This window comes from Paraburkholderia sp. MPAMCS5 (genome assembly GCF_036016995.1).
Taxonomy (GTDB): Bacteria; Pseudomonadota; Gammaproteobacteria; order Burkholderiales; family Burkholderiaceae; genus Paraburkholderia.
In genome coordinates this window covers 287,784-344,987 of sequence record NZ_JAYXBK010000004.1, presented here as the reverse complement: position 1 = coordinate 344,987, position 57,204 = coordinate 287,784, and the positions used below count along the sequence as shown (strand labels likewise).

The window sequence follows — 57,204 nt, the reverse complement described above, 5'->3', positions numbered from 1 at the left end:
ATGCACACGTGATGACATCGGCACCGACGTCAAAAAGGAAAAACCCATGTCTACCCTGCCCGCCGTTTCCAGATCTCCGTCGAAGCTCGCTCCGGCACTCTTCGAACTCCTTAATCCCATTCCGTATGGGCTCTTCGTCGGCACGTTGATCTTCGACATCACGTATATGAACACGCGTAACGTGTTCTGGGGCAAAGGCGCCGCGTGGCTCGTCACGGCGGGCCTCATCATCGCGATCGTTCCGCGCCTGCTCAATCTCGGTCACGTCTGGTTGCAGCGGCGCCGCGCGGTGACGCGCATCGAAAGGCTGGACTTCTGGCTCAACCTGCTCGGCATCGTCGCGGCGATCGTCAATGCATTCGTGCATAGCCGCGATGCGTATGCCATGGTTCCGGAAAACGTGATTCTGTCGGTCATCACCGTCGTGCTGTTGAGCGTCGCCCACGTTGCGATGGCGATAAACCGGCTCGATCTCGCGGAGCGCGCTCATGAATAAGTTCATCGCGGGCAGTGCGCTCGTCGTCTCGCTATCGGCACTGATGAGCGGATGCAACGAACAGGCACAGTACGACGCGGCGCATCAGGCCGGCGCGAATCCACCCATGCCGGCGGCACGCAATTTCCTCGCGCCGCCGATGCAAGTCCCGAAACACGCGGGATGGAAAAACGGCGCAACGCCCAAAGTGGCCGACGGCTTGAAGATCGAGAAGATTGCGTCGGGACTCGTGCATCCCAGGCAGCTCTATACCCTTCCCAATGGCGACATTCTGGTGGCCGAATCGAATAGTCCAAACGAAGAGGCCGTGACGACGCCCAAGCAGCTCATCGCCGGGCTGATCGAGAGCAAGTCGGGCAAGAAGGCAGAGGGCGCGAATCGCATCACGCTGCTGAGAAAGCCCGCCAACGGCAGCGGCGAATGGGAGCGGCACGTGTTCATCGACCATCTGCATTCGCCGTTCGGCATGCAGCTCGTCGGCAACACGCTCTACGTCGCCGATACCGACGCCGTCCTCAAGTTTCCCTACAAAACGGGCGACACGAGCATCAGCGAGCGCGGCGTCGAGCTTGCCGATCTGCCCGATACGATCAACCATCACTGGACCAAATCGTTGCTGGCCAGCCGCGACGGCAAGAAGCTCTATGTAGGCGTCGGCTCGAACAGCAATGTCGGCGAGAACGGCCTCGAGGTCGAATACCGGCGCGCGGACGTGCTCGAAGTCGATACGGCGACGGGCGCAAGCCGCATTTACGCAGCGGGCATTCGCAATCCGACCGGCCTGCAATGGGAACCGAAGACGGGACAGCTCTGGGCCATCGCGAACGAGCGCGATGAAATCGGCGCGGACCTGGTGCCCGACTATCTGACCTCCGTGAAGGAGCATGCCTTCTACGGCTGGCCGTACAGCTATTACGGCCAGCATGTCGATCCACGCGCCCAGCCGCAGCGTCCCGACCTCGTCGCCAGCGCGATCGCGCCGGACTTCGCGATAGGCTCCCACGTCGCGCCGCTCGGGCTCACGTTCTATACCGGCGACAACCTGCCGGCACAATATCGCGGCGGCGCGTTTATCGGCGAGCACGGCAGTTGGGACCGATCGCCGTTGAGCGGCTACGTGGTTTCGTACGTGGCGTTCGAGAACGGCAAGCCGGTTGGCGTGCCGAAGGATGTCGTGACGGGCTTTACGTCGGGAGATCAGAAGGAACTGTATGGCGCGCCCGTCGGCGTCGCGCAGGACCGGCAAGGCGGCCTGTTGATCGCCGACGATGTCGGCAATGCGATATGGCGCGTGACGGGCACGGGCCACTGAATTTCAACCGGAATGGCGCGCCGTTGCTGAAATCTCGCGGAGCCCTCGACAATCATGTCGCGGGCTCCGCTCCAGATCATGTTCACATGTCCGATACAGGCGGCACGGGTTCGCGTGTGCGCCACTTCGCGGCGGCCTCGCCAAAAAGCTGATTCAGCTCGTTGCCGCTCGCCGCGTCTTTCGTGTAATTGAACGTGCCGTGGTCCCGTATTTCATGCGCGGCGCGCAGGAACGCGCCGAACGCCGCGCGCGCGAGCGAGCCGCCGACGCTCACGCGGCGCACGCCCATCGCGTGCAATTCGTCGACGCCGAGCAGCACGCCTTGCAAGCCCATCAAAACGTTGACGGGCCGCTCCAGCGCGCCGACCACGGCGGCAATGTCTTCGCGGGTCGTCAGGCCGGGCGCATAGAGCACGTCGGCGCCGGCTTCCTGATAGGCCTGCAAGCGGCGGATCGTGTCGTCCAGATCGGGGCGGCCGGCGAGGTAGTTCTCCGCGCGCGCCGTCAGCGTGAACGGGAACGGCTGCGCACGGGCCGCTTCGAGGGCAGCGCGCACGCGCTCGACGGCGGCTTCGAACGGATAGATGGGCCCGTTGGCGCGGCCAGTCGCGTCCTCGATCGAGCCGCCGACCACGCCCGCTTGCGCCGCCTGGCGAATGGTTTCGGCGCAGTCCTCGGGGGCATCGCCAAAGCCGTTTTCCAGATCGGCGCTGACCGGCAAATCGGTCGCGCCCGCGATCTCCGCGAGATGGATCATCATCTGCGCGCGGCCGACGGCGTTATCGGGCAAGCCGCGCGAAAAAGCATAGCCGGCGCTGCTGGTGGCAAGCGCCTTGAAACCGGCCAGCGCGAGCAGCCGCGCCGAGCCGATGTCCCACGGATTAGGAATGACGAAGGTTTCGTTCGCGGCGTGCAGCGCCTGAAACTGGCGGGCTTTGTCGGCTTGGGTGGTCATCGCGGTGCCATTGGAAAAGCGCCGCGCCGGCGCAGGATGCCGGCAATGCGGCGCGCGGTTGGTCGGATTATCGGGTGATGCCGAAACCTCGATGCGCGAGGAACGATGCGCGATTCGCATCGCTCGCCGCGAATCTGCTGAACCTGCTCAGCCGTCAGCTCAGGTTTCTAGCTTCGCATCCATCGTGATGGTGGCGTTCAACACCTTCGAAACCGGACAGCCGGCCTTCGCGTCCGCCGTGGCTTTGTCGAATGCGGCCTTGTCGCCGCCAGGAATCTTGACCGCCACGTCCAGATGCACGGCAATAATAGTGAAGCCGCCGCCGTCCTTGTCGAGCGTGACCGTTGCCGTCGTGCCGATGCGTTCGGGCTTGATGTTCGCCTTGCCCAGTTCCGCCGACAGCGCCATCGAAAAGCAGCCCGCATGCGCGGCCGCGATCAGTTCTTCGGGATTCGTGCCGATGCCGTCGGCGAAGCGCGTCGAAAACGAATATTGAGTCTCTTTCAGGACGCCGCTATCGGTGGAAATGGAGCCCTTGCCGTCTTGCAGGCCGCCTTGCCAGACTGCTGATGCCTTGCGCTTCATCGCTCTCTCCTGTTTGTGCCCTGCTTCGCGCGCTGCACGACCTGCCACGATGCCCGCCGCAACGGTCCAGCCCGAAGGGTCCGCGGCCGCGGCATCGGTCGCGAGTGCCGCGCTGCATTGCAGGCGCGGACGTGGACCGGCCTTCATGATAGGCGCTTCCGCGTTCCAGCGTCGTGACGGCCTCACGCCGGCGCACGAATCGACGCATGAATCGGCGCGCGAATCGGCGCACGAATCGGCGCATGAATCGGCGCACGATCCGGCGTGACCACGCGCTACTCCCCGAACGGCAAGCTGTCCTGGTCAAGCGCGCGCATGTCGAACACATTCAGCGTCATCGCGACGAGCGCGTAGTAGCCGAGCAGACCCACGAGATTGATCACCACGCGATGCCCGAAGCGCTCGACCGCTTTCGCATACGTCGCGTCCGACACGCGTTTCGTGTCATAAAGCTCGCTCGCGAAATCGTGGATCAGCGCGTCGTCCGGATCGGCGAATTCGGGGCGCAAGCCGCGGCGGATCGACTCGGCGTCCGCTTCCCGCACGCCGGCCTGAAGTGCGATCGGATAGTGGATGAACCACTCCGCCTGCGCCTGCCAGCGCGCCGCCGTGATGAGAATGGCCAGTTCCGACAGGCGCAGCGGCAAGCCGGTGCTGTAGCGGCAGAACGCGCCGAGGCGCTGCGCGGGCTGCGCGAGTTCCGGGCTATGAATCCAGCCGAGAAACGGCCCGTTCAGATTGCCGCGCGGACCGGACAAAATCTCGTCGAGAACGGCCTTCTGCTCGGGTGTCGCGTCGGCGATCTGGAAAGGGGGCAAGCGCTCGGTCATGGTCGGTTTCGCAAGTTGTGAATGGCGTGCACGCGCCGGTCTATCGTGCAATCGCAGCGAGCGCGCCGTCGACGGCATCGGCGAGCCGGCTGACGATTTCCTCGATGTCGCGCGCCGTGCAGATAAACGGCGGCGCGATCAGCACATGATCGCCGGTCTCGCCGTCCACCGTGCCGCCCATCGGATACACCATCAGGCCGCGCGCAAACGCCTCGCGACGGACTGCGGCGTGCAATTTCAGGCCGGCGTCGAAAGGTGTCTTGCTGTCGCGATCCTTGACGAATTCGACGCCCACGAAGAGCCCGCGCCCGCGTACGTCGCCGATATGCGGATGCTGCGCATAACGCTCGCGCAACATCCCGCGCAACTGTTCGCCGCGCGCGAGCACGTTCGGCAGGAGTTTGTCGTCGGCGATCACGCGCTGCACTTCGAGCGCCGCCGCGCATGCCGTCGCGTGCCCGATATAGGTGTGGCCATGCTGAAAAAAGCCCGAGCCGCCGACGATCGTCTGATAGATCCGGTCGCTCACGAGCGTCGCGCCGATCGGCTGATAGCCCGCGCCGAGTCCCTTCGCGATGGTCAGCAGGTCCGGCGCGACGCCGTCTTCCTCGCACGCGTACAGGTGGCCCGTGCGGCCCATGCCGGACATGATTTCGTCGAGAATCAGCAGCACGCCGTAGCGGTCGCACACCGCGCGAATCTTGCGGAAGTATTCACGCACCGGCGGCACCGCGCCCGCGGTCGCGCCGACCACCGTTTCCGCGACGAAGGCCGCCACCGTATCCGCGCCGAGTTCGAGGATTTTCTGTTCGAGTTCGTCGGCGAGACGCTGCGCGAATTCCGTTTCGCTTTCGTCGGCGCGCTGCTCGCGATACGCGTAGCATGGACTCACGTGATGCGCCTCTATCAGGATCGGCAGGAACGGCTCGCGCCGCCACGCGTTGCCGCCGATGGCCAGCGCGCCGAGCGTGTTGCCGTGATAGCTCTGCCGCCGCGCAATGAAATGGCGCCGCTGCGGCTCGCCCTTCTCCACGAAATACTGACGCGCGAGTTTCAGCGCGGCTTCGATTGCCTCCGATCCGCCCGACACGAAATACACGTGCGCGAGACCTTGCGGCGCGCTCGCGACGAGCCGGTCCGCGAGTTCCTCCGCAGGCTGCGTCGTGAAGAACGACGTATGCGCGTACGGCAGTTGCTGCGCCTGGCGCTTGATCGCGTCGATCACGCGCTGGTTGCTGTGGCCGAGGCACGAGACGGCCGCGCCGCCCGAGGCGTCGATATAGCGCTTGCCCGTCGAATCGATGATCTCAATGCCGTCGCCCGCGACGGCGACCGGCAACGACTGCTTCGGCGAACGATGAAATACGTTGGACATGGTTTTCACTTTCCGGAAAAGAGGTGGCCGCTCACGCAGCGGGCGCGGGCGTCGTGCGAGGAATAAAGGTGTCAAATACGCGCTGCTTCTCGCAGACCACCTGCATCGACACACCGGCATCGCCGATCTGGAAGAGCGCCGTGGCGAGCGTGTTTTCGTCGTCCGGGTCGGCGGGATCGTCGCGATAGATCGGCAGGCCCGAAGGCGCGCGATCCTGCAGGATGTCGAGCAATGCGTCTGCGTTCAGCGCAGCGCCTGCGCTGGCGGCGGGCAACAACGCGTCCACGCGAAGCTGCCGGTCGCGCGACGAATCCGTGATGATCTGCGCTTCCGCTTCGCAACCCGCGTGGACCATATGATTCGCGTGGCCGCCGCGCGTCAGCATGCTTTGCACCGAGCAGCGCCGCGCGCTCGCCTCCACGCTGACAAGGCGCGCGTCCTGAACACAACCCAGCGTGTGATGAAAGCCGCTCGCCGCCGGCGCGCGTTGCAGGGTGTGCAGCGCTTCGTCGAGCGAGGTTGCGTCGAGCACCGCGCGCGCAAGGATCATGCGCGGCACGCCGGCGGCAGGCTCGCGAATACGCAGATTGTTGATCGCCTGCACGAGGCCGGCGCGGTTCGCCGCGAAGGTGTGCCCCGGCAGCGAGCCGGGATAATAAAAGCTGACGAAGCCGGGCTTGCCTGCGGGCCGCACGTCGACCAGCGCGCAGCGCCCGCGCAGAAACGGGTCGCCGTCTTCGTTATGCGCGATGAAGCGCGTGTCGCCTTCAATCGCCGCGAGCGTGGTGCAACCGTCCGGCGCGTGATGGATCAGTTCGCCACGGCAGTTCCACAGAAAAACGTCTTCGGCCGGCCAGCCCAAGCCGTCCGCCATGCCGTCGAGTTCGGCCAGCAAGTCCGGAAAATGCGCGCGGGCCGCGTCTCGCAGCGCCTGCACGAACGGCTGGCCGCGCCATCGGCGCACCGCCTGCCACGCGCTGCTCTGCTCCATATAGCCGGCGAACACCGGCCTCGCGAGTTCGCCCAAACGGTAGCCGATTTCATACGGCTCACCGCCTAGCGAATAAAGCTCCAGATTCTGCGTCAATGCCACGGCTCGCACCTATTCAACAATCGGTACGCATTTATACTTCCAAACAACATTTGTTGTCAAACCGGACGATGCGGCACCGGTTGAAATTCGCGAGACAGGGAATCAGGGCACGTACGCGCCCTTTGCGTGCAGCGACTGTTCGGCGATGCCGAGCTGCTCGACGGCGTCCGCGCCTTCGAGCGCGAGCAGATGCGCGACGAGCGCTTCGGCGATGGCCGACGCGGCCACCAGCGAGGGAAAGAACGACGGGCTCTCGTGCGAGAAGATCAGCACCTTGTCGGCATTCAGGGCGATGGGCGAAACGACGCTGTCGGTAATGGCAATGAGCTTGCTGCCCTTTTCCAGCGCAGCTTCCGCCACGCGCGCCGCTTCGACCGAATACGGCGCGAAGCTGATGACGATGGTGGCGCTGTCGCGCTCCACGGTACGCAGCTGCATTTCGAGCGTGCCGGCCTCGCCGTTGAGCAGCGACACCGACGAACGGAACAACCGGTAGCCGTACACGAGCCCGAAGGCGACCGAATAGCAGGAGCGGAAGCCGGCCACATGCACATGCGGCGCGCGCCGCAACAGCCGCGCCGTTTCGACGATCACGCGGCCATTGTGCGCGGCGGTCACTTCGAGATTGTGCTGCTGCGCGATGAGCAGATCGTGCGCGAGCGCGTCTTTCGATTTGACGAGCGAGCGCGCGCGGCTCGTGAGCGGTTCCGGCCGCGTGCGCACGCGCGCGACGAACAGGTTGCGCAATTCGTTCCAGCCGGGAAAACCGAGTTGCTGCGAAAGGCGCACGAGTGACGCAGGTTGCACCTGCGCGCGCTCGGCGACCTTGCGCATGGACGACACCGCAACTTCGTCCGGATGATCGAGCAGGAAACCCGCGCCCATCTGGAATTGCGGACTCAGTTCGGAAAAGCGCGCGCGAATCAGGGCGGCAAGCTGGTCGAAGCTGTCTGGCATGCGGTGGTCGTGCGGGCTGTTGATGGGTTTGCAACAAATGTTACCACTCGCGGATACGGCTCAGCGCGATTCGGCAAAGCCTCATGTGCCGCTCGCCCGCGCTGCGCAACTCCCATAAAGAACTGCCGCGCGCCGCCGTTAAACCAGGAGACCCGGCTTCGTCCCGCCCTCAGGAGCGGCACCATGGCAGTAAATTTTTCCGTTTCAGACGCTATTCTCGCGACGCCGCCCGAACTCGGCGCGGTCGTCACACCGTCCACCCGCTCGCGCCTGCTGTCGACGCTATTCGACAACGTGCAGCCCTTGCTGATGTCCGTCGTGGCAAGCTCGTTCGTCGCGACCGCCGCCTATATGCGCTTGCATCAGCCGTGGACGATCGTCTGGCTGCTCGCCGACATATGGCTTTTGCTCGGGCGTCTGAGCATCATCCATGCGTATGCCGCGCATGGCCGGAAAAGCTCGGTCAATCCCGCTCCGTGGGCCGCGGCCTACGCGCCGCTTTGCCTCGCGACGAGCCTGTTTCTAGGGCTCGGCACCATGGCCTGCGTCGGTTCCTCCGACACCACGCTGGCCTCGCTCGCGATCATGGTGGCATCCGGCATTCTCGGCGGAATCGCGTCGCGCAACGCCGCCGTGCCGCGCCTCGCGATCGGACAGATATGTCTCGTGTCGATACCGATCGGTGTGGGCGCATTGCTCACACGCACGAGCGGTTCGTGGATTCTCTTTCCGCCTCTCATCGCGTACGTCGGCGCGATGACGTCGATCGTGCGTCGTCATTACAAGGGTCTGGTCGCGCTGATGACGGCCGAGCAGAACCACGCCGAACTCGCGGCGCGCTTCGATGCCGCGCTCAGGCATATGCCGCACGGACTGTGCACTATCGACCGGACGGGAAAAGTGGTCATTGCGAATAGCCGCACCGCCGAACTCTTCGGCACCACGCCCGGCCTGTTGAAGCTCAACGTGCCGCTTCCCGAGTTCATCGGTCATGTCGGTCTCGCGCAGTTCAGCGCCATGCTGCGCAAGCAGTGGATAGACAGGTGCGCCGCATGGTTGCAGGGCGAACGTCGGCCGCTCGACCTGGAACTTCGCAACGGCCGTTATCTCGCGATGACGCGCAATCCGGTTCCTGACGGCAGCAGCGTGATCATCATTGAAGACGTTACCGAACGCCGGCAAAGCGAAGCCCGCGCGTTTCATCTCGCGCGTCACGATTCGCTCACGGGACTCGCGAACCGGCGCGAACTGCGCGAGCGTCTCGCGCAGTTCGTTTCGAGGCCGCGCACCGGCAGCGATACGTGGACGGCGGTGCTGTATCTGGATCTCGACGGCTTCAAGCAGGTGAACGACCGGCACGGCCATCCCGCCGGCGATGAAGTGCTGGAAACCGTCGCGGCGCGCCTGAAAGAGACGCTGCGGCGCGGCGAATTTGCCGCGCGTCTCGGCGGCGACGAGTTTGCGGTGATTGTCGAAGATGCAACGCTGCCCGCCATTATTGCCATCGCGCAGCGCGTGATCAGCGAAATCGCCAAGCCGTATCGCATGACGCCGGACGGCGCGATGGACATCGGCACGAGCATCGGGATCGCGTTGGCCGCGCCGGACGAGCCCGTCGACGACGTGATCCGACGCGCCGACGAAGCCATGTACGATGCGAAAAAGGCAGGCAAAGGCACCTACCGGATTTCCGGCGCCGAAGCCGAGCTGGACGCCGGCGCGGACTGGGACGCGAACGTCGGCTCCGCGTAAGCGCCTTTTCGTGCTGTTGCCTGCCGCTTCGCGTGGCCTTCCGCCGCGTCAGACGCAAGGCAGGCACCGCGACGACGGCGCCTCGCTCACGGCTCTACTGGCCGCCCGCGGCACCCGATCCGGCTGAATCCTGCATCGCCCGATTGTGCTTCTTGGACTTCATGTGTTTGTGCGATGTACCCGTCTTCGCTCTCGTGCTGGATGGGGTATCGGACGGCGACGCCATCGGACCGCTCGCATTCGGCGTCGGCATTCCATTGCCGCCCTGGCCCGCGCCCGCGCCTCCGCCACCGGTTGTCGGGGCGCCCTGCGCATACACGGCCCCGGACAAGCCCAGCATCAATGCCGACAACACCACTCCTTTCATCGCAACTCGCATGACACCTCCCTGGTTTGTAAAGCGATTGACTGCAACTGATGTGTTCAACGTTGCGGTCTTCGGCGTCGCAAGCCGCGTGCCCTCCCTGACCCGCGCGCTCGCGCGAGCCGTCGCGCGGGCGATCGCGCGGCGCGTTATTCACCCCGATTGACCCGTCTTGTCTCGTGGGCTACAAATTCACTATGAATTTCCAGACTGAATGGGAGACGCCGCCATGACCAATCGTCGGAAGGAACCAACCAGCGAAGAGGACCGGCGCGATGCCGGTAAGGACGACATTCCGGATGCCGCCGCCGACTCAGCCGACTCCGGGCCCACATCCGGCACGCCCGGCACATCCGCGCCGATCCTGCATTCCGAGGACGACGAATTGTTCGACGAAGACGCGCCGCAATAGCGGGCAAAGGCGGACGACGAGGTCACGCAGAGGAAGCCACCATGCTCACGAGACACTTCGCAATCGCAGCACTGGCTCTGGCCTTCACAGGAACGGTGTGCGCGCAAGGGATGGGCGCCGGTTCCGGCCCGGGAGCAGGCGGACAGCGCGGCGCGGCGCCCTTGAACAACGGCACGAGCGGTGGCACACGCAACGGCGCAACGAACGCCGCGCCCTCTTCGCCGCCCGCAACCAGCACGACGCCGCTACTGCCCGGCGCGGGCATCGTGCTTGCGCCGGACGATGCCAGAAGGCCGCCGCCTCCCGAGGCATCGCCCGGCACGCCTGAAAATCCGAGCGGCTTGAAGAAGCCGGACTGATCCGGCAACACGCTACCCGCCACCCGGCCCTGCTTCACAGCAGCGCGACCACCCGCACGTCGCCCTGCTCGGCCGATGCCACCACCTTCTCGCCGATGCGGCGGAATGTGATCGACACCGACGCGTCGCCGACCCGCAAATCACCCAGCTCCAGCCAGTCGATGCCTTCCGGCAGCATCGGCTGCTCGATCACCACTTCGCGGCGTTCGGCGTCGATCGTGATGCCGAGACAAGCCTCCAGCATCATGAACGGCGATCCCGCCGCCCATGCCTGCGGCAGACACGCGACCGGATAGGCGGTGGGCGGTTCGCCGCGCCTGCGCAGAAAGCCGCAGAACAGCTCCGGCAGACGCATGTCGAAATTGACCGCCGCCTGGAACAGCGCCTGCAGCAAACGCACCGCCGCCGCCTTGCCGCCGTAGCGCGACAAACCGCGAGCGCAGATTGCATTGTCGTGCGGCCACACGGAGCCGTTGTGATAGGCCATCGGATTGAAGCGCGACTGGGTCGCGGCCAGCGTGCGCACGCCCCAGCCGGTGTGAAAGAGCGTGGAGTCGAGCGCGCGCACCACCGATTCGCCGCGCTCGCGCGAAGGCAAACCGAAGGCCAGCAAGTGGCCCGCATTCGACGCCATCACGCGGCACAGTTCGCCGTGGCCGTCGAGCGCGATGCCGTAGAAGCCCGCCTCTTCCATCCAGAACTTTTCTTCGACGCACTCGCGCAGTTTCTTCGCGCGCGTTTCGTATTGCTTCGCCGCGTCGTGCAGGCCGCGCCGTTTGGCGAAACGAGCCATGGTGTCGAACGCGGCGCTCGCATACGCCTGCACTTCGACGAGCGCGATCGGGCCATCGGGGAAACGGCCGTCGGCATGGAACACGGAATCGTGGCTGTCCTTCCAGCCCTGATTGGCGAGGCCGCCGTCCGACTCGCGCTGATAGTCGAGGAGTCCGTAACGATTTTTGTCGCACACGCCGGCGACCCAGCCGGCCGCGCGTTCGAGCGCCGGCCACAACTCGTCGATCAGCGCGGCATCGCCCGTGCGCGCCTCGTACGCGCCCGCCAGCACGATGAACAGCGGCGTGGTGTCGACCCCGCCGTAGTACAGCGCGAACGGCACTTCGCCGGTCGCCGCCATCTCGCCCTTGCGCATCTCATGCATGATCTTGCCGGGCGCGGCGTCGCGGAACGGAAGGGTCTCGCGCGCCTGATGCTCGGCGAGAAAACGCAGCACGCCCGCAGCAAGTTGCGGCTGCAACCAGAGCGTCTGCAACGACGTGATCACGGCATCGCGGCCGAACGGCGTGGAAAACCACGGGATGCCCGCATACGGATACGGCCCGGTGGCGAGGTCGGTGGTGAGAAGACCGAGGTCGGCGAGCGAGCGGTCGATCCACGCGTTAAAGAGCGGATTGCCCGAACGCACACGCGCGGTCGCGCGGCGGCGCTCGCGCATGACGAGGTGCGCGTCGACCAGCGCCGCGCGCACCGCCGCGCGGCCCACGCGCGGCCGCTCCGTGTCGATCTGCGACATATGCGCTTCACTCAGCGGATGAGTCGGCGACGACACACCCGCGCTCGGCGCGTCCGGCTTCTGCGCGACGACCTGAACCGCGACCGACAGATAGATCGACACGCAAGCCTGCGCGGGCAGCTTCACCGTGTAGTCCGCGCGATCGGCGAACAACTTGTCGGGCTGCGGCGCGAAGGCAATCTGCACGTTACGCGCGACATCGTCGAGGCCGATGTAGTCGAGCAACACCTGCTGGTTCTCGACGCGCGCCTCCTCGATACACCCCTGCTTCGCGCGCTTCAGGCCGCGCACCTCGAACATGTCGCGGAAGTCGCTGGCAAAGGAAATGGACAACGGCACGACGGCGTCGCTCGTGCCGTAGTTGGTCAGTTCGATGGCCTCGTTGAGCACGGTGCCCGACAGCACGCGCACGCGTTCGACGTGAATCACACCTTCGGGCGTGCTGGCGCCGCCGAGCGGCGGCAATGGCCGGTTGGTCAGATGCGCGGTGAATGAAGTGTTGTCGCTGCTGACGCTGCCCGACAGCAGCGACGGCGCGCGGCCTCCGAACGTGAGGCGCAGTTGCGAGAGCACGCGGGTGTCGTTGACGAAGAGACCGTCGTCATGACCGGTGATGTCGCCGAGAGAATCGTTGACGATGAAGGTGTCGCCCGACTTCAGCACGTGCTGCGTCACGCTGGGGGCATTGAGGCTTTCCGTCGGGATGAACGCGCCGTCCGGCTCGGATTCGCGATGATCGATTCCGCCCGAGTGGGACAGGCCGCCGAGGGCTTCAGGCTGGTGCATCAGTGTCGCTCCTATGGTTCGCTGCTGTGTATCGCTGCTGTGTATCGCTTCGCTTCGGGGTGCTTCCGATTGCTTCCGGGTGCTTCCGATTGCTTCCGATTGCTTCCGATTGCTTCCGGGTGCTTCAGATTGCTGTCGGTCAGCTGTCGGTTTGCTGTCCATGACCGCCTGGTCGTTTCCGATTGTAGAAGGTCTCGTCACGTCAGACGAACTTATCACGGGGGAGTTTCGGCTTTTTTCGGTGGCACAGGACCTGCAGTGAAGGACGCTCGCAGCAACAATGTTTTGCTCGCGCGGTACTGAGTCCGAAGAAGTGCTTCTGCGATACTGCTTTCATGTTCCGCCTGCCCGGCGAACACATCGCTGTCCTGGCCCGCTATGCACGGCGGGCCTTTTTTATCAGCCAGAAGAACAGGAAGAACCCGAATGAACGCCTCTCTCGAAACGCTTTTCCCGGACCACGTCCATGGCGAAGACAGCGTGGTTAGCGCGCTGAACCATCAGGACATCGTCGTTGCTTTGTCGGCGGCTGTGAAGACACAGGACGTCGCGGTGCTGCACATGCTCTATCCGCGCACCGACGCGCGCACGCATCGCAGCCTCGATACGCTCGTCGATGTCTTGCATGGACACGGTCTGCATGAAGTCGCCGATCTGATCGCTCGCGAAGCGCACTATCTGCTGTTCAAGGACCCGGCGAAGGCGTGGAAGGCCTTCCATGAAATTCGCAACGACTCGCTCGCGATCGGCGTGCATCTCTACTATCACGGGTTTGTCGGCGAAGCGGCGGAACGCGCGCTCGATCGGGACGCGCATCGCAACGCATGACGAAGCGGCCGCGCCGATTCGCCGCTAGGCGGCGTTGATCGCCCGAATGAATTCGTCGATGTAGCGATTGAACGCCGAAGGATGCGCGAGGTTCATTCCATGCGACGCGCCGCGCACTGTCTGGCGGCGCGCATCCGGCAGCCACGATTGCAGCGCGGCGGCCGTGCGGCGAAACATCTCGGGACTCTTTTCGCCGTCTATCAGCAACACGGGGCAACGCACGTCGGCGGCTTCGTCGGGAACATAGGCTGGCAACGGGTCGCGGAATTGCCGCGCGAGCGTCCGTGCATTGTCGGCCGCCATACGGCGAAAACCCGCCGTGCTCATCGCCCAGAAGCCGGGGCGGCTCACTGAATCGACGAACAGTTGCAAGCCCGCCTCGACCTCGCCGGACTCGATCAGTTGCGCCGCTTTCGCGCGCAACGCATTAACGGTCTCCGGCAAACTCGCGGGTGGCCGTCCCGCGATCTGCAAGGGGCCGCCCGGATCGGCGAGCGTCAACGTGCGCACATGCTGCGGATAGCGTCGCGCGCAATGAAAAGCGACGCAGCCGCCGCGCGAATGTCCCACTACATGAGCCGGCCCGGCGCCGACACGCTCGATGAATTCGCCGACCTCGTTCGCATGCTCGCTCCAGCTGAACGGCAGGCCCGGCTCGGTGTCGATCATCGGCCAATAATGCGTGAGGCTCACCGCGACGCAGCGGTAGTGCTTCGAAAGGCCGGCGAGTTGCGGTTGCCAGTAGCGGTAATCGCAGAGCGAGCCGTGCACGAACAGCAGCAATTCGCCTTCGCCGGCTTCGACATAGGGCATGCGCAAGCCGCTTTGCAATTCGATGAAAGCAGGCGGCGCGACAGACAATGAAGACTCTGCGGAAGCAACGGAAAGGGATGGATTCACAGGCGGCTCGGGGAACGCGTCGCGCGATTGTCACATAGTCGCGCGATGCATGTGAAAGCCGGGGCGCGTCGCCCGCTCCCTCACTCGCACGCGATGTCGTCGAGCAAGCCGGTGGCGGCCGCCATGCCCGCGCCGCGCACCGCGCAGGTCAGCGGCTCGTCGGCGACGCGGAATTCAAGGCCGATCTCGTTGGTCAGGCGGCGCTCCAGATTGCCGAGCAGCGCGCCGCCGCCCGTGAGCACGATGCCGTTGTGCGCGATGTCGGTGACGAGTTCGGGCGGCGTCATTTCCAGCCCGCGTTTCACCGCCACGATCACCTGGCGCAGCGGAACCTCGATGGCATCGGCGATATCGTGGTTGCTGAGCTGCACGGTGCGCGGCAATCCGTCGTCGATGCCGCGGCCGGTCGCATTCATATGTTCGGCGGGCACATCGCGCATGGCCGAGCCGATGTTCTTCTTCACATGCTCCGCGGTCTGCTCGCCGAGCAGAACGCCATAGACGTTGCGCACATAACTGATGATCGCTGCGTCGAAACTGTCGCCGCCCACGCGGATCGAGCCGCTATAGGCGGTGCCGCCGAGTGTGAGCACGCCGACTTCGGTCGTGCCGCCGCCGATATCGACGACCATCGAACCCGTCGCCTCCGAAACCGGCAGCCCCGCGCCGACCGCCGAGGCCAGCGATTCGCTGATCAGGCTGACCTTCCACGCACCGGCCGCGACCGCTGCTTCCTTGATGGCGCGGCGTTCCACCTGAGTCGCTCCGGCCGGCACGCACAGTGTGAACGCGGCGCGGCGGCTGAACAATTGCCGCGGCCGCGCCATGTCGACGAATTGCCGGATCATGTGCTCCGCGGCGGAAAAGTTGGCAATCACGCCGTGACGCATCGGCCGCACCGCTTCGAGATTGCGCGGCTCGCGGCCGAGAAGCTGGCGCGCCTCGGCGCCCACCGCCGCCACCCGCTTGGGTCCGGCCGCGCGCTCCTGCTCGAAACACACGACCGACGGCTGATTCAGCACGATGCCGCCGTCGTCGGTATAGATGAGCGTATTGGCCGTGCCGAGGTCTACCGTCACGGCCTGGCGCAACAGGCGATCGAAAAGCGGGTGATGCGGCGGCGTTCTGGCCATAGGGAGGCTCTGAGGATGGTTTGCGTGCTATGAGCCATTAACGGCAAACCGTCCAGAACCTTGAGGGCCGCGATTAAAGCGCCCGCTCTAATCGCGCGACAAGGCGCCCAGCGTGCGTTCCAGCGCTTCCTGGCCGAGCGCGACCCCGTCCGCGTTGATCGTATGGCCGATGCCCGGCAACGCGTACGCGTCGACGGTATAGCCCGCCGCGTTGAACGCGTCGGCGGCGTATTCGAGCGCCTGCACGGGAATCACTTCGTCCTCCTCGCCGTGAATCAACGTGAGCGGCGTGCCGTTTCGCGCGGTCACAGGCGAAGCGAGCCGCCCCGAAAACGCGACGACGCACGCGGCGCCCTCCGTGCTCGTCGCGACATGGTGCAGCGCCATGATCGAACCTTGCGAAAAGCCGACCAGCGCAAGGCGTCCGAAAGCAAGCTGCCAATGCGCGAGTTCCGTGTCGAGCACGTCGCGCAACGCCGCATACGCGGCCGCCGTGCGCGCCTCGCGATTGCCTTCGCCGATGTCGCGCAGACTGAACCACTGGCGGCCGCCGAAGCCGCCGTCGAACGGATCGGTGCCGTCGAGCGACGTGAAGGCCACATCCGGCAGGCGCTCGCTCCAGATATCCGCGAGCGGCATCAAATCGCGTGCATTGCTGCCCACGCCGTGCATGAGCACTACCAGCCCCTTCGCGGGCGCATTCAGCGGCGCGCGCCGCCAGCCGTGTTCGAATTGCTCCCAGACCATATTCATTTCCTTCGCTCGTTATTACCGGTTATTGAGTGGCGGATTGGCGGATTGGCGGATTGGAAGTGAACCGTGGCCGCCCCATGTTCGTTCGACGCACCGATCGACGCACCGTTCGACACACCTTCGCGCTTCGATCCCGCCTCAGCCGCGAGCATACGCTGCCCGCGCCGGCAACGCCCGTATACGAATGCAGGTATGCTTTTGCGAGCGTCGGGCGGACCTGTCGCGCCGCGCGCAATCGCCGTGCGCGAGGTCCGCAGCATATCGATTCTGGAGAACGTCTTGAGCCAACCCGCCTCCGCTGCGCCTGCTCCTCCACCGCCGCTGCAAGGCGGGCAACTGGTTCTCGCGACCATTGCCGTCGCGCTCGCCACCTTCATGAACGTGCTGGACACGTCGATTGCGAACGTCGCGATTCCGACCATCTCAGGCAACCTGGGCGTTTCCGTCGACGAAGGCACGTGGGTCATCACCGTGTTCGCCGCGGCCAACGCGGTGTCAATTCCGTTGACCGGCTGGCTCACGCAACGCATCGGCCAGGTCAAGCTCTTTGTCGGCGCGATCCTGATGTTCGTGCTCGCGTCGTGGCTGTGCGGCATCGCGCCGACGCTGCCCGTGCTGCTGCTCGCGCGCGTTTTTCAGGGCGCGGTGGCGGGCCCGCTGATTCCGCTTTCGCAAGCCATTCTGCTCGGCTCGTATCCGAAGGAGAAAGGCTCGACCGCGCTTTCGTTGTGGGCGATGACCGCGACCGTCGGCCCGATCGCGGGCCCGGCGCTCGGCGGCTGGATCACGGATAGCTACAGCTGGTCGTGGATCTTCTATATCAACATTCCCGTCGGCCTCTTCGCGGCCGGCGTCACGTGGATGATCTATCGCACGCGCGAGTCGCCGACGCGCAAGCCGCCCATCGACGTCATCGGGCTCGCGCTGCTGATCACGTGGGTCGCGTCGCTGCAAATCATGCTCGACAAGGGCAAGGATCTCGACTGGTTCGCGTCGCCGGTGATCGTGATTCTAGGCATTACCTCACTGATCAGCTTCGCGTTCTTTCTCGTGTGGGAGCTGACCGAAGAACATCCGATCGTCGATTTGCGGCTCTTTCAGCAGCGCAATTTTCTGGGCGGCACGATTGCGATTTCCGTTGCGTATGGCGTGTTTTTCGGCAACCTCGTGCTGTTGCCTCAATGGATGCAGGAGTACCTGAACTACCGTTCCGTCGACGCCGGTCTCGTCACCGCGCCGCTCGGCGTGTTCGCCGTGATACTCGCGCCCATCATGGGGCGCGTGCTGCCGCGCTCGGACGCGCGCGTCATTTCCACACTGGCCTTCGTCGGTTTCGCGATCGTGTTTTACATGCGCTCGAAGTATGTGATCGAAATCGACACATGGCATCTCGTGATACCCACGCTGCTGCAAGGCATTCCGATGGCGCTGTTCTTCGTGCCGCTGACCGCGATCATTCTGTCAGGCCAGCCGCCGCACAAGATTCCGGCGGCGGCGGGTCTGTCGAACTTCGTGCGCGTGTTTTGCGGCGCGGTGGGCACCTCCGTGGCCGGCAACGCGTGGAATAACCGCACGGTGCTGCATCATGCGAGGCTCACGGAGCGCGCGTCCGTCAACAATCCTTTGTTCAATCAGCAGATCGATTCGACGCAATCGCTGTTGCACATGAACACGCAGTCGGCGCATGCGCTATTCGACTTCACCGTGAATACCCAGGCCGCGATGATGGGACTAAACGACATCTTCTTCATATCGGCGATCATTTTCATTGTGATCATTCCGTTGATCTGGATTACGCGGCCCGCAAAAGGCGGCGGTCAGGACGCGGCCGGCGCGCACTGATCGCGCGACGGCGGCGTTTCTGCTTCGAAAAGAGCCGTCCCGGCCAATTCGCGGATGCTTGCCAGTAGAATCGCGGCTCTACCGGGTTGAGCCATATGAACTACGCATCCATCCTCGAACAGATTCACGGCGATCTGCGCCCGCATCTCGGCACGGGCAGAGTCGCCGATTACATTCCGCAACTGGCGAAAGTCCCCGCCGAAAGTTTCGGCATGGCGATCGTCACGGCATCCGGCGAGGTATTCCGGACCGGCGAAGCGGACACGCGCTTTTCAATTCAGAGCATTTCCAAGTTATTCGCCTGCACGATGGCGTTCCGGCTTCTCGGCGACGCGCTCTGGCAACGCGTTGGCCGCGAGCCGTCCGGCAATGCGTTTAATTCGCTGGTTCAACTGGAGGCGGAACACGGCAAGCCGCGCAATCCGTTCATCAATGCGGGCGCGCTCGTCGTCACCGACGTGCTGTGCCGCCGTTTCGTGCAGGCAGAAACGGCGCTCGTCGAATTCATGCGACGTTTAACCGGCGAGGCAAGCATCGACTACGATTCGCGCGTCGCGCAATCGGAATTGCAGCACGCACACCGCAACCGCGCGATGGCGCATTTCATGGCGAGCTTCGGCAACATGAAAATGCCGCCGGAACTGGTGGTGGACGCCTATTGCCGCCAATGCGCCATTTCGATGAGTTGTGTCGAACTCGCGCAAGCAGCCCTCTTTCTGACGCATCACGGCGTGGTGCCATCCACCGGCGAGCGCATTCTCGACACGAGTTCGGCCAAGCGCCTTTCCGCTTTGATGCTGACGTGCGGCACTTATGACGCAGCCGGCGATTTCGTTTATCGCGTGGGCTTGCCCGCAAAGAGCGGCGTGGGCGGTGGAATCGTCGCGGTGCTGCCAGGAGAAATGGCCGTGTGCGTCTGGTCGCCTGGGCTCGATGCGAATGGCAATTCATTAGCCGGCGTACTCGCGCTCGAATGGCTGACCACTTATACGGGCAAATCGATTTTTTAATCGTGAATGCGCGGTAGCGCACAGACATCGAAAGACTGATTGAGACCACGCGAATAGCGCGGTCTCAATCTTCTGAATAGACGAATAGGGCCGCGTTGTTATTTGCCCGGACTTCATCCGTGCAATAGTCAACTGATGCGCGCGAGAAGCCCGGCCAGTACCGTCTGATAAGCGGTCTTGCCGGTCACTCGCTCGTTCACGCCGCCTTCGAAATCGATCCAGCCGGCGTTGAAGCCGTCGAGCATTCGATGCGCGGCGCCGGCCATGGCGTACCTTGCGCCTGGAACAAGGCCTCCCACTGATTGCGCGGCACCGCTCGTGCTTTTACCTCGCGCTTCAGCACGCCGCCGAGCAGCGCCGCAATGTCCTGTTGCGTATAGCGCTGCGGGCCCTCTCTGCAAAAAGCTCGGCATGACGCCGGTATCGCGCGCTGGCGCGATGTCCCACAGCGAGTTCTCCATGAACCACGCGGGCCGCAAGATCGCGGTGGGCAGCGGCAGATCCGCGAGTGCTTCTTCGAGAATACGCACTTGTGTGATAAGGCCGAGGCCGGATTCGCGCTGCCCGCCAATCGACGATAAAGCCGCGACGCGTAAAGGACGCGCCTTGCTCAGCGCTTCTTTCAGCACGGCGGCCGCCGCATGCGCGTTTGGATAACCCGGCTCTGGCGCGAAGTTCGGCGCAATCATCACGAAGACGCCTGCTGTATCGCGAAACGCCGCTGTTAGAGCGTCGGCGTCTTCGAATGACGCAATCGCCACCTCCGCGCCGCGCTGGTCCCACTGCGCCGCTTTTGTTGTGTCGCGCAATACCGCGCACTTTGTGCCCCGCGTCCAACAACGCGCATGCCGCCGCGCCGCCCACCTGCCCTGTCACACCGGTAATCGCAAACATGTTCTCGCTCCCTGAAAACGTTTTAAGCCATAGTGGGAAGCATTCTCACTGTTTGGCCGCTATTTCACGAGAGCATGAATGTCATTAGTCAGATGACTTGTATGCATCGTCCCCGGCTTGTTGCAACTTGATCATTTAGCGGACAACGGTTCAACGTTTTGCGCCGTGCGCGACGACACAAGGCCATATCCTGTTTATGCTTGGTTGCGATGCAGCACGCATTTTCAGTACTTCAATCCTTTCGTTGTCTGAACCACTGCGAAATAGAGGGGAATTTCCATGTGCGGAATCGTAGGAGCAGTGGATCGGCGCGACGTCACGTTCATGCTGACAGAGGGATTGCGGCGGCTGGAGTATCGCGGCTACGACTCGTGTGGCATTGCCGTTCTTCAGGATGGCGCACTGCGCCGGGTGCGCAGCGTCGCGCGCGTTGCAAACCTTGCCACCGAAGTTTCCGACGCGAAATTGTCCGGAATGATCGGTATCGCACATACAAGATGGGCGACTCATGGTGCGCCTGTCGCGAGGAATGCGCATCCCATCTTCTCCAGCGGCGAAATTGCCATCGTTCATAACGGCATTATTGAAAACCACGAGTCGTTGCGTGAAGAACTGAAAGCATTCGGCTATGTTTTCGAATCGGATACCGACACGGAAGTAGTCGCGCATCTGATCCACCATAGCTGGCAGAAGGAGAACTTCGGCGATCTGCTTTCTGCCGTGCGTCACGCGCTCGAACGGCTGCATGGCGCCTATGCCATTGCGGTATTCGCGAGAAACGAGCCGGGCCGGGTGATCGGCGCGCGGGCCGGCTCGCCGCTTGTCGTCGGTCTCGGCGAGGAAGGCAACTATCTGGCCTCGGACGCCATGGCGCTCGCGGGGACCGTCGAGAAGTTCATCTACCTGGAAGAAGGCGATATAGCCGAATTGACGCTAGATGGCGTGCGAGTGGTGGATCTCCGCGGCCATCCCGTGCAGCGTGAAATAAAAGTGCAACGCTCGACCAGCATCGCGGTGGAGCTGGGCCCTTACCGGCACTATATGCACAAGGAGATCTTCGAGCAGCCGAGTGTGATTGCAGACGCCATAGAAACGGTTCACGCGATTAACGCAGACTTATTCGGCCCCGGTGCAAAGCATGCATTCCGCGAAATCGACTCATTGCTGATTGTCGCGTGCGGCACGAGCTATTACGCAGGCTTGACAGCAAAATACTGGTTCGAATCGCTTGCCAGAGTGCCGACGCAAGTCGAGGTCGCGAGCGAATATCGCTATCGCAGCAGCGTCGCCAATCCGAACACGCTCGTGGTCGTGATCTCGCAATCGGGCGAAACGGCCGACACGCTCGCTGCACTCAAACATGCCCAGTCGCAAGGGCATCGGCACACGCTGGCCATTTGCAATGTTGCTAGCAGCACGATGATGCGGCAAACCGAATTCCAGCACCTGACGAGTGCCGGACCGGAAATCGGCGTGGCGTCGACCAAAGCCTTCACGACACAACTCGTCGCGTTGTTTCTGTTGGTGCTAACCCTTAGTAAGCAGCGCGGACGCCTTCCTGCCGCGCAGGAAGCGGCATATCTCGATCAATTGCAACATTTGCCCGCGAAACTCAACAGCGTATTGGCGCTGGAGCCGGAGATCATTGCCTGGGCCGAAGCGTTTTCGCGCACCGAACATGCACTCTTTCTCGGACGGGGCCTGCACTTTCCGATTGCGCTAGAAGGCGCATTGAAGCTTAAGGAAATTTCATATGTGCACGCCGAGGCTTATCCCGCCGGCGAATTGAAGCACGGACCGCTCGCGCTGGTGACGAGTCAGATGCCTGTCGTGACGATCGCGCCCAACGACGCTCTTATCGACAAACTCAAGTCGAACATGCAGGAAGTCCGCGCACGAAGCGGCCAGTTATATGTATTCGCGGATGCGGATTCGCGAATTCAGAGCGACGATGGCCTTCGCGTGATCCGCATGCCCGAGCACTACGGCAGCCTGTCGCCGATTCTGTACGTCGTGCCCTTGCAGTTGCTTGCGTATCACACCGCCTGCGCGCGCGGCACCGATGTCGACAAGCCGCGCAATCTGGCCAAGTCCGTCACGGTCGAATGATGGATAACGCACAGATGGAGCGAGAGTACCTATGTAAAAGAGAACGGTTGCAAGGCACTGATCGTGCCCCGCAATGCAATCGGAACTCATTGGCCGGTCACTGCCCGGTTTAGTCGCGCAAGGAAAGCGAGCATGCAGATCTATCCGATTCATCCGAGCTTTACTGCGGGATCGAGCTTTGAACTGGCCGTGCAGCCGAAGAAGCGCTTTAGCATCGCCATTTATCAGCAACTGGACGACGAGTCGATCACGAGCCTGTGCGGCGTGGTGGTTACCGACAGGAACGATGTCACGTCTACGTTGATAGACGGCAAGTACGTGTTCCAGTCCGCGGGCACTAACCGGTCCATGCGCTTCGACGAGGACTGGAAGTGGCCGACCATCACGATCAGGCTGAACACCTCCGCTGCGCAAAGCGGCGCGTATGTCGCGGTCGCCTATGAAGTCGACGCAGCCGGCAAACCGACTCAGGAACTTGGGCGCCAGTGCGCGGCTCATCAGCCGCTATTGGCCGCGCCACCCGCCTGCGACAGCATGGCGCTCGTCATCGCGCGTCCGCGCACGCCCACGGCAGCGCTGGCGTACATCATTCCGACCGCCACGTATCACGCGTACAACTCGACGGGCGGCGGCAGCTTCTACGACGACCGCATCCACCGCTATCGAGCCTCGAAGACAGTCAGCCTGCGGCGTCCAGGCGGCGGACTCGGCGCCCGGCTCGGCGAACCGGTCGATCCTTATGACACGCGCTCGCAGCGTCAGCAGTTCGCTCACTGGGACGCCAAGTTCATTCGCTGGCTGCGCAAAGAAGGTTTCGCGTGCGACTTCTATACGGATCTCGACCTTCATAACGCCACCGCGCTCGATCTGACGCGCTACCGCTGCATGCTGAGCGTGGGTCATCACGAGTATTGGAGTGAAGAAATGCGCGCACATGTCGCGTATTTCCTCACGCAAGGCGGCAACCTCGGCGTGTTCAGCGGCAATACGTGCTATCGGCCGGTGAGGTTCATCGGTCCGGAGCCGGGCCAGTTGACGGAAATGCGCAAACTCGCGGAGAACTGGGATGTTCTGAAGGAACAGATCGATCTGGACCCGCGTGTAAGTGGCAATGAAAGCCATCTGATAGGACTGACTTACAAGCATGGCGGCGGGCACTGGGGCACGTGGTCACGGTGGCGGCGCCGTTGGGTGAAGGGCGAGCGCGCGGCAATCGGCTTCACGGTCCGGCGGCCCGAGCATTGGGCATTCGCGGGCACTCAGTTGCGACAGGACGATACGTTTGGCGCGGACGATCGTATCGTCGGGTACGAAGCCGACGGCATTCCGCCCGACTGGCCTCAGGATGCCTTTGAAACGCTCGCCGTCACGAACCCGCTGACCGGCTGGGAGATGGGCGGCTCTGGCGCGATTGGAATATTCCGCCCCGTGTTGCGGGACGGGCGCCGCAGTGCCGGAGAAGTGTTCAACGTGGGTACGACGGACTGGGCGCGCGCGCTCATTGATACGACGGCAAAAAGCCACGACGTCGTACAGCAGATCACCCGCAACGTGATCCGCCGATATCTGGGGGTTGAAAACACATCGCAGGAAAGCCATTCGCCACCGAAAACGGCCGGCATTGCCCACGAAGTGGCGTTGCAGACCGATGCCGGGTGAACGAACCGCTCCCGCCGCATTCAAGGCATTGACCGATAGACACCCGATGTTGGCGGATCGGCACGCGATATTCAGTTGCTGAATTTCCACGAACAACCATGCCACGATTAATTCGGATATCTACCTATAGAATTATATTCACGTTATACGGAGCGTTCTTTCGAGTTTTTTCTGCAATAGTCTGGAATAGGCAGCGGCTCCTTTTCGTTAGACGTTCGTCGCCTCGACATTCGCATTTGTGCTTTTGCCCACACTACCCAGTGCACATCTGCACTGTGCAGCCAAGGTTGGCCGTTTGAGGCTGAGTTTAGGTGAGCACGCAACGAGCCTTACAGCGTATCCTTTCATCAAAACCTCTACACGGGGAAAGGTTGCGTAAGCATCGTCTGCGTCAACGTCTCTGCGTCCTGCTCACAACAAAGCACTGTCATATCTGACCGGCATTCAACCAGAAATTCGTTAGACCCTGAACACCGGAGACAGCATGAATAAACTCGTCCCCGCTAGTTGCCTCTTACCAATAGGCAAAGCGGCACAGGTACTTCGTCTAATTAATACGAATGTACATATCGATATCGTCGCGAGCCAGGATTTTCAGCCTGGCACGGGCGAATCGAATCTGCTCGATGATGAGAATGTCACGCATGTTCATCGCCGCACACGCAATGGCGCCGATAACCTGCAGATGCTGATCGCGCCCGATACAGACGCAACGCTCTCCTCCATCGTCAGGTCTAGCATCGATTGTCAAGACCTTATTGCTCCGGTATGGATTCTGGACCACAGAGGCCATGGCGAAGTAATCGGACGGCCTGCGGAAATACGTATCAGTTTTTTCCCCTATGCAAATGGGAAGAACTCTGAAGCGCCTGGCAAGCCGAAAAAGGAAGACGAGAAGATTCACTCTGCGGCGCAATGGCTCGCTGAGAACTGTGAGCACGAGATTTTCATCGCGGATGTGGCCCACGCTGCAGCCATGAGCGAGCGAACCTTTTTGCGCCGGTTCCGGCAGCAGATCGGCACGACGCCGTCCGAGTACCTGCTGCAAGCGCGTCTGGAGCGGTCGTGCCGCTTGCTGGCCGACTGTGATCTGCCAGTCGACAAGATCGCCCGGCGCAGCGGAATAGGAAATGGTTCGCAACTCGCCAAGCTATTTCGCAAGCGTTTTGGGGTTTCACCAACGGAATATCGTCGTCGCGCCCATGCGGATTCCACTGCGGATTCCGGGGGTTCCACATAAGCGGGTGCCATCATGGGACAAGTCCGGCCACATATCCATTTGCTTGATATTCCATTAGCGTCGCGTGGAGAACGTTTCGCTTTTGCAACATTATTGGTTGGTTTTGCAGCTGTTTATGTTCTGGCCGTGCTTGTGATTTCCGTGGTGGTTGCTATTGCGTTGACGCCGGTCCGCATCCTTTCATGGATTGCCGGCGCTAACCGGGAAGCAAAGCAACGCAGATAAAGGCGAGGAAGAAGGCCTCGCCCGCCATGCAGTTGATAACTATATTCGGGAGCCCAAAATCGTGATGGATCTTGTTGAATTCTCCGCGCCATGCATCGATGAGAAACTCGACTGTTCCAAACCGTCGAAGCACATTGGCCTTCTGGTTTTCGAGGACTTTTTCACGGCGACCGCAGGCGCCCTTGGCGACGCTTTCCGTCTTGCCAACGCGTCCGGGCGGACGCAAGGCGAAGACGCGCCCTACCGGCTGACCGTATTGTCCGAAGAAGGCGGCCTCGTCACGAGTTCGTCGGGCATCTCAATCGTCACGGAACAACTGGGCCGCTACAGCATTGGCGATTTCCACGCATTCTTCGTGGCCTGCCGCGACGCGCAGGTGACGACGAAGGCCGACGATCTCCTGCATGCATGGATCACGCGCGAGGGCGCCGCAGCCTCTTTGCGCATCACGCAAGGGTCGAAGCTGGCAGTGGTCTACAAAAACGCGTCACCACTCGCTGTGCCGATCGTTCTCTTCGACGATAGCTTCGCGACGTGCCGCGCCAGCGGCGCAACACCGGCCGAACTAGCCGTTGCGCAGATCGAGCGGGACCTGGGTCCGGACATCGCCCGAAAAATCGCCCTTGAATTGCAGCCGTATTCGCGCAAACGCACAAGCCCGCTGAAAGACGAGGCAAAAGCACGCACGAGCGGCAACAAGATTCGCGAGTCCGCGCTCTGGATACAGGAGAACTACAGCAAGCCGATTTCCATTGCGCTGGCTGCCGAATCGGCGTCGATGAGCAAGCGTAATTACCGCCGCCGTTTCAAACAGGAGTTCGGCATGACGCCGCTCGAATACCTGCTGCGCATGCGCTTTGACATGGTCCGCACGCTGCTCAGCTCGACCAATGTTCCGGTCGGGAAAATTGCGAGGCGGTGCGGAATGGGCGACGGCAACCGCCTCGGCCGCCTTTTCAAGGAAAGGTATGGCGTGTCGCCAACCGAATTCCGTGCGCACCGGCATCTGAGCCTATAGAGCGGGCGCAACAGAAAACCATCATGACATCCGATCCATCTTTATGACGACACCCATTCGTAAGACGTTGCTTTATCTGATTCTCATCCAGGGCGGTAACTACATCGTACCGCTGCTGATGTTGCCTTATCTGGGCCATGTACTCGGTGCAAGAGAGTTCGGAGTATTGGCCTATTGCCAGGCTGTGGCGCAATACATGGTTCTGCTCACCGACTACGGATTCAACTTTACGGCGACACGACTCGTCTCGGTCAAACGCAACGACCCCGCCGGACTGGCCGACGTCTACACCAGCACGTCGGCCGCGCGGCTCGTGCTGGTGGCCGCGGCGCTCGTATTGGTCGTCGCTGGCATCGTGTTCGTGCCGGATCTCGCAGAGCACGCCGATGTGCTGGCCGCGCTGTTCCTCGGCATTCTCGCCAACGCGCTCACGCCGATATGGCTCTTCCAGGGACTGGAACGCATGCGCGTATTAGTGCTGCCGACTTTCCTCTCCCGGCTCGTCGGTCTGGCCTTTGTCTACCTCGCCGTGAAAGGGCCGGGAGATGCGGCGCTCGCCGCACTCGGCGTGAGTCTCGGCAATGTACTGCTGGCAATTTGCGCGCTGTGGATTCTGCATCGCAATCGACTGGTGAAACTGGTCGGTACATCCACGAAGAAGATCGTCGAGGCGCTGAAAGACGGCTTTCCCCTCTTTCTCTCTTTCGTCCTGATCAGCTTCTATGTGAACTTCAATTCGATTCTGCTGAATTACTTTCACGGTCCGGAAGTCGTGGGCCAATTCGCGATGGCCGACAAGATACGCGTCGCCGCGCAAGCCATGTTCATGGTGATCAGCCAGGCCTTCTATCCGCGCATCAGTCAATATCATGTGACCGATCCGCAGGCCGCGAAGCGCCTGATGCGAATGGCGATGCTCGCCGTGTTCGCCACTTCGCTGAGCCTGTTCGTCGGCATCGAGCTGCTCGCCGCGTGGGGCATCGAGACGTGGATCGGCCCGCAATTTCAGGCGTCCATTCCGCTCCTGCGACTCGAAGCCGTATTGCCGCCGATCATCAGCGTGGCGGTCGTATTCGGCGATCTCGGACTGCTCGCTCAAGGACGGGCACGCTCGCTCACCAATGTGTTTGTGGGCGCAACGATTCTGCATCTTCTGTATGTCGTTCCACTCACGCGCTATGGCGGCGCCAAAGGGACGATCCTGGCCGTGATCCTGACCGAAGTGGTCGGCGCGGTGGCATTTACGTGGTTGTACTTTCGCGGCGTTGACCTTGCCTCTCGGGGCGCAGGCCTCATACCGGTTGCATCGCATGCGCGCCAGGAGGCGAGCGGCGCGGACGCCGGTTGAGTTGCGGTTCTCGATTTCCAACGATCAGGGTGTGCTATGTCAGTTTTTTCCATCATCGTGCCGGCGTACAACGTCGAGAGCTATCTCGACGAAGCGCTGGCGAGTGTTGCGGAGCAGTCCTTTACGGACTTCGAAGTCATCGTCGTGGATGACGGCTCCACTGACGGCACCGCCGCAATTGCGCAACGCTATTGCGACGAAGACTCGCGGTTCAAATACGTCTATCAGCAGAACCGCGGGCAATCCGCGGCGCGCAATGTCGGCACCTCGCTCGCGACCGGCACCTACGTGTACTACATGGACAGCGACGACCTCATCGATCCGGAAACGTTGAGTGTCTGCCACCGCGAATTCAGCAGTCCAGGCATCGACGCGGTCATGTTCGAGGCCGCTGTCTTTCCCGCCGACGCCCCCATGTACAAGCAGGAAGTCAACGGCTATCGGCGGCCGCTCGGAAGCACGACGGCATGGTCGGACGAGTTCGTGGTCGAATCGCTGCGACAGGGCCGCTATTTCGTGTCGCCCTGCTGCTTTATCACGCGACGCTCGGCGATTGGCGATTTGCGCTTCATAGAAGGCATCGTGTATGAAGACAACCACTTCTTCGCGGCGCTGATGCTGCAGCAGAGAATCAAGCTTGCCGTGCTGAATCAGGCGCTATTCAAAAGACGGTTGCGCATGGATTCGACCATGTTCACCACCAAGACGCTGCATCACTACAACAGCATGTACCGGCTGCTTCATGAGATGTCGGCATTGTCGTTCGATGCGCTGCACCCGCCGGTGCGGGCGCAGACCAAGCAGGAAATCATCGGCAAGACGCTCGGCGATCTGCACTTTGCCAGCGCGCTCGTCGGCCCCGATCTGAAATTGCGCAGCATGAACGTGGCGGCGACCTGGTACGTGGCGACTCATATCTCGCCGCGACTATTTTCGGCAAAGCGTCTGTTGCTCGCGGTCGTTCCCGAACTATACCGGTTGAAGCCAGAAGCCTGATCGCTCCAGCATGCCGGCGCACCGCCGGCATGTCCCTTTCCCCTCTCGCTCATCATCCTGCCTGACGACAGTTGCGCCGCCGTCAGGCATGCGCGCATGTCCTTTCTCTGCACTACAGCAAACTCTGCGGAAAGAAGCGCTCAGAAGCGCTGCAATCAGCGTTGAATGTGGTGTGGGGAACGCTTTTTTGACGTGGAGCCGGCTCGCAAAAATGAATATGCCGCGTGGCGACCACTTCCCTTGGGCGCGTGTGCGGCCCTGCCCGGCGTGTGTGACAACGCCAGATTAGTAACCCTAATATTTCAGGCGAGCTGCCAATACAGGAATCCTCGTGAGGCCGATACGCCATTGATCTTTGCTCTATTCGATACGCTGGCAGGACTATGGGTCGAAGCCTGATTGATTGATGACGGCGCACGAATAGTCAAACTCTTCGAGTTGATTGCGCTAATCCATGATCTTGTCGAGCCGATGAGACGTTCCCGTACATTCTCCCGCCATTCCTCGCGTTTCTTTCGCTTGAGCTGCGTGCGCAACCAACGGAAGCGCTCTCGTTTGAGCACCTCCGTCGACTCGCATCAGAATTTGTGTCGAATACCCACACGCACGAGCGCCTGATGATCATTGCTCGACGGAGACGATTGGTTATTGATCGACGCCACCGCCGGAAGGTTTCTGGAGTCGGTTCCGGACGCCTTTTGGTAGATGCCGAGCACATAGACATCGGTGCGCTTCGACAGGAAGTAGTCGACACCTAACGTTCCCTGATGGTAGGTCGCACCGTCGTTCGTTCCGCGCCCACTCGAAATCTTGCTGCTATTCGTGTAGTCGTACGCTGCGCCTACCAGGAGGGCGGGCGTTATCTGATACTTGAAGTTCACTTCGGCGTTGTTGAAGTGCACGCTACCCGCATAGCCGGACGCGTTTGGCCCTGAACTGAGATCGCCCAGATCCTTGAACGCAACGTTCGAATAGGTGGCGCCAAACGTCGCGGCGCCAAACGTATACGATCCGCCTGCACCAATTACCTGATACGTATGCGCAGACAAGAAACCACTGTAGATGGGATACGTGGCGTTAGCAGTCGAAGCCGATGGTGTCCCCGTCGTCGCATTCCCGAAGAAGCTCACGTTCGGGTTACGGACGTTCATATATCCGACGCCCAACGCGAGGGGGCCATTCGTGTAACCCGCACCCACCGACCAGGTCTGGTTTCGGGTCACGTCGCCGGCGACGCCGCCAAGACTGTACATCCCGCCGAACGAGAGCCCGTTATACGAAATACTCTTGAATTTGATTGAGTTATTGGTGCGGACGGTGTTATTGAAGTTGTCGAGATCGGCGGGATGTGCGCCGATGTTACCCGCCCATTGATTGCCGACTTCGAACGGACCGACGAATTCGGCATCCATATCGTACTGGCGGCCCAAAGTCACTGAGCCGTAATTGCTCGCGATGCCCACAAAAGCCTGCCGGCCGAAAAGCAGACCGCCCTGGCTCGACTTGCCGCTGTTCAGATCGAATCCGCTTTCAAGTACGAAGATCGTCTTCAGCCCGCCACCGAGATCTTCCGAACCGCGAAATCCCCAGCGGCTCCCTTGCATCACACCGCTTTGCAATGCGTACGACCGCTCTCCTTTCATGTTGCTGTTGTAATTGAAACCTTCGTCGATGATGCCGTAAAGTGTGACGCTGCTTTGAGCATAAGCAATGGGACTGATAACGGCGAATGCACCGAACGCGACAAGAGCAGACTTTTTCAAATGTGTCTCCGAGCTAATTATTCAACGTATCGCACAGCCCCCCGCAGGCGACCAGCGGCGAGTGATGTTTATTCGCCAAAGCCTGCAGGTCGAGCAAGGAATGAAGCCATGTGATCGAGCGACCTTGACCGTGCCTCTTATTTCTGATTCTCTATTCAGTTTCTTATAACGCTATCTAAACGCGATATGTTAGATATCCTGTTCACATAAAGAATCAAGCGAAATATTACGAAGCAACTCTCGTCATTGATACCCTGTTGTTCGATTCCTGGCTGGAACGTGTTCCAAGGGATGGAACTTGTTGCCCGGATCGCTCGTTGAGCGCGTATCTGCCGACCTGGACCGGCGAAGCGTCGTCACATGAATCGATCTTGCCGGATGAGTCAAGACGATGAATGGACACTTCGCTCGGGTCGTTGCGACGGCCAGCCAGTTTCCCGCCCGAATTACTCCACCGACCGCTGAATGAAAATCCACTTTGCTCATACTGGTGTTGCGACGAAGTCGGTCAGAGAAAAAGGCGCCCGCACAGCAGCGCCCTTTTTGAGTCCTTCAGACAAGCTCGACTGTGTAGTCGCAGGCCACCCATTCGAAGTAAGTCTTCAATGCCTGAATCAGTGAGACATGCGCCGGATGCGGCAGGTAACGCTCCAGATCGTCCTTGCTGTCGAACGACGACTCCAGAACATAGTCCCAGCAGATCGGTCGATCCAGCTCGTTCGCCGAAACGCGCCACTCGCGCACAAACGAAATATCGGCATTGAGCGCGGTCATCCGCGCAACGAGTTGCTGTTCCAGATCGGGCTGCCGCGGAACATCCGGCAGCTTCCGAAACATCACGATGTGCTTCATCATGACTGTACGCTCCCATCTCTGACGGCGATCACCCATGCCGGCGCATCCTGCATGGCAACCGGACGCAGAAAACGTTCGATTGCCGCGTAGCCGACGGATGTCGTTTGAGGACTCGTCGATGCCGGCCAGGGACCGCCGTGATGCTGCGCGTGAGTAACGGCCACGCCGGTGGGGACGCCGCCAAACAGAACACGGCCGCCGGCCTGCTCCGCCGCATACGCTAGCGCGCGATTGCCGGGCGTATCGGCACCCGCACCCCATAGTGTCACCGTGAGCGAACCCTCGACGGCCTCGAGAACATCAATCACCTGTTCGATCGATCGCACTCGCACGACGACGGCAGCCGGCCCGAACACTTCTTCATGCAGGCTCGTATTACCGGTGAATGCATCGGCGTGTGCCTCGAATAGCCTGGGCGACGGACCTGAGCCGTTCGAAGGCTGCGCGACGAGCGATTTCGTGCTCGCATGATCCGCCAGCCGCTCGACGCCGTCTTCGTACGCGCGGCGAATTCCTTCTGTCAGCATGCGATGCGGCGTCTGCTTGCCGAGTGCTTTGGCCAACTCCGCAACGAAGCGATCGCCTGCATCGTCATCGAAGACGCAGATGATGCCAGGACTCGTACAGAACTGGCCGCACCCGAGCGCAATCGACGCTGCGAGCGTCTGCGCAGGTTCGATCTCTCCGTTCGACAGTGCTTCAGGCAGAACGACGAGTGGATTGATCGAACCGAGTTCGCCATAAAACGGCACCGGTCGCGGACGATTGTTTGCCGCGCGCCAGAGAGCAACACCGCCCTGATACGATCCCGTGAAAGCAACGGCGCCAACGCTGCGATGCTGCACGAGATAGGCATTCGCCTCGCGCGACGTGTTTTCGACAAACGTCAGAATACCTGCCGGCAGGTTCTGCTGTTCGACGACCTTTGCCGCGATCTCGAACACCTTGCGCGACAGCGCTCCATGACCCGAGTGAGCCTTGACGATCACCGGGCAGCCAGCGGCCAATGCGGAAGCGGTATCACCGCCGAGCACGGAAAAAGCGAACGGAAAGTTGCTCGCGGAAAACATCGCGACGGGACCGAGCGGAACGAGCACGCGCGTCAGGTGCGGCCGACCCGCAGGCGGAGCGCCTGCCACGGCCGGATCGTCGACTGTGCGATAGGGCACGCCAGCCTTGACTTCGCTCGCGAAGCCCCGCAGCTGAAATGCGGTGCGCGCCAGTTCACCATTGAGGCGGGCAGCGCCGAGGCCCGTCTCGCTGTCGCCGAGATCGACGAGCGCGGCTGCGTTCGCCTCCAGCGCCGCTGCCAGACCGTTCAGCAACGCCGCTCTGACGTCAGAGGACGACCGACGCCACATCGGCGCGGCTGCATGCGCGAGTTCAGCGACGCGATCGATCGCTGCGAACATCGTTGCCTGATCCGCGCTCATACCGTCGCCGCCTTCAGGTTATAGCCACGGCCCGCGTAGTCGAAATCGACGAGTTCGTTGATCGCAACTTCCTTGTCGGCAGGCGATGCATAGTAGGCGCGAATTTCACGGATCAGGCCCGACTGTTCGTCGAACACGTACCATTCGTCGCCGCGCAGCGCCGTGCCGAGCTTGCCCTTCCAGTGCGTCCATTCGATGACCGCTTCATGGCTGTCGTGACTCACGAGAATCTTTTCGATCGTCCATTGCGAGCCGAGATTCTCGACGCACCAGATCCACTTGCGCGCGATCGTATCCGCTGTACGCCAGGGAATATCCGGCAGGCCTTGCGGGAAATAGTGCACGGCGTCAGCCGTAAAGCACGACACGAGTTTGTCGTAGTCCGCCTCGTTGCAGGCGTCGAAGTATCGACGAATCAGAGCTGCGTATTTTGCCTGGTCCACGGCTGCCATCGGTTATACCCCCGCGTTCTTGATGATCGACGGAATTTCCGGGCGGCCGTCCGCCACCCACTTTTCATAACTTTCGTACGCCTGCTGGCTCGGCGGGTAGACGCCCCACAGCGGCTCGCCCGACGCGATGCGCATGGCCAGATAGTTTTCGACGTCGTCCTGGCGGGTGCAGAACTCGGCCAGTTCGACCGCAAGGTGCGGCGGAATAACAGTCAGGCCATCGGCGTTGCCGACGATGACGTCGCCCGGATAAACGGCCACGCCCGCGCATCCGATGGGAACCTGGAGGTCGGCGACGTGGTGATAGGAGATGCGCGTCGTGGCCGTGACTTCACGGCAGTAAGCAGGCAACGGCAGATTCGCGATTTCCGTACCGTCACGCAATGCGCCATCGGTGATGATCGCGCGCGCGCCTCGGGCAATCAGACGGGTCACGAGAATATTGCCTGCTGATGCGGCGCGGGGATCGTTACGGCTGTCGATCACGAGGACGTCGCCCGGCTGGACCTGTTCGATGCCCTGCCACTGGAGGTTGTCCATGTTCGGCTTGGTCGTCATCGTGCCGTACGTATCGATGTCTTCACGCGCGGGAATGAAACGCATGGTGTAGGCGCGGCCCGCGAACGGCTTGATGTTCTTGTTGAGTGCGCGCAAGCCAACGAGCGCAGGCTGTCGATAGCCGTGCTTGAAGAGCTGGGTTGTCAGCGATCCGCTGCTGAGTTTTGCGAGCTTGTCGAGCGTTTCGTCGCTGACGGTGACGTTGCGTTCGATCGACGGTTGCAGCGCGTCGGAGTAGTTGTGAATCTTCATGGCGGCATCCCAAAAGGAAGAAGACCATCAGAGTTCCAGCATGTGGATTTCAAGAACACACACACGCTCTGATGCGGTGAAGTCATCCTAGTTGGAAAGGCCGCTGAACGAATACGGGTGATATCCTCGTTTCAGTGGCTTTGTTCCAAGGGATGGGAATATGGGATTAGGAGAAGGAACCGCGTCGTTGGACAAGGCGCTCGGCGTACTCGAGTTGATCGGCGGCGCAGCGGAAGGAATGAGCAACGCAGATCTGCTCGAAGTCGCCGGGCTGCCGAAAACAACGCTTTACCGGATACTTGCCACGCTGGTCGAGCGTGGTCTCGTGCGCCGCGATCCCGTCAAGCGCGTCTACAGGCTTGGGTTCCGGTACCTCGAGCTGGTCCGCAATGCGTATCTGCAGCCGGACCTCGTCGCTGCGGCGAGCGCCGAACTACGCTCGTTGCGGGACCTGACGGGCGAGACGGCTTATCTCGCGGTACTCGACGGCGCGGCAGTCATGTCCCTCGAGCGATGCGATGGCGCGCATTCCAAGCGCTCCGCAGCAGCATTGGGTCAAAGCAAGCCACTTCACTGCACGGGGCAGGGGAAAGCGATTTTGTCCCACCTGCCCGCCGACGATCGGGACGCCCTGCTTCGAACGATCAGCTACGACGCGCTCACCCGCTTCACAATCACGGATCGGCGTCGCCTTCAGATCGAACTCGGCATCACGGCCGCGCGAGGCTATGCGATCGATGACGAAGAGATCGTCGAAGGCGTACGGTGCGTCGCCGCGCCCATCATCGATCCCGCGGGCAAGGTGCGCGGCGCGTTGAGCGTTGCCGGTCCGGCCTATCGTCTGAGTCTGGTAAGACTGGAACTGCTCGGGCCCGAGCTGGCGGAGGCGGGTCGGCGGGTCGGCTCTCAACTGGCCGGGAACCGGACCCGCATCGACAGTAACGGCATCGAGCCCGTCAGCGAAAACTGGGCGTTTCACGGCGCGTTCCCTTGCTGGTCGGCACACCACAACAGTGTCTATTGGGCGGACACGATGGCGCCCGCCATCCGGTGTTTCGACGGCCGTCAGGACAGGATCGTCGCGCGCATGGAGAGCCCGATCATGGCCATGCATCTTTTGGGCGACCGGCTATTCGTCGATCTGGGTAACGAGCGCATGTGGGTAAGTCTGGACGGAGAAGTCGAGCGGGTCGAAGGCGTGTCTGCCTGGAACGATCCTTCGATTACCGTGATCTGTGTCGATCGTGCGTCACGGGCCTGGGCATGTCAGCGTAGCGACGACGAGGCCGGTTGCCGCGTTGGCCCCATTCTCGAAGACGGCCGCTTCATGACACATTGGCGCGTCGGCGAGCCGATCGAAGCGATGGTGATGACGCAGACCGACAAGGACGCGTACGCGATCGCCCCGGACTCCGGCACGTTGTATCTGCTGAAATCGCCCGAAACGGCCGGGAAGGCATCCGTGCGGCGCGTAGCTTCCATGCCCAAAGGCTCGGGGCGATTGAGCGGCCTCGCGCTGGACGCCGAAGGCGGAATCTGGACGGGCCTGAAAGACGGCTGGAGTCTCGTGCGGTTCTCGGAAGACGGCAATGTCGACACGCTGAAAAGCCTGCCCATCGCTGCGCCGACCGGCATCGCGATTGCCTCGCTGCCCGAAGGCCCTGTCCTCTATGTCACGAGCGATCGTCATCTGCAATCGCTGGAGTTGCTGAACACCGCGCCCTGGTCAGGGATGCTCTTGCGCGTCCGGCTGACGGGACAAGCATCGTCAGCGGGGAAATGAATTACCGGCGAGCGGCTTCGCATGAACAAGCCGCGCGTCCACGCGTCCATGATGGGCGGCGCTCACCGATGCGCAGAGCCTCTCAGCCTGCCATGCGCCGAAGTGCGCAACTCACACGGTAATGCCGAGAGGCCAGGGCACGAACTCATTCGCGCCCACGCCGAGCGCCTCGCTTTTCGTCGGCTCTCCGGACGCGTGCCGCACGATCTGCTCGAAGATTGCGGCACCCATTTCCGCCACGGTCGCTTCGCCGTCGATCACCGGTCCGCAGTTGATGTCCATGTCCGCTTCCATGCGAACGAACATCGGCGTATTGCTGGCAAGCTTCATCGTGGGAGCGGGCACCGAGCCAAAGCAGGACCCCCGTCCCGTCGTAAAGCAGATCATGTTCGCCCCGCCGGCGATCTGCCCCGTCGCAGAAACAGGATCGTAGCCCGGGGTATCCATGAAAACCAATCCTGGCTGCGTCACCTGCTCAGCATATTCATACACTTCCATCAGCGGAGCATTTCCGCCCTTCTTCGCGCCGCCCAGAGATTTCTCCAGGACGTTGGCCAGACCGCCCGCGTTGTTGCCGGGACTGACTTGCCCATTGATCTGGGTGTCCCTGCCTTCGTTATATCTGAGCCACCAGTCGATCCGCCCGACGAGACGCTTACCCACTTCCGGTGTACGTGCACGCGCCGTGAGCGTGTGTTCGACACCGTAGATCTCCGACGTTTCGGAGAGAATGGCCGTACCGCCGTTGCGAATGAGGATTTCCATCGCGACGCCCAACGCGGGATTGGCCGACAGCCCAGAGAATCCGTCCGATCCGCCACACTGGAGTCCCACCTTGATATGCTCGACGGACACGGATTGCCGCTCGACCTGGTTGGCCGCGGGCAACATCCGGCGCACGATCTCGATGCCTTGCGCGATCGCTGCGCGCGTGCCGCCGGCCTCGCCGATGTCGAGCGTCTTCAGCATGTCGCCGAAAGCGAGTCGCTGTCCCTCGAACAGCGACGCCAGACCGATATCTTCGCCCTCCGCCGTGACTATGAGCGCCCCAGCGGTATTCGGATGAGAGAGGTAACCGCCGATCGTTCTGCAGAGCAGCTGCATCGGCTCTCCACTGAGTTCCATGCCGGCACCGTGCTCATGCGTGAACGGCGCGACGCCATCGACGTGCGGAAATCCCGACATTTCGTCTGCATCGAAAAACGACGCGATCTTGCGCGCCACGGTAGCGCCGCGGTGACTCAAAGCAAACACGCCGATAAAATTCCGGGTTGCTACACGTCCGTCGGAGCGGACGTATCCCATGAACCTGACTCGCTGTGCCGCAGGCAGAAGTTGCATGGGAACATAGTCCTCGCCATACCGATAGTCTTTGACCAGCTCGCCGAAACTGATGTTGTGACTGTGCATCCACGTTCCCGCGGGTACGTCTTCGCTCGCGAACCCGATCGTCGTGTTGTACTTCAGGATCGCTTCGCCGCGGCGGATGTCACGGGTCGCGACCTTGTGTCCCGCAGGCACGGGCTGCAAGGTGACGATGCCTTCGCCCGCGACGGTCGTATCCGGCGGCACATCGATACGCGCCACCACCACGTTATCCGCCGGATCGAGGCGAATGAATGGATTGCTCAGTACCTGTCTTGACGGGACAACCGTCGAGGTGATGTTGAGTGCTTTCGGTCCAACTGTCGTTGCTGCCATTTTCGCGGATCTCCTGTTATGCGAGGACGCCGATCGACCACGGTACGAACTCGCACTCCCCGATCCCCAGTTCTTCACTGCGCGTCTGTTCGCCAGACGCGCACGCCAGCCAGCGATTGAAAATCACATCGCCCAATTCTTCCACGCTCGCGGACCCTGCTTCGATTCCGCTGCCATCGATATCGAGGTCATCGCTGTAGCGCGCGTACTGCGCGGCGCTCACTGCCAGCTTGAGCGTCGGCGCGCCGGCCGCGCCAAAGGTGGTCACGCTCCTCGAAGCCGTTCCGATGAGGGTCGCCCCAGACGCCACGAGTCCCGACGAGGCGGCCGCCTCGTGCCCCGGACAGTCCATCAGCACCAGCCCTTTCGAGGGCACCTGCTGTCCATAGGAAAAGACCGCCTGCAATGGTGCCGAGCCGCCATGTGGCAACGTAGATGTCACGTCGTGCCGCTGCACACGACGTGACGTCGGCGTGTCGCGACTCGCCGTGTATTGAGTCCACCATGACACGCGCTGTTCGAGTTCGCGCTCGACTGCGCTCGAAGCACTGCGCGCAATCAGCGCAGGAGCGCTCTGCACGGTATCCGTCACGATGGCGGTGCCGCCTTCGGTGATCAGCCGGTCGACTGCATGTCCCAGTGCGGCATGCACCTCGCAGGCTGCTGGATCGGTCTCGGCGAGCAGTCCCACCACGAGATGCTCGACCGATGTAATCGTGCGCGTGAACTGGTTCGCCTGCGCGAGCATGCTTTCCACAGCCGCGATACCGCCGTCGATGGCCGCCCGCGTGCCGCCCACCTCCTGAAGGACTACCGTGTGCAGCATCGGACCGCTCTCAAGGGCCTCCTGCTCCAGGAACCCATAGATGTTGTTCCGTTCGCAGCCGAGCGCCATGACGACCGCGCCGGCGAGGTTCGGATTGCGGATCGAACCGCCCAGAGTACGGCGCAGCAGATCCATCGGCTCGCCGCTTTTTTCCATTCCACATCCAAGTTCATGGATGAAGGGAACCACGCCGTCGACATTCGGGTAAGCGGCCAGCCGCTTCGGCGTAAACCAAGCGGCCACCTGGCGTGCGGCTGTTGCTGCGCAATTGCCCACGACCAGCACGCCAATATAGTTTCGAGTGCCGACCTGGCCGTTAGTGCGAACGTATCCGTTGAAGGTCGAAGTTGAGGGTGCAGCTTTCATGGGGAACTGTCCAGATTTCCTGATGCTTCATTCTGGGCTCGCCCCCTTGCCGCGTGCAATGGACAACATCCCCGTCCATGCTGCGTAGTTCCAGCATATGGAACCGGTCACTCGTGACTGCGAAGCTCACGCCGTCCCACGGGCAACGATGCTGAAGCCGACATCGACCGACCTTTCGATTTCGGCGTCCGCCTGTCCATTCGCCAGGCGATATAAGAGGATGGACGCGGCGCACGCGCCGATCTTTCGGGCGTCGACTCGCACCGTCGTGAGGGGCGGTTCGAGGTCCGCCGACACTTCCAGATCGCCGAAACCCATGATCCCCAGTTCGCCAGGCACGTCGATCTGCCTGTGTTGCGCTTCGATCAATGCGCCATGCGCCAGCAGGTCGATGCTGCAAATCAGCGCATCGGGTTTCTTGCGCCCTTCGAGCAATCGGGCGGATGCATGACGTCCATCGCGCACGCTCACGGGAACGGGAACCACCTCCGTTCCGACGACTTTGACGCCCGCCTCCGACAGCGCCGATACGCAGCCTTTGCGCCGCAGTTGCGCGCGGGCGTCCTCGCTCCAGATGAGGCCCACTGCGCTGTAGCCCTTCTCTGCGATGTAGTTGCCCATCGCCCGCCCCACTGCGACGTGATCGAATCCCACCTGAGCGTCAACCGGACTCTCGTGCAACTGCCACGTCTCGACCACCGGTATCTGACGTTGCTGCAATAAGGTGCGCATGGACCTGCTTCGCAGCGGCGTCGTCAGAACAATCGCATCGGGCCGGCGCATCAGCATCGACTCGACTAGCACAGACTCGTTTTCGCCGGAATAGCCGGACTGACACACGAGCAACTGATAGCCGCCTTTTTCGAGCGCAAGGCCAAGCTCGGTCAGTGTGCTGATGAACGGTCTGTGCGCGAACGTCGGAATGACGGCGATCACGAGACGGCTGCGCTGCATCGCGAGACCGCCTGCCAGCAGGTTCGGAACGTAGCCGGTCTTCTTGATCGCTGCACGCACACGCTTGGCGGTCCGCTCGGACACTTTTTCCGGGTGATTGAGCACCCGCGAGACGGTCACGAACGACACGCGCGCCAGTTGCGCGACATCGCGCAGCGTCGCCGTACGCGGCCCGGAATTCGCGGGTTGGCCGTCGTTGCCGTCGAGAAAATCTGCCATTAAGGGTTATCACCAGGTGAGCTAGGCCGGACGTTCGGATTTCCATCATGTGGGTCTGGCGGGTTGGATTCGACCAGTAGAAACACATCTGGCATTGACATCAGAGTACCGCATTTTTAAGCTATGTAAGCGTTGTCATTTGTAAGCGTTGTCATTCCGCAGCGTACTGGCGATCAAACACGAAGGGACATTCCCAAACGATGGGAGTGCCAGATCGCAGGGTCGCCGCTTGCTCCAGCCTTCGGCGGTGCAGGTCGTCGCGGCATTCAAAAAAATCATGGAGACGTTCTATGAGCGGTAACGAAAGGACCTGGCCGCCGACGGCCGACACGCAGAGCCTCGGCGCCGCGCGCCCGGCGGTCGGCGTCGATGCAAAACGCGGCCGCTGGCGCTTCGGCATGCTCGCCCTGATCACGATCGTGCTCGCGTTGAGCAGCGGTGACCGTGCAGCTCTCTCCGTTGCCGGAACGGATATGGGGCGTGAGCTTGGCATCTCGACTGTCGAAATCGGCTATCTCTTCTCGGCGTTCAGTTGGGCCTATGTGCTGTTCATGATCCCTTCCGGGTGGCTCGCCGACAGAATCGGTTCGAAGAAGTCGATGTTCTGGGCCGTCGCGATCTGGTCGGCGTTCACGGTCTGCATGGGCCTCGTCGAGTTCGTCGGCGTGATCTTTCCGTTGCTGCTCGGACTGCGCTTTCTGCTCGGCGTGGCCGAGTCGCCCGTCGGTCCCGCCTCGACGCGCGTGATTGCCTCCTGGTTCCCCTCCTCCGAGCGAGGCATTGCAGGCGCGATCTTCAACAGCGCACAGTATTTCTCGCTGGCGGTGTTCACCCCCTTCATGGGATGGGTGTGCTACGCGTTCGGCTGGCAATACGTCTTCATTGCGATGGGCTGCGCAGGGTTCGTGATTGCGGCACTGTGGGCACGCTATTACTACCTGCCGACAGACCATCCCCGCCTGACGGAAACTGAACTGTCGTACATCCGCGAGGGCGGCGGCCTCGTCGATTTGAGCAGCCGCAAGCACTCGGAAGCCCAAGGCCCGCAACGCTCGCAACTTGCGGAGATCGGCCTGCTGTTTCGCAGCCGCATGCTTCTCGGGATGTTCCTCGGCCAGTATTGCGTCTCGGCGATCACATGGTTCTATGTGACGTGGTTTCCGATCTATCTCGTCAAGCAGCGTGGCTTCGACATCCTCCAGGCCGGTTTCGTGTCGTCGATTCCCGCGCTGTGCGGCCTCGTCGGCGCCATCGCATCGGGCTTTTTCTCCGACAGGCTGCTCAAGCGCAGCGGATCGCTCACGGTCGCGCGCAAGACACCGATCGTGACGGGCGTGCTGCTCAGTTCCTCGATGATCCTGTGCAACTACATCGACACGCCGTGGATCGTCGTCGCCGTCATGAGCCTCGCATTTTTCGGAAAAGGTTTTGGCAACCTCGGCTTCACCGTGGTGGCCGACACCGCTCCGCAAGAAATGGTCGGTGTCACGGGTGGCGTGTTCAACGCACTTGGCAACATCGCTGGCATCGTGACGCCCGTTGTTATCGGTTATCTGCTGCATGCGAGCGGTTCATTCAATACCGCGCTCATCTATGTGGGTGCGCACGGCCTGATCGCGGCCTTCTCATATCTGTTCATTGTTCCAAGGATTCATCGTCTCAGCCTCGATGAACTGAGCCGGTAATCTCTTGTCTGGAGAAATAGATGTCTACAGAAGCACAAGTATTCAACGCTCAGACGCTGGCGGCACTGCAACCAGGTGAAGCCACGACCGATCGCATTTCGTGGGTCAAGGTGTCGCTGACTTTCCTGCCGCTCGAAGCGCCGATCAGCGACGCCAAGGTGCTCACCGGACGGCAGAAACCGTTGACGGAAATCGCATTCATCTTTGCCGAAATCGGCAGCGAACAGGGGCACACGGGCATCGGTTTCGGATACTCGAAGCGCGCGGGTGGACAAGGCATGTTCGCCCACGCGAAGGAACTCGCGCCTGCGCTGATCGGCGAAGATCCGAATGACATAGCAAAGATCTTCAACAAACTGCTGTGGGCAGGTGCGTCGATGGGCAGAAGCGGCCTGACGACGCAGGCAATCGCCCCGTTCGATATCGCGCTGTGGGATCTGAAGGCCAAGCGCGCAAATCTGCCCCTGGCCAAGCTACTGGGCGCGCATCGCGACTCCGTGCAGTGTTACAACACCTCGGGCGGCTACCTGTCGATGCCGCTCGAGCGCGTGCTGGAAAACGTCGAACGGTCGCGTAAGAATGGAATCGGCGGCATCAAGCTCAAGGTGGGGCAACCCGACATGCGCGAGGACTTCCGGCGGGTTTCAGCGGTGCGTGAGCTGCTCGGTCCGGATTTCCCGTTAATGGTCGATGCCAACCAGCAATGGGATCGCCTGAAGGCGCAGCGTGCCTGTCGCGCGCTCGAAGAACTCGATCTGACGTGGATCGAAGAGCCATTGGACGCCTACGACTTCGAAGGTCATGCAGCGCTCGCCCTCTCGCTCGACACGGCGATCGCAACGGGTGAAATGCTGACCAGCTTCGGCGAACATGCCCAGTTGATCGAAGCGCGCGGCGCTGACTTCATTCAACCCGACGCGCCGCGAGTCGGTGGCATCACGCCGTTCTTGCAGATCATGCAGTTCGCCAATCTGAAGGGTCTCAGACTCGCGCCCCACTTCGCGATGGAGATTCATCTTCACCTGGCCGCTGCATTCGAGAGCGAACCGTGGCTCGAACACTTCGAATGGCTGGAGCCACTGTTCAACGAGCGGCTTGAACTGCGCGGGGGACGAATGCACGTTCCGAACCGTCCGGGCCTCGGCTTCAGTTTGAGCGAACAGGCTATCGCGTGGACTGCTGGCAGCGAAGAATTCGGCAAGCGCCGCTAGCATCGCGATGGCGGAGCCGCTTGATGGGCGCCTCGCAGTTGCATCGTCCTAGCGCAAGCCTACGTGCCGGCGAATCGAGGCGCTCACATGAATTGAACGGGAGATCGACATTCGCTCTGAGTCACTTTAACGGCGCCTCTGGCGCCAGATTCCACCCAATGTGCTCGCAACATCGTTCTATCGGGATGACTTATTATCTCAAGCCGCGTCTTACATCTCGATGCCGCTGCACCGCGAATGAGGACGGGGGCCGTGGCTGACCAGATACTCGAACTGACGCGGCCCGGTGTAAACCGGATAACTATCGGCGACGAGACATACCGGTTCGTTCGAAGCTTTACGCACATCGCTGACATCGGGGCGGTTGTTTTCGCCCCAGCGTAGGCTGATCCGTCCCGACGCCGGCCACGTGCTAGCCGTGGTTATCGACCCAGGCGCGAGACCAGCCTAACCCGGCACGTTGCGCGTCTTCCTCCGAATCGAAAACGCCGAGTATCGCCGAGGCTTCGACCATTTTTGTGTCGCGGATGATGGTCTCGCTGCCTGGATATCGAGTATCGCTCAGGCGAAAGGATGTCTTCCTGCTGAAGTATGGCGTGGCCGAAGATGCGGTATCCCTTGTGCTTCCCGCTTCCATCAGCGCACGACCACAACATGCGGGACGCGAGCATCAACGCGTGACTTCAAAGATCTATTCGATCTTCTTCAACTCCTCGGCTGCCTCGCCGGGTTGGAGCGGCCTGAAACCTGCCTTCCTCATTTCGGAGGACCCGATGATATCCTGGGCATCCTTGGAGAGCAGAAATTCACAATAAGCCTTGAGCCAAGGTTCCAGCGGCTTGCCGGGGACGCGATTAATATTGATGCCGATCGCCGAGGCCATCGGGTGCAGCGGACCTTTCACCGTCCCATCCGACAATGTGCCCTTATCGTCGATGACCATGATCGACCGGAACACCGCAGCACGTTTCGGCATCACTGCGCAGATGATCGACGACACCCTGTACGATGCGTTCGGCCAGCGCCAGATCGCGACGATGTTCACCCAGTTGAACCAGTATCATGTGATCGAGGAAGTGGACCCCGGATATCAGCTGGCAACCGACGCGCTCACCCATCTCTACATCCGTTCGCCGCTGACAAGCCAGCTCGTGCCGCTCAGCACACTCGCGCGGGTCGACAATACGGTCTCGCCAGTTTCAGTCAATCATCAGGGCCTTTTTCCGTCCGTCACGATCTCATTCAACCTCGCGCCTGGCGAGTCGCTCGGCAACGCTGTCTCGACCGTCCACAAGGCCGAGGCTGCGATCGGCAAGCCTGACGCGATGACGGGCACGTTCCAGGGCACGGCACAGGCGTTTCAGGCGTCGTTGCAAAGCGAGCCCTATCTGATCGCCGCAGCGCTGATCGCGGTCTACCTGGTGCTCGGGGTGCTGTACGAAAGCGCGATTCATCCATTGACGATCATCTCAACGCTGCCTTCCGCGGGGATCGGCGCATTGCTCGCGCTGATGCTGTGCGGGCAAGACCTATCGATCATGGGGATGATCGGCGTGATTCTTCTGATTGGCATCGTCAAGAAAAACGCGATCATGATGATCGATTTCGCGCTGGTTGCCGAGCGAGAACACGGACTTTCTCCGGTCGAGGCAATTCGCGAGGCGTGTATTCTCCGTTTCCGTCCGATCATGATGACCACGCTCGCTGCCCTCTTCGGGGCACTGCCGCTCGCGCTCGGCTACGGCGTGGGTGCGGAGTTGAGGGTGCCACTCGGCATTTCGATCGTTGGCGGATTGATCGTTTCCCAGATGCTCACGCTCTTTACCACACCGGTTGTTCATTTGTGGTTCGATCGCCTGTCCCACTGGCTCGCTGGGCGACGTTTGCGGCGCATCGCATCTGAACAGGCGACGAGCCAGTAAGCCGTTGTCGGTATGTTGCCGCACTGAACCGCAGGGTCGAAAATGCACCGATTGATCAACCGTCGAAAGCAACACAATTCGATTCGGTAAAATGCGTTATGGACACACGTTATGTGCAGAGCTTCGTCGCAGTGCTGGAATGCGGTTCGATCGCAGAAGCAGCACGACGCCTTGACCTGACTGCTACCGCAGTCGCCGCACGCGTGCGCTCGCTTGAGGAAGACATCGGAGCCCCACTGATTCAGCGCTCCGGGCGTTTCGTCAAGCCCACAGCGGAAGGGCTCAAGATTCTCGATAGCGCTCATGCCGTCTTGCGAGCGGTGCGCGACATGCAGGCGATCGCTCAAGACGGTCAGACGCAGATCGGCGAGTTGCGCCTGGGTGTCTTCGTTTCAGCGATGGCCAGCGTCCTTCCCTCCGTGTTGCAGCGCGTGTACGGCGCCTATCCCGACGTTCGGATCTTTGTCGAACCGGGCAGCTCCGTCGAGCTGTGCAGGAAAGTGGGTTCGGGTGAACTGGACGTCGCCATTGTGGTTGAGCCACAGTTTGCGATCGCAAAAACCTGCGACTGGCTGCCACTGACGGAAGAGCCGTTAGTCGTTGTCGCGCATGCGTCGATGGCCGGACGAGACGCGCATGAGTTGCTCGAGAACGAGCCATTTATCCGCTACGATCGCTCGGTTCTCGGCGGCCAACTCGCAGACCGGTATCTTCGCGACCACCATTTGCATCCCCGGCAGCGTCTGGAGATCGACGGGCTGCTGGCCATCGCCACGCTGGTTGACAAGGGCATTGGCGTGTCGCTCCTGCCCGACTGGCCATCCATGTGGACCAGCGGTCTCGCTATCGCGCGTATTGCCTTGCCGGACCGTGCGCCAGTGCGGCGCATCGGTCTCATCATCGCGCGACAGACGCCGCGCTACCCTTTGGCCAAAACGTTTTCTCGTAAGGCAGCCGAATTATTTGGGGCCGCCGCGGGCGACCCGTCCGGCGACTAGACGCCTGCGCGCGAACCCGCAGTCAGACCGGCGTCAGCGCCTCGTGGCCATCGAGCACCCGGTGGATGTTGTCCAGCGTGATGCGCAGCATCGTGCGTCGGGTCTCTTCGGTCGCAGATCCTGCATGCGGAGCCAGGACCACGTTGGCCTGGTGCAGGAGCGGCGACTCGATCAGCGGTTCGGATTCGAACACGTCAAGCGCCGCCCCTCTTATCACCCCGTCCTGCAGTGCGGCCGCCAATGCGGTTTCATCAACCACGGAACCGCGAGCGACGTTGACGAGAAAGCCCTCGCTCCCCAGGCACTTCAACACCTCGGCATTGACAAGGTGATGCGTTGCAGGACCGCCAGGGCACGACAGGATGAGGACATCGGCATAGTGAGCCAGTTGCTGAACATCGCTGAAGTGACCGTAGGACACTCCCTGCTCGCGTCCCGTGTAAGCGATCTCAACTCCGAACGGGATGAGCCGATCAGCGATGCCGCGTCCGATGCGTCCTAATCCGACAATGCCGATGCGTTTTCCTGCAAGGCCGGTGGTGAGAGCGTACGGCGCGGTTTTCCAGGCTCCGCTGCGGACGTACTGATCCATGGCAGGAATCTTTCGCACCATGGCCAGCAGAAGACCCACAGCAAGCTCGCAGACTGCCGAATCAAGTACGCCGGGCGTGTTAGTGACGACGATGCCGCGCTCCCTCGCCGCTGCGACTGGAATCCCGTCGTAGCCCACCCCCGCGGTTGCAATGATGCTTAACATGGGCAATTGATCGAGAAGTTCGGGGGAAATTCGATAGTTGCTCCGCGTGATGATCGCGCCGATCTGCGCGCGAAGTGCAGCGTCCTCCATGATCTCTTCGTCGGAGTAGCACTGCAGCTCATCATCCATTACGCGTTGCAATTCGTCGTGAAAGACGCCGATCCTGAGAACCTTCTTGCGCTCCATTGTTCTTCATCCTTTGTTTTGTTCGGATGCCGAATCGTTTTGAAGGATTTCAGCTTGCAGAAAGTCAAAGTCAACACCTTCGTCCGCTTGCGTCACTGCCTGAAGGAACAACTTCCGATATCCGCGGCTGGCCTTCGGGCGCGCGACCGGGTTTGCCGCTGCGCGCTTCTCGAGTTCTTCATCGGAAACGAGCAACGCAATTTCGCGCCGGGCGACGCTAAGCCGAATCCGATCGCCGTTGCGCACGTGCGCGAGCGTTCCACCAAGGGCCGCCTCAGGCGTGACATGCAGTACGATCGTCCCGAATGCAGTGCCACTCATACGGCCGTCCGAGATTCGCACCATGTCCTTGACGCCAGCGCGCGCAAGCTTGCGCGGAATCGGGATATATCCTGCCTCAGGCATACTCGCACCCAAAGGTCCGATGTTCTTGAGTACAAGGACATCATCTGCTGTGACGTCGAGCGCGTCATCATCGATGCGAGCCACGAGATCCTCGATGTTCTCGAAGACAACTGCACGGCCCTCGTGCTCCATGAGTTTCGGGTCCGCTGCGGACTGCTTGATAATGGCTCCGCCCGGAGCCAGATTGCCTCGAAGAACCGCGAGGCCGCCCTGGGGATAGATCGGGTCTGCGAAGGGCCGTACCACGTCCTGCTTGAATCCAGAGCCGCTCGCCTCGATTTCCTCGCCAAGCGTGCGTCCTGTCACGGTCATTGTGTCCAGGTTCAGCAAGGGCTTGAGTTCCCGCAAAAGCGTGGCCACGCCGCCGGCTTTATGGAAGTCTTCCATGTAGTGCTGTCCCGTCGGTTTCAGGTCGAGCAGCACAGGCGTTTCCTTGCCCATCCGGTCGAGCGCATCCAGATCGATCTTGTGGCCCAGACGACCGGCCACGGCGGCCAGATGGACAATCGCATTTGTCGACCCGCCGATGGCCAGCAGCACGCGCATGGCGTTTTCAAATGCCTTTGGCGTGAGAATTCTGTCGATCGTAAGGCGTTCTACGGCCATCTTCACTGCGACCGTTCCCGTCTGTTCCGCCACGCGAATGCGATCGGCGGTCACGGCTGGAGGCGTCGCGCCACCCGGGACGGTCATCCCCAGTGCTTCGGCAATACACGCCATGGTGCTCGCAGTGCCCATGACGGAGCAGGTTCCGACGCTTGCGACAAGCTGGTTGTTCACATCGGAGACTTCTTCCTCGTCGATTTCACTGGCGCGGAACTTAGCCCAGTAGCGCCGGCAATCCGTACACGCGCCAACGCGTTCGCCGCGGTGCGACCCGGTGAGCATCGCGCCGGTGACCAACTGGATAGCGGGAATGCCTGCCGAAGCAGCGCCCATCAATTGCGCCGGAACTGTCTTGTCGCATCCGCCGATCAGCACGACGGCATCCATCGGCTGGGCGCGAATCATCTCCTCCGTGTCCATCGACATCAGATTGCGCAGATACATCGACGTCGGCGACGCGAAGCTTTCGTGAATGGAGATCGTCGGGAAATCGACCGGCAAGCCGCCCGCGAGCATCACGCCGCGCTTCACGGCTTCGACAAGCTGCGGCATGTTGCCGTGGCAGGCGTTAAATCCGCTGCCCGTATTCACGATGCCAATGACAGGACGGTCCAGCGCCTGGTCGGTGTAACCGGCACCTTTGATAAACGCCTTACGGAGGAACAACGAGAATCCCTGATCTCCATAGGAGGTTAGACCTCGTTTCATACCTGTCGGTGCGACTGAGTGCTTGGGGTCCTTCGCATTGTCTGTCATGGCTGTCTCCACCTTAAAAAAGCAAACGATGCGTCCGGGCTGCGGCGCGCCGTCAAGTCATCAAGTGTTCGCGATTGCGAACGAAACGTCACTCATACCTTCCCGCGACGGCGACACTCCGCTGCGCGGGCACTGGCATGCAAAACTCAGTCATGGCTCTTTCTACGCGTTCTCTTTAGCACGGACGCCCGGCATGTCGAAGCCGATGGCTTTGAGGTCGTCGATCAGCTTATGACCGGTTGCTTCGTCCAAAGCAGTGAGCGGCGGCCGCACCGTGCACCAGTCTGCGTCATTGTGCCAGTGCGCGAGCGTGTACTTCATTGCGGCGATCATCGGAAGGGCCTGGAAGATCTTTCTGACTGTTGTCGCCTCTTCCTGCAGCGCGGCGCCGTCCGCGTCGTTCCAGCGTGCGCACAGTTGGGCGATGCATGCGGGGTTGACGTTGGCCGTCGCGCTGATACAGCCTGCCGCGCCGATTGGAAGGGCCGCGCTCAGGAACGCTTCGCTTGCCGGAAAAATATCGACGCCTTGCGCCGCAAACTGGTCAATCATCGCCTTCGTGTTGGACCAGTTTCCAGAGGAATCCTTAACTCCGGCGAGCGTATCCGGATACCGCTTCAGAAGGCGTTCGATCAGCCCGAGCGTAATCGGCACGCCAGAAAGCGCAGGGATGTGGTACAGATACAGCGAGAGGCGGGAATCGCCCACGCGCTCGATGACTTCCGAGTAGTAGGCGAATAGCCCGTCTTCCGAGAGGTTTTTGTAGAAAAACGGTGGGAGCATCAGGATGCCGGCAGCGCCCGCATCCACTGCGTGGCGCGTCAGCTGGACGGTATCGGGGATTGACGACGTCCCCGTGCCCGGCATCATCGACGATGCCGGAACCCCGGCCCCGATCAACGCATCGGTCAGTTCAATCCGCTCGCCAATCGAAAGCGAGTTGGCTTCGGAGTTGGTCCCGAAGATCGCAAGGCCAGCACCGCTGTTCACGAGCCAGCGGCAATGCGCAATGAAGGCCTCGGTATCCACGTCGAGGTTGCCACGGAACGGCGTGACCACAGGCGCAAGGACGCCGCGCAAACGCGAAGGGCGGGAAGTGTTCATGTTGATGCTCCAGGAGTCTGTTGAAAAGTCGCTTCGAGTCGGCCAGCGTCGCTTGGATGATCGCCGCCGCCCAGTTCGCAACCTTCGCCACGTGTTACCGGTTCACGACGCGGGCGGGCAAGCAAATCAGGATCAGGAGAGCGGACATCGTCAAGGTGCCTGCTACCAGATAAAGGCCCGACGCCAACGTATGCGTTTCGGTCTTGAGCCACCCAATTACCGAGGGACTCACAAAGCCAGCCAGATTTGCGGTGGAATTGATGAGAGCGATGCCGGCCGCGGCGCCCGTTCCACCAAGGAAAGATGTGGGAAGCGCCCAGAACATCGGCAGAGCCGAAATCACCCCTGCCGTCGCGAGCGTGAGTCCGATCATCGCGGGAACCAGCTGATTTCCGCTGAAGGCGCAGATGCAAAAGCCAACGGCTGCGACCAGTGCCGGCGCACTGACGTGCCATTTGCGCTGGCGCGTGCGGTCGGCGTTGCGCGCAACGAGGAGCATGGCGATGAGAGCCGTGGTATAGGGAATCATCGTGAGCAGACCCACGGTCAGTGGATCTTTCACGCCAGAGCCCTTGATGATCGTCGGCTGCCAGAAGCCGATCGCATACGAACCCATGATGATGCCGAACAGGATCAGACACAGGAGCCATACGCGCGCGGAAGTGAATACATCCTTGACCGACCCGTGTGTACGCACCGAGGCGTCGTTGCCGATTTCCCTTGCGATCAGCGCTTTTTCACTGTCGTCGAGCCACGTGGCGGTCTCGACGCGATCGTCGAGCAAAAAGTAGACGATGATGCCGAGCAGAACAGCGGGCAGCGCTTCAATGACGAAAAGCCATTGCCAGCCGGTAAAACCGGCGGTGCCCGCAAAGGTGTGCATGATGAAACCGGACAGCGGGCCGCCGACGATTCCCGAGACGGGGTTTCCCGCCATGAGAACCGCCGTCATCTTTCCGCGGCGCTGCGCCGGAAACCAGTACGTCAGATAGAGAATCATGCCGGGAAAGAAGCCGGCTTCGGCAATGCCGAGCAGGAAGCGAACAGCATAGAACATATAAGGCGTTGTCACCCACGCCGTTGCAAGCGACAGCACCGCCCACGTCACCATGATGCGCGCAATCCAGCGGCGCGCTCCGAGACGATGCAGCAGAAGATTGCTGGGCACCTCGAAAAAGAAGTAGCCGACGAAGAACAGCCCTGCGCCAAATCCGTAGACCGCGTCACTGAAATGCAGGTCGTTAAGCATCTGCAGTTTCGCGAACCCGACATTCACCCGGTCGAGGTAAGCCACCACGTAGCAGATGAACAGCAATGGCATGAAACGCCATGCGGCTCTGCGAAACGTAGCATCCGCGAATGATCGGTCGGCCTCCATCTGGACGGCAGGATGTGTTGCCATTGCGTTGTCTCCTTTCAGATGATCCGTCATGCTGGATTGCATGCAGATCTGAATGCGTGCCTCTCGTGAGCGGAGGCTTTTTGCAGTTGCGACGTGCCAGCGAGTCGGCTCCGGTCCAGGCGCTGAGCCGGACACACATGAGCCCTATTTCGCCGGAACACGGGGTGATAGTCGGCTACGACGCTGAGACGAGTATTCCGCGTGGCGGCACCCTCACAAAGCCCAGATCGGATGGTTCAGAACGAAAAATTTTTTTGTTCTGGCGTCGTCACCGGGGCTCAGGATTGGCGGCGAGCGCGTACATCGCGACAGAAAAGGCCCGAGCAGCGGCCATCGGGCGGCAGGAAACGAAACGGTATGAGGAATGATTAATAGCGGCGAGTGGTCGCGCACTGCCGGATGTGTCGGCGATTGATGGCCTCACAGCGGTGACGGTCGCTTCGACTGGTGGTTTTCACCCAGCGGCCACGGATAGAACCCAGCGTGCAGCGCTTCGGCCATTACGCACATCGCTGACGCCCCAGCGGTTGCTTTCGCGCCAGCGTAGGCTGCTCCGTCCCGACGCCAGCCACGTGCTAGCCGTGGTTATCGACCCAGGCGCGAGCCCAGCCTAAACCGGCACGTTGCGCGTCTTCCTCCGAATCGAAAACACCGAGTATCCCGGAGGCTTCGACCATTTTTGTGTCGCGGGTGATGGTCCCGCTGCCCGCGTATCGCTCAGGCGAAAGGATGTCTTCTTGCTGAAGGATGGCGTGACCGAAGATGCGATATCCCTTGTAGCTTCCCGCTTCCATCAGCGCACGACCGCAACATGCGAGTCGCGAGCATCGACCCGCAGCACATTCCCCTCGGGCGTGATCAGACGGGGGATTTCCGATATGCCAGGCGTCACGCGTCGCGTACCTGCACCAATGGCCCCCGGCTTCACGGCCAGCCTGGCGGCGGCGGTCAGGGTACGATGCGCCCGCGCTTTCACCAGATGAGGCACACGTCGCTTATGCGTGAGCGCCTTCGGTGCGTCTGCTCTCTGAAGCAACCCACCCCGAGCTTCGGGCGGATTCCAGATTTCCACGTAGCGCCCACCGGCAAACGCCGACGAAGTACACACCAGTAAAAGCAACCCGCATCCGACCAGTTTCACTGTCGTTTCTCCTTGGTGATGCGCTTCAATCTGAAGCCGCAGGATACATCCTCCGACACACGCCCCGTCACAACCGTCACCGTAGTGGCGCTCGCGCACGGCGCCGTCAACACGCCAGACATCCGTTGCCACCGGACCAACAGTCCCCGCCGAGCGGCCATTTTCGCGCGCAAGGAAACGTCGGTTCCCCGGCTCGGCTGCGGCGAATGGCGTCGTCGATTTCCCGCCCGCCAAAGGCGGATTTCAGATCGGAGACAAAAGCCGCAATCTCAAGCATGGGATGGCTGACGGGTTTGCGAACGCGCGTACCCATGAGGCGTCGCCTGAAATAAGTGCCTGTTCGCGTCTACGAACTCGTGCATGACACTGTACATCCATACAGTTTTTTGCACAATCCAATGCTCCTTCCGTCAATCGCTCCGGAAGCCATGTCTCTAATCCATATGAATGCAGGCCGAGCACGGAAAAAATAAATCCGTGTTCCGCCGACGGCGGAAACACGGATTAGAAGCGCTAAAGCAGGAGGCATTCGAAAAGCGCTGGCTCGAGCTTCCAGTCACGCCGCGTCAAGCTGGAAAGCCCGTCTTTCGCTTAACCTGTCGCCGCGGCCAACCGTACTCAGTAGCCAATGGCCAGGCCATCTCGCCGTGGGTCGGTGCCGCCAAAGAGCGTACCGGCGGAGCGGTCCAACCAGATTGCGTGGCAAGTGCCGAGCGGGTTTTCGGCGACGACGGGTCGATGCCCCAGTTCCCGCAGCGCGTTCGCCACTGCCTGCGGGACCGTGCGCTCGACTTCAAACGAATCGCCACGCGCGAACATTCTGGGCTGGTCAATGGCGTCTTGAACGGACATGCCGTAATCGAGCACATTCGACAGGACCTGCATTTGCCCGGCCGGTTGGAAGTGGCCACCCGTCACACCGAACGACATGACAGCTTCGTTATCCTTGGTGACCAATGCGGGGATGATGGTATGCATCGGACGCTTGCGGCCGGCCAGCTCATTCGGATGACCGCGATCGAGGACAAAACCACAGCCGCGGTTGTGCAGAAGGACGCCCGACCGAGGCGCCACGAGTCCACTGCCGAAGTCGTCGAAGATGGAGTTGATAAGCGACACGACGGTGCCATCCTTATCGACGACCGTCACATACACCGTATCCCGATGCTCTGGCGCGCTAAAAGGCGTCAAGTCAGAGAGCCGCCTCTGCACCGAGACTTTCGATGCCATTCTCTTCAGATAAGACGGAGAAATCAATCGGCCGCAGTCCACCGGCGTCGAATTCGGGTCGCATAGATAAGCGTCCCGCTGCGTATACGCGATGCGCGAAATCTCGCCCTGCAAATGAAAGCGCTCAGCACTTAAAGGACCGAAGCGCGAAACATCAAACGTTTCGAGCATGCCGGCGATTTGCAGCGCGATGATGCCCTGGCCGCTCGGCGGGCACTCCCACAACCGATAGCCTCGATAGTCGGAAGAGATTGGCTGGACATACTCCGCCCTATATTCAGCGAAGTCCTCCATTGTGTGACTTCCGCCCAAACCTCGCAGCAGCCCGACCATGTCCTCGGCAATCCAGCCGTTATAAAACGCGGTCCCGCCCTTCCTCGCAATCTCTCGAAGTGCGTTCGCCAACGGCTTGTTGGTTTGCCGGGCACCGAAGGTCGGTGCAGCACCATTCTTTAGAAACAACTCGGCAGTACCCGGGTGAGCCGACATCTTCGTGATCTGCCGGGCCCAGTCGCGGGCCAACCGTTCGGTCACAGCGTACCCGTCTTCCGCTGCTTTGATTGCTGGCGCCAACAACGAGTCGAAAGGCTGCGAGCCGAAATCGAAGCTCAGCTTTTCCCACGCGGATATTGCCCCGGGCACGGTTACGGCATCGGCGCACGAGGGACTAATGACAACGTCGCCCCGTTCCCGCAACCGCTCGGGATTCGCGGCTTTTGCAGCCCAGCCTGCACCGTTCAGGGCCAGCGGCGCTTGCCCAGACTTTTTCACCAGGGCAAAGCAGTCGCCACCGATTCCCGTTTGCGTTGGCTCGACGACCGCAAGCATGGCCGCAATGGCGACCGCCGCATCAGCGGCGTTTCCGCCCGCGCGCAGCACGTCGAGGCCGACAAGCGCCGCCGCCGGATTGGATGTCGCAACCATCCCGAAGTGACCGACGGCAATAGACCTGCCGGGTGTTTGAAAATCTCGCATCAAATTCTCCAATCCTGGTTTTCATTGAGCGGCAACGAGCCGCTCGTCACGTGCAAGTGTTAGTCCGCTTCAGTGCCAGAACTTCCCCGCTACTGCGATGGCACCGCTGACCAGACAGACAACGCCGACAGCGAACACGAGCAGATTGGTGGGACGACCGCGATACTTCTTTAATGCGTCGATTTTCTGGAACGAATAGAGCGGAAGGAAGTAGACGATAAACACGCTCACAGGAACCAGGGCCACGGTGATGATATCGACAACATCCAGATTGAAAATGGCCGAGGTCGTGGTGGTGAGGAAAACGAGGCCGACAATCAGACGCGAGAAGTTCGCACCGTGCAGAGTCCGCTCCGACAAACCAAACAACGTGCGGCCGAAGCTGCGTGCGCTTTCCTCAGTGGCCAGATAGTGCGCGAGGAACGACTTGATGACTGCGGTGAAGACAATGAGTTGCGAAGCGATTGCAATGGCGGGCGTATCGAACTTGCGTGCCAGGAACGACAGGACGGTCAGATTGCTGGCCTTCACCTGAGCGAGTTCTGCGGGAGACAACGCAAAGATGCAGCTCCACGAGAAGAACAGCATGGTCGACACTGCAAGCAGCGTTGCCACGAACATAATCTGGGGAACCTTGCGGACAGCACGCGCGCCATAATGTTTCTTTTGCGCGACGACGAAGCTGGACGTAATCGACGTGAAGCTGAAGGCAAAAACGCAGAGCGGAAGACCCTTCCAGACATTCAATGCAAGCCCGCTCGCACCGCCGAAATCCGTCATTGTGGCCAACATGGTGGAATTCCAATGAGGCGCTGCCATGAAGCCGAAAACGACAATTGAAATGATGAACGGTGCAACGATGAATCCCATCGCGCGCACAACGACGTTCGTGCCATACCGTACGATGAGCATCAGTGCGGCCACGCAAATCGGTGCAACAACCCAGCGGGAGAGTCCGTCGTAATGCAACTGCGTCCGCGAGAAATCAATGATGGTGTTCGTGATGGTGATGGTGTAAATCATCATCCCCGGGAACACGGTCGCGAAATAAGTAGTGGTCAGGAACTTGCCCCAATTCGGGCCGAGAAATTCGTTTGTAGTATCGAGCACATTGCCATCGTGACCCTCTCGACTTGAACCCGCGAGAACGTAGCGCGCGAGCGCGATATACGGAAAGTATGTAATCGGGAAGGCCAACAGCGAAAGAATGACCATTGGCCAGAAGCCATGCAGCCCCAGGCTGACAGGCCAGAACAACGAACCGCCGCCCACTGCGCATCCGTAAATGCCTAAGACCCACATCGTGTCGTGCCGGCTCCAGCCCGAGCCTTCCGCCGCCACTCCGGTGCTATTACTTGTGATTTCCATGTCTCACTCCGATGACTACGCCCGCCGGTCGAGCCGGACGAGCCTTATTTAAATAGGGCGCGCACGTTGCGCGAAGAGTATTCCGGGAGTAGAAGGTGTGCCTGTCTCCATCTTTAATATGTAGTGCCGTCTTGCGGCGGAATCGCTCCAGAACGCATCTGCTTTCTGACGTCGTGTAGCCGAAGAGTTGTTTCGCCGAGTGCAGAAGATGCCCCGCAGAGTTGAGAATTCAGTTCACCCATACTAATGAGGACAGACGCAATATCCGCGCGAATTTAAGCCGGCAATAGAGATCGTTTCGCAATCTCAGTGCGGTATCCGAGTCTTTGTTTCACCACTCACTGAGTGTGGGGTAATCCCGCGTCGCAATGGTGCGCGAGCCGACGGCAAAGCTCTCGCGAGAGCCCGTTCTGATGGAAAAAAAAAGCCGGATGTTCTCTCGAACTCCGGCTTCAAAGAAGACACCTGGCGCTTAGCGCTTCTCTTTCACGATTCTGCGGCCGTCTTGCCCAAGGTCCCACCAGAGACCTGCCATCAGTGCCAGCGACTCACGTGCGACGGAGCCAAGGAAATGCTCGTTCGGTGCGTGTTGCGAACAGGCAGGGTACGAATGCGGAACCCATACCGTGGGCAGGCCCAGGGTTTGAGCGAAGATGGCGTTCGGAACGGTGCCACCCAGATTCGGAATCAGCGCAGGCTTTTTCCCCGTCGACTTCGAGATAGAAGTCAGAGCCCAATCAACCCACGGGTCTTCAAGATCCAAGCGGGTGGCGGCTACGCCTGGTTTAACGATGACCTCTACCAGGTCCGCGTATCCATGCTTAGCGAGATGCTCTTCCAGGTGCTTTTGAGCATTCTGCCAATCGGTCCCAACAACAAACCGGAGTTGGCAATGCGCGCGCGCGGTCGGCGGCACGGCGTTGACGACCGCATCCGGATTTCCAGCCTTGAAAGCGAGCACTTCAACAGCGTTCCAGGCAAGGACTCGCTCGGCCGATGACAGACCAGGCTGGCCCCAGGTAGGGTCGATGGCGGGAGCATTGGCGTCCGTGCCCAGTTCAATGTCAGAGAGCGCTTCGCGGACGGCTGGTTGTACGGGCGGCGGCAGCAGGCCTTCCACAAGAATTTTTCCATCGCGGTCCACGAGGGTTCCGATGGCATGAGCGAGCGTGACTGCGGGATTGCGCAGCACACCGCCCCAGTTGCCCGAGTGATGACCGCCATCGCGCAGATTGACTTCAAGGTCAAAATTCAACTCGCCACGAGAGCCCAGAAATATCGTCGGGCGTTCGGCGGAAACGCGGGGACCGTCGGACGCCAGAAACAGATCGCCCTTTAAATACTCTTTCTCTTCGGCGCAGATCTGGTTCAGGCCAGGCGAGTCGATTTCTTCGCCGGTTTCGAAAATGACCTTGACGTTATAGCCGAGCTTTCCATCACGTGCGTCAATCACCGCCTCCAGCGCCGTTAAGTTCACTGAATGCTGGCCCTTGTTGTCAGCGATGCCGCGCCCATACCAGCGGTCACCGTCGAC

General features: G+C 61.3%; 50 protein-coding genes and 2 pseudogenes (1 of these 52 cut by a window edge). 21 read left to right on the top strand and 31 right to left on the bottom strand.

Going from position 1 to position 57,204, the window contains the following annotated elements:
* Positions 1-46 precede the first annotated feature (46 nt).
* On the top strand, positions 47-496 hold the full coding sequence (locus tag VOM14_RS11885) for a DUF2231 domain-containing protein (RefSeq protein ID WP_327628888.1): 450 nt from the start codon (positions 47-49) through the stop codon (positions 494-496).
* Entirely contained in the window at positions 489-1,808 is a 1,320-nt protein-coding gene (locus VOM14_RS11880) for a PQQ-dependent sugar dehydrogenase (RefSeq protein WP_327628887.1), read from the top strand. Before VOM14_RS11885 ends, VOM14_RS11880 begins: the two co-directional genes overlap by 8 nt.
* 82 nt (positions 1,809-1,890) lie before the next feature.
* On the opposite strand, the gene VOM14_RS11875 is transcribed toward VOM14_RS11880, so the two are convergent.
* Positions 1,891-2,763 carry an isocitrate lyase/PEP mutase family protein gene (locus tag VOM14_RS11875; protein ID WP_327628886.1) on the bottom strand — a complete coding sequence of 291 codons (873 nt, stop codon included), beginning with the start codon at positions 2,761-2,763 and terminating at the stop codon, positions 1,891-1,893.
* Positions 2,764-2,922: 159 nt separating this feature from the next.
* The gene (locus VOM14_RS11870; protein ID WP_327629084.1) at positions 2,923-3,348 is read right to left on the bottom strand and encodes an OsmC family protein; all 426 of its coding nucleotides are present in this window, start codon (positions 3,346-3,348) and stop codon (positions 2,923-2,925) included.
* Positions 3,349-3,493: 145 nt separating this feature from the next.
* Between VOM14_RS11870 and VOM14_RS11865 the strand changes: the two genes are divergently transcribed.
* A complete protein-coding gene (locus VOM14_RS11865; RefSeq protein ID WP_327628885.1) occupies positions 3,494-3,616 on the top strand; it encodes a hypothetical protein in 123 nt (40 codons plus the stop codon).
* 7 nt (positions 3,617-3,623) lie between these two features.
* On the opposite strand, the gene VOM14_RS11860 is transcribed toward VOM14_RS11865, so the two are convergent.
* From VOM14_RS11860 to VOM14_RS11845, 4 genes are all read right to left on the bottom strand, one after another.
* Positions 3,624-4,178: a carboxymuconolactone decarboxylase family protein gene (locus tag VOM14_RS11860; protein WP_327628884.1), complete on the bottom strand. Its 555-nt coding sequence runs from the start codon at positions 4,176-4,178 to the stop codon at positions 3,624-3,626.
* Between the two features lie 40 nt (positions 4,179-4,218).
* Positions 4,219-5,553 carry an aspartate aminotransferase family protein gene (locus VOM14_RS11855; protein ID WP_327628883.1) on the bottom strand — a complete coding sequence of 445 codons (1,335 nt, stop codon included), beginning with the start codon at positions 5,551-5,553 and terminating at the stop codon, positions 4,219-4,221.
* 31 nt (positions 5,554-5,584) lie between these two features.
* Positions 5,585-6,646, bottom strand: coding sequence for a C45 family peptidase (locus VOM14_RS11850; protein WP_327628882.1), 1,062 nt, complete (start codon positions 6,644-6,646; stop codon positions 5,585-5,587).
* 102 nt (positions 6,647-6,748) lie between these two features.
* On the bottom strand, positions 6,749-7,603 hold the full coding sequence (locus tag VOM14_RS11845) for a MurR/RpiR family transcriptional regulator (protein ID WP_327628881.1): 855 nt from the start codon (positions 7,601-7,603) through the stop codon (positions 6,749-6,751).
* A 183-nt stretch (positions 7,604-7,786) separates the two neighbouring features.
* Between VOM14_RS11845 and VOM14_RS11840 the strand changes: the two genes are divergently transcribed.
* Positions 7,787-9,355: a diguanylate cyclase domain-containing protein gene (locus VOM14_RS11840; RefSeq protein ID WP_327628880.1), complete on the top strand. Its 1,569-nt coding sequence runs from the start codon at positions 7,787-7,789 to the stop codon at positions 9,353-9,355.
* A gap of 94 nt (positions 9,356-9,449) precedes the next feature.
* Here the strand turns inward: VOM14_RS11840 and VOM14_RS11835 are convergent, their stop codons facing one another.
* Positions 9,450-9,734, bottom strand: coding sequence for a hypothetical protein (locus VOM14_RS11835; RefSeq protein ID WP_327628879.1), 285 nt, complete (start codon positions 9,732-9,734; stop codon positions 9,450-9,452).
* A gap of 214 nt (positions 9,735-9,948) precedes the next feature.
* On the opposite strand from VOM14_RS11835, the gene VOM14_RS11830 reads away from it, so the two are divergent.
* Both VOM14_RS11830 and VOM14_RS11825 read left to right on the top strand, forming a co-directional pair.
* A complete protein-coding gene (locus VOM14_RS11830) occupies positions 9,949-10,131 on the top strand; it encodes a hypothetical protein (RefSeq protein WP_327628878.1) in 183 nt (60 codons plus the stop codon).
* Positions 10,132-10,172: 41 nt separating this feature from the next.
* Positions 10,173-10,490, top strand: a complete 318-nt coding sequence (locus VOM14_RS11825) for a hypothetical protein (protein ID WP_327628877.1) — start codon at positions 10,173-10,175, stop codon at positions 10,488-10,490.
* Positions 10,491-10,524: 34 nt separating this feature from the next.
* On the opposite strand, the gene VOM14_RS11820 is transcribed toward VOM14_RS11825, so the two are convergent.
* Positions 10,525-12,807, bottom strand: coding sequence for an amylo-alpha-1,6-glucosidase (locus tag VOM14_RS11820; protein WP_327628876.1), 2,283 nt, complete (start codon positions 12,805-12,807; stop codon positions 10,525-10,527).
* Between the two features lie 426 nt (positions 12,808-13,233).
* Here VOM14_RS11820 and VOM14_RS11815 point away from each other — a divergent pair, with 426 nt between their 5' ends.
* Positions 13,234-13,635, top strand: a complete 402-nt coding sequence (locus tag VOM14_RS11815; protein WP_327628875.1) for a hypothetical protein — start codon at positions 13,234-13,236, stop codon at positions 13,633-13,635.
* Between the two features lie 24 nt (positions 13,636-13,659).
* Here the strand turns inward: VOM14_RS11815 and VOM14_RS11810 are convergent, their stop codons facing one another.
* From VOM14_RS11810 to VOM14_RS11800, 3 genes are all read right to left on the bottom strand, one after another.
* Positions 13,660-14,448, bottom strand: a complete 789-nt coding sequence (locus VOM14_RS11810) for an alpha/beta fold hydrolase (protein ID WP_327629083.1) — start codon at positions 14,446-14,448, stop codon at positions 13,660-13,662.
* Positions 14,449-14,615: 167 nt separating this feature from the next.
* A complete protein-coding gene (locus tag VOM14_RS11805; RefSeq protein WP_327628874.1) occupies positions 14,616-15,668 on the bottom strand; it encodes a rod shape-determining protein in 1,053 nt (350 codons plus the stop codon).
* A gap of 87 nt (positions 15,669-15,755) precedes the next feature.
* Complete coding sequence (locus tag VOM14_RS11800; protein ID WP_327629082.1) at positions 15,756-16,415, bottom strand: alpha/beta hydrolase; 660 nt, start codon at positions 16,413-16,415, stop codon at positions 15,756-15,758.
* Between the two features lie 381 nt (positions 16,416-16,796).
* Between VOM14_RS11800 and VOM14_RS11795 the strand changes: the two genes are divergently transcribed.
* Together VOM14_RS11795 and VOM14_RS11790 are read left to right on the top strand one after the other, a co-directional pair.
* Complete coding sequence (locus VOM14_RS11795) at positions 16,797-18,263, top strand: DHA2 family efflux MFS transporter permease subunit (RefSeq protein WP_327629081.1); 1,467 nt, start codon at positions 16,797-16,799, stop codon at positions 18,261-18,263.
* 95 nt (positions 18,264-18,358) lie between these two features.
* A complete protein-coding gene (locus tag VOM14_RS11790) occupies positions 18,359-19,273 on the top strand; it encodes a glutaminase (RefSeq protein ID WP_327628873.1) in 915 nt (304 codons plus the stop codon).
* Positions 19,274-19,401: 128 nt separating this feature from the next.
* Here the strand turns inward: VOM14_RS11790 and VOM14_RS11785 are convergent.
* A pseudogene (locus tag VOM14_RS11785) lies at positions 19,402-20,167 on the bottom strand (NAD(P)H-binding protein).
* A gap of 279 nt (positions 20,168-20,446) precedes the next feature.
* Between VOM14_RS11785 and glmS the strand changes: the two are divergent.
* From glmS to VOM14_RS11750, 7 genes are all read left to right on the top strand, one after another.
* Positions 20,447-22,276 carry a glutamine--fructose-6-phosphate transaminase (isomerizing) gene (gene glmS, locus VOM14_RS11780; RefSeq protein WP_327628872.1) on the top strand — a complete coding sequence of 610 codons (1,830 nt, stop codon included), beginning with the start codon at positions 20,447-20,449 and terminating at the stop codon, positions 22,274-22,276.
* A gap of 132 nt (positions 22,277-22,408) precedes the next feature.
* Entirely contained in the window at positions 22,409-23,935 is a 1,527-nt protein-coding gene (locus VOM14_RS11775; RefSeq protein WP_327628871.1) for a N,N-dimethylformamidase beta subunit family domain-containing protein, read from the top strand.
* A gap of 484 nt (positions 23,936-24,419) precedes the next feature.
* Complete coding sequence (locus VOM14_RS11770; protein WP_327628870.1) at positions 24,420-25,175, top strand: helix-turn-helix domain-containing protein; 756 nt, start codon at positions 24,420-24,422, stop codon at positions 25,173-25,175.
* Positions 25,176-25,187: 12 nt separating this feature from the next.
* On the top strand, positions 25,188-25,400 hold the full coding sequence (locus tag VOM14_RS11765) for a hypothetical protein (protein ID WP_327628869.1): 213 nt from the start codon (positions 25,188-25,190) through the stop codon (positions 25,398-25,400).
* Positions 25,401-25,464: 64 nt separating this feature from the next.
* Entirely contained in the window at positions 25,465-26,418 is a 954-nt protein-coding gene (locus VOM14_RS11760) for a GlxA family transcriptional regulator (protein WP_327629080.1), read from the top strand.
* A 43-nt stretch (positions 26,419-26,461) separates the two neighbouring features.
* Complete coding sequence (locus tag VOM14_RS11755; protein ID WP_327628868.1) at positions 26,462-27,766, top strand: flippase; 1,305 nt, start codon at positions 26,462-26,464, stop codon at positions 27,764-27,766.
* Positions 27,767-27,802: 36 nt separating this feature from the next.
* Positions 27,803-28,762, top strand: a complete 960-nt coding sequence (locus tag VOM14_RS11750; RefSeq protein ID WP_327628867.1) for a glycosyltransferase family 2 protein — start codon at positions 27,803-27,805, stop codon at positions 28,760-28,762.
* Positions 28,763-29,340: 578 nt separating this feature from the next.
* Here VOM14_RS11750 and VOM14_RS11745 read toward each other — a convergent pair.
* The 5 genes from VOM14_RS11745 to VOM14_RS11725 form a co-directional block, all read right to left on the bottom strand.
* Positions 29,341-30,525, bottom strand: coding sequence for a porin (locus VOM14_RS11745; protein ID WP_327628866.1), 1,185 nt, complete (start codon positions 30,523-30,525; stop codon positions 29,341-29,343).
* Positions 30,526-31,077: 552 nt separating this feature from the next.
* Entirely contained in the window at positions 31,078-31,380 is a 303-nt protein-coding gene (locus tag VOM14_RS11740) for a Dabb family protein (protein WP_327628865.1), read from the bottom strand.
* Positions 31,377-32,813 (bottom strand): aldehyde dehydrogenase (NADP(+)), encoded by a 1,437-nt coding sequence (locus VOM14_RS11735; RefSeq protein ID WP_327628864.1) that lies wholly within the window; start codon positions 32,811-32,813, stop codon positions 31,377-31,379. The genes VOM14_RS11740 and VOM14_RS11735 overlap by 4 nt, the downstream gene beginning before the upstream one ends.
* Entirely contained in the window at positions 32,810-33,265 is a 456-nt protein-coding gene (locus VOM14_RS11730; RefSeq protein ID WP_327628863.1) for a nuclear transport factor 2 family protein, read from the bottom strand. Before VOM14_RS11730 ends, VOM14_RS11735 begins: the two co-directional genes overlap by 4 nt.
* Positions 33,266-33,268: 3 nt before the next feature.
* Entirely contained in the window at positions 33,269-34,075 is an 807-nt protein-coding gene (locus VOM14_RS11725; protein ID WP_327628862.1) for a ribonuclease activity regulator RraA, read from the bottom strand.
* A gap of 187 nt (positions 34,076-34,262) precedes the next feature.
* Here VOM14_RS11725 and VOM14_RS11720 point away from each other — a divergent pair, with 187 nt between their 5' ends.
* The gene (locus VOM14_RS11720) at positions 34,263-35,858 is read left to right on the top strand and encodes an IclR family transcriptional regulator domain-containing protein (RefSeq protein WP_327628861.1); all 1,596 of its coding nucleotides are present in this window, start codon (positions 34,263-34,265) and stop codon (positions 35,856-35,858) included.
* A 111-nt stretch (positions 35,859-35,969) separates the two neighbouring features.
* Here the strand turns inward: VOM14_RS11720 and VOM14_RS11715 are convergent, their stop codons facing one another.
* The 3 genes from VOM14_RS11715 to VOM14_RS11705 form a co-directional block, all read right to left on the bottom strand.
* Positions 35,970-37,559, bottom strand: a complete 1,590-nt coding sequence (locus VOM14_RS11715; RefSeq protein WP_327629079.1) for a UxaA family hydrolase — start codon at positions 37,557-37,559, stop codon at positions 35,970-35,972.
* 16 nt (positions 37,560-37,575) lie between these two features.
* A complete protein-coding gene (locus VOM14_RS11710) occupies positions 37,576-38,751 on the bottom strand; it encodes a UxaA family hydrolase (RefSeq protein ID WP_327628860.1) in 1,176 nt (391 codons plus the stop codon).
* A 126-nt stretch (positions 38,752-38,877) separates the two neighbouring features.
* Positions 38,878-39,924: a LacI family DNA-binding transcriptional regulator gene (locus VOM14_RS11705; protein ID WP_327628859.1), complete on the bottom strand. Its 1,047-nt coding sequence runs from the start codon at positions 39,922-39,924 to the stop codon at positions 38,878-38,880.
* A 290-nt stretch (positions 39,925-40,214) separates the two neighbouring features.
* On the opposite strand from VOM14_RS11705, the gene VOM14_RS11700 reads away from it, so the two are divergent.
* Positions 40,215-41,609 carry an MFS transporter gene (locus VOM14_RS11700; RefSeq protein WP_327628858.1) on the top strand — a complete coding sequence of 465 codons (1,395 nt, stop codon included), beginning with the start codon at positions 40,215-40,217 and terminating at the stop codon, positions 41,607-41,609.
* Between the two features lie 20 nt (positions 41,610-41,629).
* Positions 41,630-42,820 carry an L-talarate/galactarate dehydratase gene (locus VOM14_RS11695; protein WP_327628857.1) on the top strand — a complete coding sequence of 397 codons (1,191 nt, stop codon included), beginning with the start codon at positions 41,630-41,632 and terminating at the stop codon, positions 42,818-42,820.
* 412 nt (positions 42,821-43,232) lie between these two features.
* On the opposite strand, the pseudogene VOM14_RS11690 reads toward VOM14_RS11695, so the two are convergent.
* Together VOM14_RS11690 and VOM14_RS11685 are read right to left on the bottom strand one after the other, a co-directional pair.
* Positions 43,233-43,476, bottom strand: a pseudogene (locus tag VOM14_RS11690) (hypothetical protein).
* A 35-nt stretch (positions 43,477-43,511) separates the two neighbouring features.
* On the bottom strand, positions 43,512-43,763 hold the full coding sequence (locus VOM14_RS11685; protein WP_327628856.1) for a hypothetical protein: 252 nt from the start codon (positions 43,761-43,763) through the stop codon (positions 43,512-43,514).
* Here VOM14_RS11685 and VOM14_RS11680 point away from each other — a divergent pair.
* Together VOM14_RS11680 and VOM14_RS11675 are read left to right on the top strand one after the other, a co-directional pair.
* Positions 43,762-44,742 carry an efflux RND transporter permease subunit gene (locus tag VOM14_RS11680; RefSeq protein WP_327628855.1) on the top strand — a complete coding sequence of 327 codons (981 nt, stop codon included), beginning with the start codon at positions 43,762-43,764 and terminating at the stop codon, positions 44,740-44,742. The genes VOM14_RS11685 and VOM14_RS11680 overlap by 2 nt on opposite strands.
* A gap of 98 nt (positions 44,743-44,840) precedes the next feature.
* Entirely contained in the window at positions 44,841-45,740 is a 900-nt protein-coding gene (locus VOM14_RS11675) for a LysR family transcriptional regulator (protein WP_327628854.1), read from the top strand.
* A gap of 22 nt (positions 45,741-45,762) precedes the next feature.
* On the opposite strand, the gene VOM14_RS11670 is transcribed toward VOM14_RS11675, so the two are convergent.
* The 9 genes from VOM14_RS11670 to VOM14_RS11625 form a co-directional block, all read right to left on the bottom strand.
* The gene (locus VOM14_RS11670; protein WP_327628853.1) at positions 45,763-46,683 is read right to left on the bottom strand and encodes a 2-hydroxyacid dehydrogenase; all 921 of its coding nucleotides are present in this window, start codon (positions 46,681-46,683) and stop codon (positions 45,763-45,765) included.
* A 6-nt stretch (positions 46,684-46,689) separates the two neighbouring features.
* A complete protein-coding gene (locus VOM14_RS11665) occupies positions 46,690-48,450 on the bottom strand; it encodes an IlvD/Edd family dehydratase (protein WP_327628852.1) in 1,761 nt (586 codons plus the stop codon).
* Between the two features lie 162 nt (positions 48,451-48,612).
* Complete coding sequence (locus tag VOM14_RS11660; protein ID WP_327628851.1) at positions 48,613-49,509, bottom strand: dihydrodipicolinate synthase family protein; 897 nt, start codon at positions 49,507-49,509, stop codon at positions 48,613-48,615.
* A gap of 139 nt (positions 49,510-49,648) precedes the next feature.
* Complete coding sequence (locus VOM14_RS11655) at positions 49,649-50,956, bottom strand: MFS transporter (RefSeq protein ID WP_327629078.1); 1,308 nt, start codon at positions 50,954-50,956, stop codon at positions 49,649-49,651.
* Positions 50,957-51,531: 575 nt separating this feature from the next.
* Positions 51,532-51,750: a hypothetical protein gene (locus VOM14_RS11650; protein WP_327628850.1), complete on the bottom strand. Its 219-nt coding sequence runs from the start codon at positions 51,748-51,750 to the stop codon at positions 51,532-51,534.
* On the bottom strand, positions 51,750-52,097 hold the full coding sequence (locus tag VOM14_RS11645) for a hypothetical protein (protein ID WP_327629077.1): 348 nt from the start codon (positions 52,095-52,097) through the stop codon (positions 51,750-51,752). The genes VOM14_RS11650 and VOM14_RS11645 overlap by 1 nt, the downstream gene beginning before the upstream one ends.
* 618 nt (positions 52,098-52,715) lie before the next feature.
* The gene (ggt, locus tag VOM14_RS11635) at positions 52,716-54,302 is read right to left on the bottom strand and encodes a gamma-glutamyltransferase (protein ID WP_327628849.1); all 1,587 of its coding nucleotides are present in this window, start codon (positions 54,300-54,302) and stop codon (positions 52,716-52,718) included.
* 69 nt (positions 54,303-54,371) lie between these two features.
* A complete protein-coding gene (locus tag VOM14_RS11630) occupies positions 54,372-55,670 on the bottom strand; it encodes an amino acid permease (RefSeq protein WP_327628848.1) in 1,299 nt (432 codons plus the stop codon).
* Between the two features lie 472 nt (positions 55,671-56,142).
* Positions 56,143-57,204 carry the 3' portion of a M20 family metallopeptidase gene (locus tag VOM14_RS11625; RefSeq protein WP_327629076.1) on the bottom strand. 357 nt of this gene lie beyond the right edge of the window, so 1,062 of the gene's 1,419 nt are visible here — the last part of the coding sequence; the start codon falls outside the window, past its right edge; its stop codon occupies positions 56,143-56,145.

What these genes read in the sequence shown, in the direction of transcription:
- VOM14_RS11885 (WP_327628888.1), top strand. Translation starts at nt 47, where the DNA reads ATGTCTACCCTGCCCGCCGTTTCCAGATCTCCGTCGAAGCTCGCTCCG.
- VOM14_RS11880 (WP_327628887.1), top strand. Translation starts at nt 489, where the DNA reads ATGAATAAGTTCATCGCGGGCAGTGCGCTCGTCGTCTCGCTATCGGCA.
- VOM14_RS11875 (WP_327628886.1), bottom strand. Translation starts at nt 2,763, where the DNA reads ATGACCACCCAAGCCGACAAAGCCCGCCAGTTTCAGGCGCTGCACGCC.
- VOM14_RS11870 (WP_327629084.1), bottom strand. Translation starts at nt 3,348, where the DNA reads ATGAAGCGCAAGGCATCAGCAGTCTGGCAAGGCGGCCTGCAAGACGGC.
- VOM14_RS11865 (WP_327628885.1), top strand. Translation starts at nt 3,494, where the DNA reads ATGATAGGCGCTTCCGCGTTCCAGCGTCGTGACGGCCTCACGCCGGCG.
- VOM14_RS11860 (WP_327628884.1), bottom strand. Translation starts at nt 4,178, where the DNA reads ATGACCGAGCGCTTGCCCCCTTTCCAGATCGCCGACGCGACACCCGAG.
- VOM14_RS11855 (WP_327628883.1), bottom strand. Translation starts at nt 5,553, where the DNA reads ATGTCCAACGTATTTCATCGTTCGCCGAAGCAGTCGTTGCCGGTCGCC.
- VOM14_RS11845 (WP_327628881.1), bottom strand. Translation starts at nt 7,603, where the DNA reads ATGCCAGACAGCTTCGACCAGCTTGCCGCCCTGATTCGCGCGCGCTTT.
- VOM14_RS11840 (WP_327628880.1), top strand. Translation starts at nt 7,787, where the DNA reads ATGGCAGTAAATTTTTCCGTTTCAGACGCTATTCTCGCGACGCCGCCC.
- VOM14_RS11835 (WP_327628879.1), bottom strand. Translation starts at nt 9,734, where the DNA reads ATGCGAGTTGCGATGAAAGGAGTGGTGTTGTCGGCATTGATGCTGGGC.
- VOM14_RS11830 (WP_327628878.1), top strand. Translation starts at nt 9,949, where the DNA reads ATGACCAATCGTCGGAAGGAACCAACCAGCGAAGAGGACCGGCGCGAT.
- VOM14_RS11825 (WP_327628877.1), top strand. Translation starts at nt 10,173, where the DNA reads ATGCTCACGAGACACTTCGCAATCGCAGCACTGGCTCTGGCCTTCACA.
- VOM14_RS11820 (WP_327628876.1), bottom strand. Translation starts at nt 12,807, where the DNA reads ATGCACCAGCCTGAAGCCCTCGGCGGCCTGTCCCACTCGGGCGGAATC.
- VOM14_RS11815 (WP_327628875.1), top strand. Translation starts at nt 13,234, where the DNA reads ATGAACGCCTCTCTCGAAACGCTTTTCCCGGACCACGTCCATGGCGAA.
- VOM14_RS11810 (WP_327629083.1), bottom strand. Translation starts at nt 14,448, where the DNA reads ATGCCCTATGTCGAAGCCGGCGAAGGCGAATTGCTGCTGTTCGTGCAC.
- VOM14_RS11805 (WP_327628874.1), bottom strand. Translation starts at nt 15,668, where the DNA reads ATGGCCAGAACGCCGCCGCATCACCCGCTTTTCGATCGCCTGTTGCGC.
- VOM14_RS11800 (WP_327629082.1), bottom strand. Translation starts at nt 16,415, where the DNA reads ATGGTCTGGGAGCAATTCGAACACGGCTGGCGGCGCGCGCCGCTGAAT.
- VOM14_RS11795 (WP_327629081.1), top strand. Translation starts at nt 16,797, where the DNA reads ATGAACGTGCTGGACACGTCGATTGCGAACGTCGCGATTCCGACCATC.
- VOM14_RS11790 (WP_327628873.1), top strand. Translation starts at nt 18,359, where the DNA reads ATGAACTACGCATCCATCCTCGAACAGATTCACGGCGATCTGCGCCCG.
- glmS (WP_327628872.1), top strand. Translation starts at nt 20,447, where the DNA reads ATGTGCGGAATCGTAGGAGCAGTGGATCGGCGCGACGTCACGTTCATG.
- VOM14_RS11775 (WP_327628871.1), top strand. Translation starts at nt 22,409, where the DNA reads ATGCAGATCTATCCGATTCATCCGAGCTTTACTGCGGGATCGAGCTTT.
- VOM14_RS11770 (WP_327628870.1), top strand. Translation starts at nt 24,420, where the DNA reads ATGAATAAACTCGTCCCCGCTAGTTGCCTCTTACCAATAGGCAAAGCG.
- VOM14_RS11765 (WP_327628869.1), top strand. Translation starts at nt 25,188, where the DNA reads ATGGGACAAGTCCGGCCACATATCCATTTGCTTGATATTCCATTAGCG.
- VOM14_RS11760 (WP_327629080.1), top strand. Translation starts at nt 25,465, where the DNA reads ATGGATCTTGTTGAATTCTCCGCGCCATGCATCGATGAGAAACTCGAC.
- VOM14_RS11755 (WP_327628868.1), top strand. Translation starts at nt 26,462, where the DNA reads ATGACGACACCCATTCGTAAGACGTTGCTTTATCTGATTCTCATCCAG.
- VOM14_RS11750 (WP_327628867.1), top strand. Translation starts at nt 27,803, where the DNA reads ATGTCAGTTTTTTCCATCATCGTGCCGGCGTACAACGTCGAGAGCTAT.
- VOM14_RS11740 (WP_327628865.1), bottom strand. Translation starts at nt 31,380, where the DNA reads ATGATGAAGCACATCGTGATGTTTCGGAAGCTGCCGGATGTTCCGCGG.
- VOM14_RS11735 (WP_327628864.1), bottom strand. Translation starts at nt 32,813, where the DNA reads ATGAGCGCGGATCAGGCAACGATGTTCGCAGCGATCGATCGCGTCGCT.
- VOM14_RS11730 (WP_327628863.1), bottom strand. Translation starts at nt 33,265, where the DNA reads ATGGCAGCCGTGGACCAGGCAAAATACGCAGCTCTGATTCGTCGATAC.
- VOM14_RS11725 (WP_327628862.1), bottom strand. Translation starts at nt 34,075, where the DNA reads ATGAAGATTCACAACTACTCCGACGCGCTGCAACCGTCGATCGAACGC.
- VOM14_RS11715 (WP_327629079.1), bottom strand. Translation starts at nt 37,559, where the DNA reads ATGGCAGCAACGACAGTTGGACCGAAAGCACTCAACATCACCTCGACG.
- VOM14_RS11710 (WP_327628860.1), bottom strand. Translation starts at nt 38,751, where the DNA reads ATGAAAGCTGCACCCTCAACTTCGACCTTCAACGGATACGTTCGCACT.
- VOM14_RS11705 (WP_327628859.1), bottom strand. Translation starts at nt 39,924, where the DNA reads ATGGCAGATTTTCTCGACGGCAACGACGGCCAACCCGCGAATTCCGGG.
- VOM14_RS11700 (WP_327628858.1), top strand. Translation starts at nt 40,215, where the DNA reads ATGAGCGGTAACGAAAGGACCTGGCCGCCGACGGCCGACACGCAGAGC.
- VOM14_RS11695 (WP_327628857.1), top strand. Translation starts at nt 41,630, where the DNA reads ATGTCTACAGAAGCACAAGTATTCAACGCTCAGACGCTGGCGGCACTG.
- VOM14_RS11680 (WP_327628855.1), top strand. Translation starts at nt 43,762, where the DNA reads ATGATCGACCGGAACACCGCAGCACGTTTCGGCATCACTGCGCAGATG.
- VOM14_RS11685 (WP_327628856.1), bottom strand. Translation starts at nt 43,763, where the DNA reads ATGGTCATCGACGATAAGGGCACATTGTCGGATGGGACGGTGAAAGGT.
- VOM14_RS11675 (WP_327628854.1), top strand. Translation starts at nt 44,841, where the DNA reads ATGGACACACGTTATGTGCAGAGCTTCGTCGCAGTGCTGGAATGCGGT.
- VOM14_RS11670 (WP_327628853.1), bottom strand. Translation starts at nt 46,683, where the DNA reads ATGGAGCGCAAGAAGGTTCTCAGGATCGGCGTCTTTCACGACGAATTG.
- VOM14_RS11665 (WP_327628852.1), bottom strand. Translation starts at nt 48,450, where the DNA reads ATGACAGACAATGCGAAGGACCCCAAGCACTCAGTCGCACCGACAGGT.
- VOM14_RS11655 (WP_327629078.1), bottom strand. Translation starts at nt 50,956, where the DNA reads ATGGCAACACATCCTGCCGTCCAGATGGAGGCCGACCGATCATTCGCG.
- VOM14_RS11650 (WP_327628850.1), bottom strand. Translation starts at nt 51,750, where the DNA reads ATGGAAGCGGGAAGCTACAAGGGATATCGCATCTTCGGTCACGCCATC.
- ggt (WP_327628849.1), bottom strand. Translation starts at nt 54,302, where the DNA reads ATGCGAGATTTTCAAACACCCGGCAGGTCTATTGCCGTCGGTCACTTC.
- VOM14_RS11630 (WP_327628848.1), bottom strand. Translation starts at nt 55,670, where the DNA reads ATGGAAATCACAAGTAATAGCACCGGAGTGGCGGCGGAAGGCTCGGGC.